39 protein-coding genes and 1 tRNA gene are annotated in these 45,334 nt (G+C 69.2%); 16 read left to right on the plus strand and 24 right to left on the minus strand.

Annotation, left to right across the window (positions count from 1 at the left end):
* Positions 1–968, minus strand: a 968-nt coding sequence (locus M6444_RS11020) for a sigma-70 family RNA polymerase sigma factor (protein WP_298326894.1), incomplete at its 3' end; no start/stop codon positions are given.
* Between the two features lie 690 nt (positions 969–1,658).
* Between M6444_RS11020 and M6444_RS11025 the strand changes: the two genes are divergently transcribed.
* From M6444_RS11025 to M6444_RS11035, 3 genes are read left to right on the plus strand one after another with little or no spacing between them, the layout of a single operon-like run.
* A complete protein-coding gene (locus tag M6444_RS11025; protein ID WP_298326896.1) occupies positions 1,659–2,558 on the plus strand; it encodes a sugar phosphate isomerase/epimerase in 900 nt (299 codons plus the stop codon).
* Positions 2,555–3,676, plus strand: a complete 1,122-nt coding sequence (locus tag M6444_RS11030) for a Gfo/Idh/MocA family oxidoreductase (protein WP_298326900.1) — start codon at positions 2,555–2,557, stop codon at positions 3,674–3,676. The genes M6444_RS11025 and M6444_RS11030 overlap by 4 nt, the downstream gene beginning before the upstream one ends.
* On the plus strand, positions 3,673–6,414 hold the full coding sequence (locus tag M6444_RS11035; RefSeq protein WP_298326903.1) for a glycoside hydrolase family 38 C-terminal domain-containing protein: 2,742 nt from the start codon (positions 3,673–3,675) through the stop codon (positions 6,412–6,414). The genes M6444_RS11030 and M6444_RS11035 overlap by 4 nt, the downstream gene beginning before the upstream one ends.
* A 46-nt stretch (positions 6,415–6,460) precedes the next feature.
* Here M6444_RS11035 and M6444_RS11040 read toward each other — a convergent pair whose 3' ends face one another.
* The 5 genes from M6444_RS11040 to M6444_RS11060 all read right to left on the minus strand — a co-directional run bounded on the left by M6444_RS11040 (position 6,461) and on the right by M6444_RS11060 (position 11,972).
* A complete protein-coding gene (locus M6444_RS11040) occupies positions 6,461–7,672 on the minus strand; it encodes a CehA/McbA family metallohydrolase (RefSeq protein WP_298326906.1) in 1,212 nt (403 codons plus the stop codon).
* Positions 7,669–8,802 (minus strand): ABC transporter ATP-binding protein, encoded by a 1,134-nt coding sequence (locus tag M6444_RS11045; RefSeq protein ID WP_298326909.1) that lies wholly within the window; start codon positions 8,800–8,802, stop codon positions 7,669–7,671. Before M6444_RS11045 ends, M6444_RS11040 begins: the two co-directional genes overlap by 4 nt.
* Positions 8,802–9,623 carry a carbohydrate ABC transporter permease gene (locus M6444_RS11050; RefSeq protein WP_298326912.1) on the minus strand — a complete coding sequence of 274 codons (822 nt, stop codon included), beginning with the start codon at positions 9,621–9,623 and terminating at the stop codon, positions 8,802–8,804. The genes M6444_RS11045 and M6444_RS11050 overlap by 1 nt, the downstream gene beginning before the upstream one ends.
* A complete protein-coding gene (locus M6444_RS11055; protein WP_363326324.1) occupies positions 9,620–10,435 on the minus strand; it encodes a sugar ABC transporter permease in 816 nt (271 codons plus the stop codon). The genes M6444_RS11050 and M6444_RS11055 overlap by 4 nt, the downstream gene beginning before the upstream one ends.
* A gap of 109 nt (positions 10,436–10,544) precedes the next feature.
* Positions 10,545–11,972, minus strand: coding sequence for an extracellular solute-binding protein (locus M6444_RS11060; RefSeq protein ID WP_298326917.1), 1,428 nt, complete (start codon positions 11,970–11,972; stop codon positions 10,545–10,547).
* 190 nt (positions 11,973–12,162) lie between these two features.
* On the opposite strand from M6444_RS11060, the gene M6444_RS11065 reads away from it, so the two are divergent.
* Positions 12,163–12,906 (plus strand): GntR family transcriptional regulator, encoded by a 744-nt coding sequence (locus tag M6444_RS11065; RefSeq protein WP_298326919.1) that lies wholly within the window; start codon positions 12,163–12,165, stop codon positions 12,904–12,906.
* A gap of 9 nt (positions 12,907–12,915) precedes the next feature.
* On the opposite strand, the gene M6444_RS11070 is transcribed toward M6444_RS11065, so the two are convergent.
* From M6444_RS11070 to M6444_RS11085, 4 genes are read right to left on the minus strand one after another with little or no spacing between them, the layout of a single operon-like run.
* On the minus strand, positions 12,916–14,076 hold the full coding sequence (locus M6444_RS11070; protein WP_298326921.1) for a hypothetical protein: 1,161 nt from the start codon (positions 14,074–14,076) through the stop codon (positions 12,916–12,918).
* Entirely contained in the window at positions 14,073–14,720 is a 648-nt protein-coding gene (locus tag M6444_RS11075; RefSeq protein ID WP_298326924.1) for a hypothetical protein, read from the minus strand. The genes M6444_RS11070 and M6444_RS11075 overlap by 4 nt, the downstream gene beginning before the upstream one ends.
* On the minus strand, positions 14,717–15,931 hold the full coding sequence (locus tag M6444_RS11080) for a hypothetical protein (RefSeq protein WP_298326931.1): 1,215 nt from the start codon (positions 15,929–15,931) through the stop codon (positions 14,717–14,719). The genes M6444_RS11075 and M6444_RS11080 overlap by 4 nt, the downstream gene beginning before the upstream one ends.
* Before the next feature lie 57 nt (positions 15,932–15,988).
* Positions 15,989–16,774, minus strand: coding sequence for an IclR family transcriptional regulator (locus tag M6444_RS11085; protein WP_298326935.1), 786 nt, complete (start codon positions 16,772–16,774; stop codon positions 15,989–15,991).
* 80 nt (positions 16,775–16,854) lie between these two features.
* On the opposite strand from M6444_RS11085, the gene M6444_RS11090 reads away from it, so the two are divergent.
* The 4 genes from M6444_RS11090 to aceB are packed head-to-tail and all read left to right on the plus strand — an operon-like array spanning position 16,855 to position 22,439.
* Complete coding sequence (locus M6444_RS11090; RefSeq protein ID WP_298326939.1) at positions 16,855–18,324, plus strand: FAD-linked oxidase C-terminal domain-containing protein; 1,470 nt, start codon at positions 16,855–16,857, stop codon at positions 18,322–18,324.
* A 5-nt stretch (positions 18,325–18,329) separates the two neighbouring features.
* On the plus strand, positions 18,330–19,547 hold the full coding sequence (locus M6444_RS11095) for an FAD-binding oxidoreductase (RefSeq protein WP_298326941.1): 1,218 nt from the start codon (positions 18,330–18,332) through the stop codon (positions 19,545–19,547).
* A gap of 4 nt (positions 19,548–19,551) precedes the next feature.
* Positions 19,552–20,817 (plus strand): glycolate oxidase subunit GlcF, encoded by a 1,266-nt coding sequence (gene glcF / locus M6444_RS11100; RefSeq protein ID WP_298326944.1) that lies wholly within the window; start codon positions 19,552–19,554, stop codon positions 20,815–20,817.
* 32 nt (positions 20,818–20,849) lie between these two features.
* The gene (aceB, locus tag M6444_RS11105; protein ID WP_298326946.1) at positions 20,850–22,439 is read left to right on the plus strand and encodes a malate synthase A; all 1,590 of its coding nucleotides are present in this window, start codon (positions 20,850–20,852) and stop codon (positions 22,437–22,439) included.
* Positions 22,440–22,546: 107 nt separating this feature from the next.
* On the opposite strand, the gene M6444_RS11110 is transcribed toward aceB, so the two are convergent.
* From M6444_RS11110 to M6444_RS11125, 4 genes are all read right to left on the minus strand, one after another.
* On the minus strand, positions 22,547–23,365 hold the full coding sequence (locus tag M6444_RS11110) for a serine hydrolase domain-containing protein (RefSeq protein WP_298326949.1): 819 nt from the start codon (positions 23,363–23,365) through the stop codon (positions 22,547–22,549).
* A 10-nt stretch (positions 23,366–23,375) separates the two neighbouring features.
* Positions 23,376–24,590 carry a Cmx/CmrA family chloramphenicol efflux MFS transporter gene (locus tag M6444_RS11115; protein WP_298326951.1) on the minus strand — a complete coding sequence of 405 codons (1,215 nt, stop codon included), beginning with the start codon at positions 24,588–24,590 and terminating at the stop codon, positions 23,376–23,378.
* An 82-nt stretch (positions 24,591–24,672) separates the two neighbouring features.
* Positions 24,673–25,251, minus strand: a complete 579-nt coding sequence (locus tag M6444_RS11120; RefSeq protein WP_298326954.1) for a TetR/AcrR family transcriptional regulator — start codon at positions 25,249–25,251, stop codon at positions 24,673–24,675.
* A gap of 118 nt (positions 25,252–25,369) precedes the next feature.
* On the minus strand, positions 25,370–27,400 hold the full coding sequence (locus tag M6444_RS11125) for a M3 family metallopeptidase (protein WP_298326957.1): 2,031 nt from the start codon (positions 27,398–27,400) through the stop codon (positions 25,370–25,372).
* Positions 27,401–27,466: 66 nt separating this feature from the next.
* Here M6444_RS11125 and M6444_RS11130 point away from each other — a divergent pair, with 66 nt between their 5' ends.
* Together M6444_RS11130 and M6444_RS11135 are read left to right on the plus strand one after the other, a co-directional pair.
* Positions 27,467–28,402, plus strand: coding sequence for an aldose 1-epimerase family protein (locus M6444_RS11130; protein WP_298326959.1), 936 nt, complete (start codon positions 27,467–27,469; stop codon positions 28,400–28,402).
* Positions 28,403–28,728: 326 nt separating this feature from the next.
* Positions 28,729–29,823, plus strand: a complete 1,095-nt coding sequence (locus M6444_RS11135; protein WP_298326962.1) for a crosslink repair DNA glycosylase YcaQ family protein — start codon at positions 28,729–28,731, stop codon at positions 29,821–29,823.
* A gap of 4 nt (positions 29,824–29,827) precedes the next feature.
* Here M6444_RS11135 and M6444_RS11140 read toward each other — a convergent pair whose 3' ends face one another.
* Together M6444_RS11140 and M6444_RS11145 are read right to left on the minus strand one after the other, a co-directional pair.
* Positions 29,828–30,151 carry a multidrug efflux SMR transporter gene (locus M6444_RS11140; protein WP_363326325.1) on the minus strand — a complete coding sequence of 108 codons (324 nt, stop codon included), beginning with the start codon at positions 30,149–30,151 and terminating at the stop codon, positions 29,828–29,830.
* Complete coding sequence (locus tag M6444_RS11145) at positions 30,151–30,732, minus strand: TetR/AcrR family transcriptional regulator (RefSeq protein ID WP_298326968.1); 582 nt, start codon at positions 30,730–30,732, stop codon at positions 30,151–30,153. Before M6444_RS11145 ends, M6444_RS11140 begins: the two co-directional genes overlap by 1 nt.
* Positions 30,733–30,983: 251 nt before the next feature.
* On the opposite strand from M6444_RS11145, the gene M6444_RS11150 reads away from it, so the two are divergent.
* On the plus strand, positions 30,984–31,478 hold the full coding sequence (locus M6444_RS11150) for a DUF3145 domain-containing protein (RefSeq protein ID WP_298326971.1): 495 nt from the start codon (positions 30,984–30,986) through the stop codon (positions 31,476–31,478).
* A 491-nt stretch (positions 31,479–31,969) separates the two neighbouring features.
* Here M6444_RS11150 and M6444_RS11155 read toward each other — a convergent pair whose 3' ends face one another.
* The 6 genes from M6444_RS11155 to M6444_RS11180 all read right to left on the minus strand — a co-directional run bounded on the left by M6444_RS11155 (position 31,970) and on the right by M6444_RS11180 (position 38,687).
* Positions 31,970–33,415, minus strand: a complete 1,446-nt coding sequence (locus M6444_RS11155) for a carboxyl transferase domain-containing protein (protein WP_363326326.1) — start codon at positions 33,413–33,415, stop codon at positions 31,970–31,972.
* Positions 33,415–34,680 carry a beta-ketoacyl-ACP synthase II gene (gene fabF / locus M6444_RS11160; RefSeq protein ID WP_298326976.1) on the minus strand — a complete coding sequence of 422 codons (1,266 nt, stop codon included), beginning with the start codon at positions 34,678–34,680 and terminating at the stop codon, positions 33,415–33,417. Before fabF ends, M6444_RS11155 begins: the two co-directional genes overlap by 1 nt.
* 32 nt (positions 34,681–34,712) lie before the next feature.
* Positions 34,713–34,958 carry an acyl carrier protein gene (locus M6444_RS11165; RefSeq protein ID WP_298326977.1) on the minus strand — a complete coding sequence of 82 codons (246 nt, stop codon included), beginning with the start codon at positions 34,956–34,958 and terminating at the stop codon, positions 34,713–34,715.
* A 130-nt stretch (positions 34,959–35,088) separates the two neighbouring features.
* Entirely contained in the window at positions 35,089–36,105 is a 1,017-nt protein-coding gene (locus M6444_RS11170; protein WP_298326978.1) for a beta-ketoacyl-ACP synthase III, read from the minus strand.
* The gene (locus tag M6444_RS11175; protein WP_298326980.1) at positions 36,102–37,289 is read right to left on the minus strand and encodes an acyltransferase domain-containing protein; all 1,188 of its coding nucleotides are present in this window, start codon (positions 37,287–37,289) and stop codon (positions 36,102–36,104) included. Before M6444_RS11175 ends, M6444_RS11170 begins: the two co-directional genes overlap by 4 nt.
* Positions 37,290–37,484: 195 nt before the next feature.
* The gene (locus M6444_RS11180; protein WP_298326982.1) at positions 37,485–38,687 is read right to left on the minus strand and encodes a helix-turn-helix domain-containing protein; all 1,203 of its coding nucleotides are present in this window, start codon (positions 38,685–38,687) and stop codon (positions 37,485–37,487) included.
* Between the two features lie 97 nt (positions 38,688–38,784).
* On the opposite strand from M6444_RS11180, the gene M6444_RS11185 reads away from it, so the two are divergent.
* The gene (locus M6444_RS11185; RefSeq protein ID WP_298326984.1) at positions 38,785–39,552 is read left to right on the plus strand and encodes a pirin family protein; all 768 of its coding nucleotides are present in this window, start codon (positions 38,785–38,787) and stop codon (positions 39,550–39,552) included.
* Between the two features lie 54 nt (positions 39,553–39,606).
* Here M6444_RS11185 and aceE read toward each other — a convergent pair whose 3' ends face one another.
* Positions 39,607–42,354: a pyruvate dehydrogenase (acetyl-transferring), homodimeric type gene (aceE, locus tag M6444_RS11190; protein ID WP_298326985.1), complete on the minus strand. Its 2,748-nt coding sequence runs from the start codon at positions 42,352–42,354 to the stop codon at positions 39,607–39,609.
* A gap of 303 nt (positions 42,355–42,657) precedes the next feature.
* On the opposite strand from aceE, the gene M6444_RS11195 reads away from it, so the two are divergent.
* From M6444_RS11195 to M6444_RS11210, 4 genes are all read left to right on the plus strand, one after another.
* A complete protein-coding gene (locus M6444_RS11195; protein ID WP_298326988.1) occupies positions 42,658–43,092 on the plus strand; it encodes a DUF3052 domain-containing protein in 435 nt (144 codons plus the stop codon).
* Complete coding sequence (locus tag M6444_RS11200) at positions 43,089–43,550, plus strand: redoxin domain-containing protein (protein ID WP_298326990.1); 462 nt, start codon at positions 43,089–43,091, stop codon at positions 43,548–43,550. Before M6444_RS11195 ends, M6444_RS11200 begins: the two co-directional genes overlap by 4 nt.
* A gap of 74 nt (positions 43,551–43,624) precedes the next feature.
* Positions 43,625–44,071 carry a hypothetical protein gene (locus tag M6444_RS11205; protein ID WP_298326991.1) on the plus strand — a complete coding sequence of 149 codons (447 nt, stop codon included), beginning with the start codon at positions 43,625–43,627 and terminating at the stop codon, positions 44,069–44,071.
* Positions 44,072–44,146: 75 nt separating this feature from the next.
* A tRNA-Val gene (locus M6444_RS11210) sits at positions 44,147–44,218 on the plus strand.
* 17 nt (positions 44,219–44,235) lie between these two features.
* On the opposite strand, the gene M6444_RS11215 is transcribed toward M6444_RS11210, so the two are convergent.
* Complete coding sequence (locus M6444_RS11215; protein WP_298326995.1) at positions 44,236–45,252, minus strand: site-specific integrase; 1,017 nt, start codon at positions 45,250–45,252, stop codon at positions 44,236–44,238.
* Positions 45,253–45,334: the final 82 nt, after the last annotated feature.

Here is a 45,334-nt window from a genome sequence, read left to right on the forward strand (position 1 = left end):
TCGTTGCGGCGCGGGTCGCGCAGCAGCATCAAGGCGTGCTTCTCCAGCTGGCGCACCCGCTCGCGGGAGACCCCCACCTCGTCGGCGACATCCTGCAGCGTGTGCTCGTGGCCGTCCTCCAGCCCGTAACGCATGCCGATGATCTTGGCTTCGCGGGTCGGCAGCGAGTTCAGTACGCTGCGCAGCTGGTCGGTCAGCGCCTGGCGTTCGACCAGATCACTGGCCTGGATGACGTCGTCGTCCTCGATGAGCTCACCGATGTTGGACTCGCCGTCGTCGCCGATGGGCGTGTCGAGGCTGAGCGGATCACGCGAGACCCGCCGGAGCTCGATGACCTTCTCGGCCGGCAGCCCGGCCTCTTCGGCGACCTCCTCGACCGTCGGATCGCGTCCGAGCAGGCGCTGCAGGTCGCGGTCGATCCGGTGCAGCTTGGCGACCGTCTCCGACACGTGGACCGGAAGGCGCACGGTACGCGTCTGCTCGGCCAGACCGCGCTGAATCGCCTGCCGAATCCACCACGTCGCATAGGTGGAGAACTTGAAGCCCTTGGCGTAGTCGAACTTCTCGACAGCTCGGATCAGGCCCAGGTTGCCTTCTTGGATGACGTCGAGGAACGGCAGGCCGCGTCCAGACAGCTTGCGTGCCACGGAGACGACGAGGCGCAAGTTGGCACGGATCATGTGGTCGCGGGCGGCGTTTCCGTCGTCGACGAGAAATTCGAGCTCGGCGCGCTCGGCGTCGCTCAGCTTGCGCTTGCCCCGTCCGCCGTCGACGTTGCCCTTGAGCAGCTGGTCGGCGTAGACACCGGCCTCGATACGCTTGGCCAGCTCGACCTCTTCCGCGGCGGTCAACAGCGGCGTGGATCCGAGTTGGGCGAGGTACCGGCCGACCAGGTCCGGTTCGCCCTCGGAACGCGCGCTGTCATTGCGCCGCGGCCTGTCGGTGCCGCTGCCCGTACGTGCTGCCATGCGTCCCCCTCGAGGTGTATCGTTGTCCGGGACCGTACCCGGACAACTGGCGAACATACGTTCTCAACGCTCGAGACGTGCCAGAGATTCCGCGCAACCTTCTCAGCGCGCGCAAGTCTGGTCAAGCCAGACGCGCTCTCGCCGCAACATTCTCTGTGCACGACCCGGTGGATTCCGGCTCGACGGCTGCGGATGGGCGTGCCGTTCCTGCCGGTTCCGTGTCCTTGTCTTGGTGTGACGTCTTGGTGTGACGGTGCTACCCCAGAACCGTCTGCTGGTGAAACGCCGCGCTTGCGGTTTTGATTCCCGTCCGGCACTCGATGTCGTGACCGGCTACGTCCGGCCGTCTTTCTTGGCTCGAGAAGCTGACTTCGGCTGAATTTCCGGCCGTGCGCGGCGGATTCTGGTGCGTGTGCCGATCATTGCGCAAGAGGCGACGCCAAGGCAGGTGATTCATGAGCGGCGAACGGCTGTCCCACGCACTCCTCAAATCGGGATGAATCGGGCAGGATGACGATCAACGCGACGGCGTGTGTGCGCGTGTGGGCGGGGCGAGCGCTTCGTGGCCCGGACCCCGTGACTCATGGCAGGCTGACTATACGTACGGTTGTCAGGACAAAGTCGCGCGGTGACACCGCGGAGCGCGGGCGCGACCGGGCCGCGACAGTGACCACGACGAGTGAGGTGTGCATGAGAGGCATTGCCGGTGCCCCGGTGAGCTTCGGCGTCTTCGAGTTGACCGCCGATCAGCCGTTGCCGCCGCCCGAGCAGATTCTTGCTGCGCTGCGCGATGCGGGGTACGACGGCGTCGACCTGGGCCCGGTGGGGTGGATGGGCCGGGACGGTGAGATCCAGACCCGGTTGCGCGAGTACGGCATGGCGCTGGCCGGGGGCTGGGTCGATCTGCCGTTCACCGACGACGACGCCTTCGCTGCGGCGCTGCCGAGATTGGACGAGGCGCTCGAGATTTTCGTCGCGGCCGCGGAGGCGGATCGGTCGCGGCTGCCGTTGCCGACATTGGCCGATTCCGGCGACGACACCCGCCGAGCGAATCCCGGCGGCGGTCCGGGCATCGGCCTGGACGAGGCCGGCTGGGACCGCCTTGCGGCCAACGTGGCCACCGCCGCTGCCCGGGTCCGCCGCGCCGGGCTCGAACCGACCTTTCACCACCATGCCTGCACCAACGTCGAGACGCCGGCGGAGATCGACACGTTCCTGGCCCGGACCGATGTCGGCCTGACCCTCGACACCGGTCACCTGATCATCGGCGGAGGCGACCCCGTGGACGGGTGGCGACGCTGGCGGCACCGCATCAACCACCTGCACGTCAAAGACGCGCGGACCGACGTGCTTGCCCAGGTTGTCCGGGAACGTGCCGGGATGCGCGCGGTCTGGGAGCGCCGTGCGTTCGTCGAGCTCGGCGCGGGCGACCTCGACGTCGCCGGATTCATGGATGCCGTCATCGCTGACGGCTTCGACGGCTGGTGCGTCGTCGAGCAGGACGTCGTGCCGTCGCCGTCCGACCCGCCCGGCCGCGCCGCCGAAGACCAGCGTGCCAACCGCGAGGCATTGCGGCGGTGGGTGCCGTGACGTCGCGGATCAAGCTGGCCGTGGCCGGCCTCGGGGCGGTGGCGCAGTCGGTGCATCTGCCGCTGATCGCCCGCCGCTGGGACCTGTTCGAACTGGCCGCGGTCTGCGACCTGTCGCCGAGTCTGCGCAACGAGCTCGGTGCCCAGTACGGCGTGCCGGCGGCGCAGCGCTACGCCGACGTCGACCACATGGTCGCCGAGTCCGGCGTGGACGGCGTGGTCCTGCTGACCTCCGGTTCGCACGGTGCCGCAGCGTTGAGCGCCATCCAGGCTGGCGTGCCGGTGTTCTGCGAGAAGCCCCTGGCCTTCACCATCGACGAGGCACAGCGGCTCGCGGCAGCCGAGCGGGCCTTCGGCCGGCCCGCGTTGCTGCTGGCCTACATGAAGGAGTACGACGACGCCGTACACCGGATGCGTGAGCGGTTGGCTGACGTGCACGGCGTACGCGCGGTCGAGGTCTGTGTCCTGCACCCGACCGGTGAGTCACAACTGGAGTTCGCCAACCTCCGGCCGGTGCCGGACGACGTCGACGCCGGGTCCGTCGAAGCGATCAGCGCGCAGCGGTCCGCGCTGCTCGATCAGGCGCTGGGCACCGATGCGTCCGAACGGTTGCGCCGGCTGTATGCCGACGTCGTCCTGGGCAGCCTGGTCCACGACACCTCCCTGCTGCGGGCGTTGTTCGGCGGCTTCACCCACATCGACGACGCGCGAGCCTGGCCCGACGACGTGTTCCCGCCGTCGGTCGAGGTCACCGGTGAGCTCAGCGGAGCCGTGCCGGCCCGGATGAGCTGGCACTACCTCCCCGACTATCCGGCGTACCGCGAGACGCTCGTGGTCCATCACGCGACGGGGTCGTTGCAGGTGACGTTCGGCACCCCGTACGTCTTGAACGCCGAAACCCGCCTCGACATCGTCGAGTCCGCCGACGGCGGCGAACTGCGCTCGACCTTCGTCTCCACGGGCGAGTCGTTCGAGAACGAGCTCGTGGACTTTCATCGCATGGTGACCGCGGGCACCCGCCCGCGGGCGGGAATCAGCCACGGCATGGCCGACATCGCCACGAGTTTGCAGATCATCCGGGCCCTGGCAGACCGGTACGGGGAGAAAGTGACGACGTGAACGATACGCAGATCGTCCTGGTTCCACACACGCATTGGGATCGTGAGTGGTACGAGCCTTTTCAGGTGTTCCGTCAGCGGCTGACCGACGTGATCGACGACGTCATCGCACGCGCTGAAGCCGACGCGGCGTTCAAGTTCACCCTCGATGGCCAATACGCCGCCATCGACGACTACCTGGAGATCCGGCCCGAGAACCGGGACCGCGTCGTGGAGCTCGTACGGGCCGGACAACTGGCCATCGGGCCGTGGCACATCCTGCTCGACGAATTCCTGTGCTCCGGCGAGACGATCGTGCGCAACCTCGAGATCGGCTGGAAGAGCGCGACCGAGCTCGGCGGCGCGATGCCGGTCGGCTACCTGCCGGACATGTTCGGCCACACCGCACAGATGCCGCAGATCCTGGCGCGGGCCGGCATCCGGCATGCCGCCTTGTGGCGCGGTGTGCCGGGCCGGCTGGATCACCACGCGTTCCGCTGGGAGGCGCCGGACGGCAGCGCCGTGCGGGTGGAATATCTGTTCGACGGCTACGGCAACGCGTTGGACCTCTTCGCGTTCCCGTCGCGGCTGGGCGAGGCGATCCGCGACTACCGGGACCGGACCCGCGACTGGTACGGCGACGCCCCGGTGCTCGGCATGCTCGGCACGGACCATTCCGCACCGCGGTCGGACCTCATGGAACTGGTGCGCAGCGATGTGGAGGCCGGCGTCGAGGTCGCGTCGCTGGCTGAGTACGTCGACCGGTTCGACCCGCACGACGCCGAGCTGCCGACGGTCGCCGGCGAGCTACGCAGCCACGCCAGGGGCAACATCCTGCCCGGCGTCATCTCGGTGCGGGTGGGACTCAAGCAGGCCATGGCCCAGGCCGAGCGGACGGTGGGGGAGGCCGAGGCGCTGGCCGCGCAGTACTCCAACGACGATTTCAGCCAGTTCTTCGATCTGGCCTGGCGCAAGATCGTCGAATGCACCGCCCATGATTCTGTCACCGGCTGCGGCGTCGACGAGACCGCTGAGCAGGTGCAGGCGCGACTGAACGAAGCCGAGCACATCGGCCGGGCCGTGCGCGGGCGGGTGCTGACCGACGTCGCCTCCGGGGTGGCCGGCGACGCTCACATCGTGGTGAACACCGTCCCGTGGCGGCGCGTCGTCCAGGTCGAGCTCGACGTACCGGCCCCGGACGACGATGCGCCGGTCGTGGCGACGGTCCCGGACGGCACGGCGCTGCCCGTGCAGGAGCTGGGGTGTTCGGAGACCCTGCTCGGCGACGAGACGATCGAGGCCGGCGAGCTGGACCGCGTCCTGCGACGTATCCACGGCCGAGAACTGTTCGGTCAGCAGATCGAGTCCTACGAACTCGAGCCCGGACGGCTGGACTTCCGGGTGGCGCAGGTTCCCAACACGCCGGACTTCGACCTCGCGGCGTTACGCGACGAGCTCGAAGCCGCCGCGACTTCCCGGCCCGGGCCGTGGCGAGTCCGCACCATCGCTCAACCGCGGCGCCGGGTGCTCGTGACGACGCCGGTCGACGGGTCCGGTCAAGTCGCGATCCGGACCGCGCAGCAAAGCCGAGAGGTGGAGGCGCCGGAGCCGTCCGCCCTGTCCGGCGCTGTTCACGTCGACGGCGAGGGCATGCACTCCGACCTCGTGCGGGTGGAGGTCAGCATGGACGGCACGCTGCAGGTCCATGGCTCGGACGGGACGACGCTGAGCGGCGTCGGGCGGCTGGTGTCCGGCGGCGATCGCGGCGACAGCTACAACTACGCACCCCCCGCGGCGGACCGTCTGGTCGAGACGCCGTCGACGGTCGATGTCACGGCGCTGGAGGCCGGGCCGCTGCGTGGGGTGTTGCGAGTCGTGCGCGAGTACGACTGGCCGGTGTCGCTGTCCGAGGACGTCGATCGGCGCAGCGCCGAGACGGTTCGGGTGCCGGTGACGACGCTCGTGGAGCTGCGAGCCGGTGAGCCGTTCGTCCGCTTGGACGTCTCGTTCGTCAACCCGGCGCGCGATCACCGCCTGCGGCTGCACGTCCCGCTGTCGGCGCCGGTGTCGGAGTCGGCCGCCGACGGGCAGTTCGCCGTCACCAAGCGCGGGCTGACGTCCGAGGGCGGTTGGGGCGAGTACCCCTTGCCGACGTTCCCCGCATCGGCGTTCGTGTCCGCTGGCGACGCGACCGTGTTGCTCGATCACGTGACCGAGTACGAGCTGGTCGACGGTGGCGCGGAGCTGGCGCTGACGCTGTTGCGTTCGATCGGCTGGATGAGTGTGAACGTGCATCCGTTGCGTGACGAACCGGCTGGGTCGCAGTTCGCCGTGCCGGAGGCGCAGTACCTCGGTCGTACGGTTCGCACTCGCCTGGCGGTGCTGGCGCACAGATCCGGCTGGGCGGGCGCGGACGCGGTGCACTGGGCCGAGCAGTTCCGCCACGATCCGTTGGTGGCTCGGGGCACCGACAGCAGGGGAGCGGACCTCCCGGAGCCTGCGGCTGGGCTGACCGTCACCGGCGACGGCGTCGTGGCATCCTCGATTCGGTCGCGTGACGGCGGCGTGGAGGTGCGGCTGGTGGCCATGTCGGAGCTACCCACCACGGCGACGGTGACCGGGCCGTTCGACGTGGCGCGGCGCGCCGACCTGCTGGGCCGACCGCTGGGGACCCTCACCGTGGACTCGCCGGAGGGGGAGACCGGCCGCGTCGAGGTCAGCCTGAAGGCGTGGGAGATCGCCACCATCCACGTCGCGTGATCGTTGGCGCGAAACGGCGGCTATGGCAGCCAGATTGCGCCAACGATCACCGCGTGAGGGCGACGACGGCGGCCAGCGGCGTCTCGAGGCGGTGCGGTCCGGGCGCTCCCGGGAACCGCACCATGTCGCCATGGACCACCTGACGCCGCCCGGCGGTGTCGGCCAGCACCAGCCCGTCGGCGTCGACTGCGACCAGTTCGTCGTCGACGCGCAGCAGAACGGGCTCGCTGGTTCCTGCCGTCACCGCCGTGCGGCCCTGGCGCAACCCGTCCAGAACGTCCTCCGGTGCGGCCGACTCGCATGCCACCCAGGTCACCGGTTGGGCCAGCGGACGTCCGTGCGCGGGGCTGTGGAAGTCGCTGCCGCTGATGGGCACCGTGCTCGGGTTCCACGCCTCCCACCAGGCAAGTGGGCCGGTCCAGGTGCGGTCCAGCCAGCTCCAGTGCCAGATCTCGGCGAGCGGCGGACGGTCGTTCGCCTCCAGCGGCTGGTGCCATGAGCAGTCAGCGGCCAGCGGGTGGTTGATCGACAGCAGACCGCCGGCGGCGTCGACGTCGCGGACCCAGTGAGCGGCGGGGCGGCGGAAGTCGACCCAGTCGATGGCGCCGAACGCGTTGGCGTGGCCACGGTCGGTCGTGACCTCCTGCCCCGGCAGTAGACCGACGCCGTACCGGTCGCTGACGCGGGGGAGCGCGGCATGGTGGCTGACGGTGTTGTGATCGGTGACGGCCAGGACGTCTAGGCCAGACTCGACCGCGTGCGCCGCGAGCTCTCCGATGCCGAGCGTGCCGTCGGAATGCAACGTGTGAGCGTGGAAGTCGCACGCCAACCACGTCAGGCCCGGCTCGGCGGGCAGCGCCCGGCGCGGCGGTCGCTGGGGCACCGGCGGCTCGGGCGGCTCGGGATCGAGCGGGGCTGCGCCGTCGAGTTCGATCTCCACCACGACGCCGACCCCGGCGCCCGGCACGCGATGTAGCCCCAACACCACCGACCACACGCCCGGTTCCGGCTCGCCGGGCACATAACCCGGCGTCGCCGCGTCCGCGGTGATGGTGAACCGCGACCTGGCACCGCCGGACCAGCCGCGCCAGCCCTGCGGGCCGGAACAGCCGAGGTCGATGACAGCCTCGCGGCCGGCGGCGTAGGCCAGGCGTACGTGGATCGCGCCGACGCCGGCCGGCACCTCGAACGGCACTTCGAGGTAGGGCGACTCCGCGCGCTCGTCCGGACCGAGCCGCAACTCGATGCGTTCGGTCATGCCGACTCGCCGGCGGTGCCGGCCGACACCGTGGGCACGCCGGGCGACGCTCCGAGCAGTTCCTCGCTCTCGGCATCGAACAGCAGCGTTCGGCCCGGCCGCGCCCGCACCCAGCCGCGGGCCCCGATGTCGGGCTCGTTCTCTTCGTCCACGACCACCTGGATCAAGGTGTCCTGCGCGTTGACCGTGACGAGCACCGAGGCGCCCAGGTTCTCCGCCACCGTGACCTCGCCCTCGACCGCGTCGTCGTCCGGCGCGGGCGTCGATGGCGACCAGGACAGGTACTCCGGCCGAGCCCCCCAGATGACCTTCTGCCCGTCCGTCACCGCGCCGGCGGTGTCGGGAGGCAGGGAAAGCGACGTGCCGGCCAGCGACACGCGACCGCCCTCGACGACGGCAGGGTGCAGGTTCATCGGGGTGGAGCCGACGAACCCGGCCACGAATGTGTTCGCCGGCCGGGCGAACACCTCGCGCGGGCTGCCGACCTGCTGAATCCGCCCGTCGCGCATGATGGCCATCCGGTCGGCCAGCGCCAGCGCCTCGGCCTGGTCGTGGGTCACGAACACCGTCGTGACGCCGAGATCGCGCTGCAATCGCTTCAGGAAGGTCCTCGCCTCGAGGCGCAGCCGGGCGTCGAGGTTGGACAACGGCTCGTCGAACAGGAACACCTGCGGGTTGCTCGCCACCGCCCGCGCGAGCGCCACGCGCTGCTGCTGGCCGCCGGACAACTGCCCCGGGCGGCGAGCCATCAGCCCGTCGAGCGACAGCCCGGCGCCGACGTCCTCGGCCTTGGCCAGCCGTTCGCCCTTGTCCACCTTCTGGATCTTCAACGGGTAGGCGATGTTGTCGGCGACGGACATGTGCGGGAACAACGCGTAGTCCTGGAACACCATGGCGACCTGGCGCTGCCCCGGCTGCAGGTCGGTGACGTCGCGGTCGCCGATGTGCAGCCGGCCGTCGGTAGCCGACTCCAGCCCGGCGATGGTGCGCAGCAAGGTCGTCTTGCCGCAGCCGGATGGTCCGAGCAGGGCGAAGAACTCGCCGTCGTCGATGGTGAGATCGAGTCCGTCGACGGCGCGGACGCCGCCGGGGTACTCCTTGACGAGGTGGTGCGTGGTGATCGCCGCCATCAGCGCTTGATCCCTCCGTGGAAGCGGAAGCCGTAGCGGCGGTTCACGAACAGGTACATGGCCACTACCGGGATGGAGAAGAGCAGGGAGAACGTGGAGATGAGCGCGAGGTCGGGCTGGCCGCCCTCGGTGTAGAAGGTGAACATGGTCACCGCCGCGGGTCGCTTGTCGGCCGAGCGCAGCAGAATGAAGGGGACCAGGAAATTGCCCCACACCTGCACGACCGCCCACACCGAGATCGTCGCCAGGCCCGGGCGGGCGATCGGCACGACCACATGGCGCAGGATCTGCAACGACGACGCCCCGTACACCCGCGCGGACTCCTCGTACGAGCGCGGGGTGGAGTCCATGAAGTCCTTGAGGATGAAGATCGCCGTCGGCAACAACCCGCCCGCCAGCACGAGGATGACCCCGAGTTGGCGGTCGATGAGCCCGAGTTCGGAGATGAGCAGGAACGTGGGCACCATGGCCGCGGTTCCGGTGACCACGGACGACAGCAGGAGCAACGTGTAGAGCAGGGCATCCCGCCCGGGGATGCGCACCCTCGAGAGTGCGTACGACGCCAGCGCGGCGAGAACCAGCACGATCGCGGTCGTGCCGGCCGCGAGCAGGACGGAGTTCCACAACGATTCCAGCGCGTACGGGTTGTCGACGAGCGTCCGGAAATTCGCGAGGGTGAACTCGGGCCACGAGACCGCCAACGACGGTGCTCGGTCGAACGGCGCGCTGGCCAGCCACAGCAGGGGGAGGGCGAAGAACGCCAGAACGAAGGCGATGAAGAGGTAGCGGCCGATGAAACCCAAGGACTGCCGCACGGTCATGTCTTTCGCTCCCGCAGCAATCGGAGGTACACGGAGGCGACCACGAGATTGATCAGGATCATGATCAACGACAGCGCTGCTCCCTCGCCGAGAGCGCCCTCCTTGAGCGCGACCCGGTAGATGTAGATGCCGAGAATCTCGGTACGCCCTTCCGGTCCGCCTGCGGTGATCAGGTACGGCGCAAAGACGTTGAACGTCCACAACGTGATGAGCAGCGTATTCGTCAGAACGTGGCCGCGGATGTTCGGGAAGACGACATCGCGCAACGTCGCAAGGGTGCCGGCGCCGGACATCTTCGCCGTCTCGAACTGCGACGGCGGAACCGCCGCCAGCGCGGAGCTGAACAGCAGCATCGAGAACGCCGTGCCGTTCCAGATGTTGAAGATGATGATCGACTGCATCGGGTACTCGAGCAGCCACGCGGTGCCCTCGGTACCGAGGAGGGCATTGAGCGTGCCGTCCCGCCGAGCCAGCAGCGCGATCCACAGGAACGCGATGACCGAGGCGGGAATGATCCAGGCCATCAGGACCACGGTCTCGACCACCGTGCGAATGCCCTGGCGCAACCGGCGAAACGCCCAGGCCAGCGAGAAGCCCAGAATCGACTGACCGACAACGGCGGAGAAGAACACGAAGGCCAACGTGAGCATCAACGACGTCCGAAACGCCGGGTCGTTGAGCGCGTCCAGGTAGTTGTCGGCGCCGACGAACTCCGGCTCAGCGGCCGCCAAGCCGGTCAGTCGCCAGTTGGTCAGCCCCAGATACAGCGTCCAGATCGCCGGGAAGATCAAGAAGACGGCGATGAGCAGCATCGCCGGGGCGACGAACGCGGCGGCCCGGCCCCGGCCGAGCCCGGCCGCGTCGCCATCGTCGACGGCCGTACGCCGGCGGGGCTGTTCGGGCTGCCCCGCCGGCGCGGCGTCAGTCTGTTGTAACGGAGCCGTCATCGCCGACGATGTCCTCCAGTTCACTCTGGTACGACGCGGCCGCTTCCTCCGGCGAGTCACCGGAGACGATGGCAGCAGTGGCCTCCTGCAGCGCCACCGACACCTGCGGGTACAGCGCCAGCGACGGTCGGTACGACGTGATCGGCAGAACCTCTTCAGCGATGTAGCTCAGCATCGGGTCGCCGGCCAGCGCCTCGGCATTGACGTCGTCGCGCGGAGTGATGCGGGCAGAGCCGGCCAGCATCGCCTCGTAGGCCTCCGGCGAGTTCATGAACTGCAACAGCTCCCAGGCCTGCTGCGGGTACTCGGTGTTCGGGTTGAGCACCCGCCCGGTGCCGCCGGACATGCTGACGAAGTCCTGGCCGTTGACGCCGGCGCCGGGTTCACGGGCGGGAATCTTCGCCCAGCCGACGACCTCGTCGCGGTTCGGCATGGGGGCGATGCCCTCCTCGGGGTTGATCACCGAGCGCCACAGGTAGTCGCTCTCGATCAGCATGCCCAGCTCACCGTCGGCGAACATCTGGAAGGACGTATCGCGACCCTGCGCCTCCTGCTGGATCAGCGGGTCGCCGAGCGGTTCGTCGCCGCCGTACACCTCGGCGTAGAAACCGAGTGTCTCGGTGACTCCGGCCGAGGCGCCGCGCCAGGCGCCGTCCTCCTCGATGAGCTCACCGGTCCCGGCCAGGAACGGGAGGAAGCCCTGCATGGTGGTGGCCTCGCCCATCGCCGTTCCGGCGTTGATCTGCATCGGCGTGACGCCATCGAGCTGCTGGAGTGCACGGGCGGCGTCGAGAAGCTCGTCCCAGCTGGTCGGCTGCCAGTCTTCGGGCAGCCCGGCCTGGGCGAACAGCTCCTTGTTGAAGAAGATGACGCGGCCGTCGGTGCCCAGCGGGATCCCGTACTTCTCGCCGCCGAACGACATCGCCTGCTGCACCGATTCGGGAATCTGCTCCCAGCCGTCCCACTCGTCCACGGCGTCACCGGCCACGTCACTCAGCGGCGCGATGTAGCCGGCCTCGGCGAACTCGCCAGTCCAGATGCCGTCGATGCCGATGATGTCAGCGCCCTCGCCGGACTGCAGGTCGAGGGCGATCTTGGTCTTGTACTCCTCGTCGTCGACGCCGTTCTCCTCGAACTCGACGGTGACGTCGACACCCTTCTCTTCCTGCATCGCGGTGAACTCCGGAATCACCCATTCGGTGACCCAGGTGGCGCCTTCGGAGTTCTTGCCGCCGACGATCGCGTTGTCGGTGATGGTCAGCGTCACCTCGGTGGCGTCAGCGTTCTGGCTGGGGTCGCCACCGCCGGAACCGCCGTCGTCATCGCTGCCGCATGCGGCCAGGACGAGGGTCGCGGCGAGGAGGCCGGCGACGCTGCCGCCCAGCCTGGTGTTGAGCTTCATCAATCCTCCAGAGCTGAACCTTCGGTGAACCGGCTGTCAGATTGTCATGACCTCTTGACGAATGCCAGAACGCGTACGAAACAGTGACCTAATCGCAGTGGACGGTCACCGTGCGGGCAGCATCGAGGCCTCCCATCTGTGGTCAATGTCCTAACATACTGACGTCCGGATGTGTGAATGGAGGGGCTAGGTGGGAGACGAGATCCCGCGGCTCGTTGTCGATCGCACGAGCCCGGTGCCGCTGTACTTCCAGGTCGCTCAGCACCTGGAACACCTCATCGAGTCCGGCGCTTATCCGCCGGGTACCCGGCTGGACAACGAGATCGTCCTCGCCGATCAGCTCGGCCTGTCCCGGCCCACCATGCGTCGTGCCATCGAGTATCTGGTCGACCGCGGCATGCTCGTCCGCAAGCGCGGCGTCGGAACCCAGGTCGTGCAACCGAAGGTCCGTCGCCCCGTCGAGCTGTCCAGTCTGTACGACGACCTGCGCGCAGCAGGCAAGCAACCACGCACCGAGGTGCTCTCGTTCGACGTCCAGACGCCGAGCGAGGTGGTGGCCGAGGCCCTGGGCCTGGACGACACGGCGGAGGTCTACGTCGTGCGCCGGCTGCGCTTCGCCGGCGACGATCCACTGTCGATCATGACCAACCACATCCCGACGACCATGGTCGACCTCGATGCCGAGATGCTGGCGCGTACCGGGCTGTACGAGCTGATCCGTGCGGCCGGGATCACGCTCAAGATCGCCACCCAGTCGATCGGCGGGCGAGCGGCCAAGGCCGCTGAGGCTCGGCTCCTGAACGAGAAGCCGGGCGCGCCGCTGCTGACCATGACCCGGGTGGCCTACGACGAGGTCGGGCGGGCGGTGGAGTACGGCTCGCACCTCTACCGGGCGTCGATGTACACGTTCGAGCTCACCTTGACCACGACGTAGCGTCGTCGGTCAGGATTCGATCCCGCGCTGTTGGAGCTGTGTGAGCAGATCTGGTGTCAACGACCCGTACCCGGTGGACGCCCACGGCTCGGCGTCGGCGTCCATGTAGTGCACCACGGTGGTCTCGGTGGGCAGGTCGAGGATGTCAGGCTCGCGGTGCTTGCGGATGTCGCGCCGGCAGGCGGCACAGCACGGCACATCGCGAGCGCCGGCCGGCGTGGACCACGGGGCTGTCGTCGTCGCCGTGCCGTGCAGCGGGTTGAAGAAGCATGCCGCCTTCGGCGTCCACGGTTTTCCGGCCACGGCGTGATCGAGAGCGTCGTCGCCGCGCTGGGTCAACACGAGCGCGCCGATGGAGTCGGCGGCGTCGGTCGAACCGTCCAGCACGGCCGTCGCGGCCTGGTAGTGGTCGAGCGCGGCGGCCCAGGCGTGGCTGTCGGCGCCCTGGCCGATTTCGAGCTCACGGATGCGCTGGCCCAGGGCAGCACTCTCGGTCTCCGCGCGCCGTCGCCACTCGCGCATCTGCGCGGACGAGATCCGTTGCAGCGCGCGCCGCTTCAGTGCCACGTCGGCCCGCGGCCGCCGCCGGCCTAGCCACCAGCCGCCGACGACGACAGCGACCAGAACCGCACCCAGTCCCACCGCCACCGGGGTGTCCATGCCGAGGAACTGGCCCGGCTCGTCCGGCTCGTTCTGCGGCTGCTCCGGGAAGTGCTCCTCATGCACCTGGCGGGCGTCGCCGCTGGTGTAGATCTCGAGTGTTTCGACCAGTTGCTCGCCGAGGTCGCTGGGGTATCGATCGCGGGCGACCAACGCCGCCAGCGAGTTCTCGTTGTCGGTGGAGACGCCGTAGGTCGTGGACTCCGTACGCCACGAGGTCTGCGGGGTGCCTGCGGTGACGAAGTACACGCCGTCTTCAGGCAGTTCGCGATGGACCAGGGTGACGAGCTGGTTCGCGGAGACGTCGCTGTCGTAGCCCAGCGGCACGGCCAGCACGAACACCTGGTGTTCGGCGTCGGCGACGAGCGAGGTGATGTCGTCCAATTGCCCGGCCGCGATGGCGTCGGTGAGAGCCGGGTCGACATGCACGCCGTCGTCAGCGAGATCTGCGGCGATCGCGGCCGGATCTGGCTCGTAGGCGGGCTCTTCCACGTCACTCTGTCTGGTCATCGTGCCCTCCGTCGCCGGGCTGCGGACCAGCCGCCGAGGATCAGCAGGCCGAGGACGGCACCGTCGAACGCGCCGATGAGCAGGCCGGCGGCGATGGTGCCGGCGGTTCCGCCGAAGTAGTTGCTGCTGGTGTCCTCGCCCAGTTCGTACTGGCGGCCGTCGTTGTTCTCGATCTCCTGCAGCAGCTGGGTGGTCTCCTGGGCGCCGGTCGATTCGCCGTCGTAGTCGCCCAGGATGTGAAAACGCTCGCCGGTGATGCCCACATCGGTATGGGCCAGGTCGGCGCCAGGGGCAAACTCGAGGTAGAGCCCGGGTTGGCCGGTCAGTTCGCCGATCTGCTTCAGCACGTCGGCGCTGTAGGCGTACCCGGCTTCCCAACTATCCGGCCACACGACCAGGAAGACCTGGGGGTCCGACGCGGCCGCGGCGGCATCCAACCGGGCGAGTTGCTGCTCGGTGAACACTCCCTCGCTACTGGGGTCGACGTACACGTGGGAGTCGGCCAGTCCAGCGGCGGCGGCTCGGGCTCGTTCGGTCACCTCCACCTCGGCCGGGACTTCGGGCGTGGAGACCCACCACGCGATACCGGCCCCGGCCGCCGCACAGATCAGCGTGATCAGCAGACCTCGGATTCGCCGGCTCATGGGCGCGTGACCCGATCGTCGAGCACCTGGTCGGCGAGGTCGCCGACCAACGCCCCGAAGCCGGTCCGGGCCCAGACGGTGGACGTCTCGACGTACGGCTTCCACCCGCGCCGCCCGCTGCGTACGGACAGGAAGGGCCCGGGGTCCCTCTGTTGGGCGCAGGACCTGCAGACCGGAGCGTCGATCGAAGACCCGCCGACCCGGACGGTGTCATGGGCCTCGCCGTGCGCCGGGTTGACGAAACAGGGGCGATAGGGCTTGGAGTCCGGATCTGTCCGGCGATTCAACTCGCGATGAGCGACCCGGCCGAGCACCTGGGCGCCTACGGCGTCGAGATCGTCGCCGGTGCTCATCGCGCGGTCGGCGGCTTCGATGGCCCGAGTCGCCGATTCCGCCTGCGGGTCGGTGAGGGTGGCGGCAGGCAGTTCGGCGAGGCGGCGGCGGGCGGCATCGACGATTCGTTGCGCGTGGACACGAGCGTCGGCCGGGATCGGCGCATGATCGTCGCGACGAGGCAGCGGGGCTGTCCGGGCGACCACGAGGGTGACGATGAGCCCGGCGACGACGATCCCCGACGTCGTGGCGATCACCGCCACCCATCGGCCGGCCGTGGCATCGGTGCGTGCGCTGCCGGTCTCTGGCCGGATGGCCCACGACTGGTTCGCGTACTCCTCGACCACGGACTCCGGCAGAGCGGCGCCGGGCTGCTCGGCGGAGCGAACGGTGTAGACCGCCTCGAGCAGCGACGAAGCCATCGGGTACTCGCCTGAGGCATTCGCTTCGGCGCTCAGGACGGCGTCGTTGGCGGCGCGGCCGGTGAAGTCCTCCAGGCCGTCGCCCCAGCCGTGGCTGTAACTGGGGCCGTCCGGGAAGGCGACGTAATAGAGCCCGTCGCCGAGAGCGTCGCGGAACAGCGCCGCCGCCTGCTCGGCCGGGCGCTCGGCGTCGGTGAGGTCGGCCGGGACCTCGGCGAGGACCACGTAGACCGGGACGTCGACGCCGGCAGCGGCGTCGGTGAGCACGTCGTGCGCACGCGCGGAATCGCCCATGGCCATGGACGGCTGCACCAGGATCGGGTCGGCGCGCAGGTGTTCGATGATCTCGTCGACGGTGCCGGCGTGGGAGTCGTCGCCGGCAGCCAGGACTTCGCCGGAAGCGACGGGGGCGACGACCAGGAACGTGCCTATGGCCAGCGTGCAGACGGTCGCCAAACGCCTCCACCAAGACCGTGCGATCTTCGCGCACGCAAGGAGGGTCACCGAGGAAGATTATCGAGCGCCGCTGACGAGTGCATCTCGAGGGGGCCGTAGTGACGCCGCGAGCTCTGTCGCGATGCGAGTCATACCGGCCACCAGCCCGTCTCCCTCGAGGGCGTCGATACGCGCTGACGGTCCCGACACCGACATCGCCGCCACAGCTCGTCCGTCATGGAAGACCGGCACCGCGATACACCGCACGGCCTCTTCTTCCTCGCCGGCGTCGATTCCGTAGCCGGCCTCGGCGACGGCGTCGAGTTCACGGAAGAACGCCGCGCGGTCGGTGATCGTGGCGTTCGTGCGCCGGGGCAGCCCGGTGCGGGCGATGATCTGCTCTGCATGCTCACGCTGACCGAACGCCAGCAGGACTTTGCCGACCGCACTGGCGTGCGGAAGGACGCGGTTGCCCACCTGGGTGAACATTCGCAGCCGCCGGGGGCCGGCGACCTGGGCGATGTAGACGGCGTGGTCGCCGTCCAGAACGGCCAGGTTCGCGCTCTCCTGGCTGATCCTGGCCAACTCGGCCAGGTGTGGCTCGGCCCAGACGCCGAACAGTCTCGACGCGGGCTCGCGCAGCTTCAGCACGCTCGGCCCGAGCAGGTACCGACGCGACTGCGGGGCCTGGCTGACGTAGCCCCGGCCGACCAGCGTGGTGAGCAGCCGGTGCACGGTGGCCAATGGCAATCCGGTGGCCGTCACCAGGTCGGTGAGTCCGAGTTCGCCGTCTGCGTTGGCCAGCGACTCGATGATGTCCAGAGCGCGCTCGACGGACTGCACACCGTTCGTGGCCTTCGCCATCGTCGGGACCTCCGTCCTTGACCAGCCGGTCCGGCCAGCGTAACGTCAGAATCCACTCTAAGGTACAGAACATCCACCTGATGGAAAAGTTGGCGATCGTGTCTGAGGCGCTACGGCTCGAGCTGCACGACGTGCTGGGCCCGGCCGGCCTTCTCACCGAGTGGGCGCAGCGGCGGACCTACGAATCCGACGGCCTGACCGGCTATCGCGCCGTCCCCGCGTTCGTCGCCCTGCCGGAGAACCGCGATCAGGTGGTCGGTGTCGTCCGAGCGTGCGCCCGCCACGGCGTGCCGCTGGTTCCGCGCGGTTCCGGCACCGGCCTGTCCGGCGGTGCGCTGCCGCACCCTGACGGCGTGCTGATCGCGCTGTCGCGGATGCGCCGGGTGCTCGACATCGACGCCGCCAACCAGCGCATCACCGTCGAGCCCGGAGTCACCAACGCCCAAGTCAGCAAGGCCGTCGCCGGCTACGACCTCTATTACGCACCGGACCCGTCCAGCCAGGTCGTCTGCTCGATCGGGGGCAACGTCGCTGAGAACTCCGGCGGAGCGCACTGCCTGAAATACGGCTTCACCACCCATCACGTGCTGGGGTGCGAGGTGGTCCTGCCCGACGGCGAGGTCGTGGAGCTCGGCGGTCCCACCCTGGACCCGCTCGGCTACGACCTGCGCGGGCTGTTCGTCGGCTCCGAGGGCACGCTCGGCATCGTCACCAAGGTCACCTTGCGCCTGCTCCGGCGTCCGGAAGCGGTGCGCACCATGGTGGCGGATTTCGCGACTCCGGCCGCCGCCGGGGACGCCGTCGGGGCGATCATCGCCGCCGGAATCGTCCCCGCCGCGGTGGAGATGATGGACAACCTCGCCATCCAAGCAGCTGAAGACGATGCACACGCCGGCTTCGACCGCGACAGCGGGGCCGCGCTCATCGTCGAGCTCGACGGCCCGGCGGCGGAATGCGAGGCATCGTTCGCCGACGTCGTCGGGTTGTGCACCGACAACGGTGCCACCGCTATCCGCATCGCGGATGATCCGGCCGAACGCGCCCGGGTGTGGAAGGGACGCAAAGCTGCGTTCGCGGCGATGGGCCGGCTCGCGCCGGACTACTTCGTTCAAGACGGCGTCATCCCGCGCACCCGCCTGGGGGAGTGCCTGGACAAGATCAGCCAGATGGCCGCCGCGGCCGGGCTGCGGGTGGCCAACGTCTTCCACGCCGGTGACGGGAACCTGCATCCGCTGGTGCTCTACGACGGTGCCGACGCGGAGGTGACCGAGCGCGCCGAGACGTTGTCGAAGCAGATCGCGGAGCTGTGCGTGGCTTTCGGCGGCTCGCTGTCCGGCGAGCACGGCATCGGCGCGGACAAGGCCTGCTCGATGCCCACGATGTTCACCGCGGACGATCTGGCCGTCATGGACCGCGTCCGCGCGGCTTTCGACCCGGAGGGGCGGTGCAACCCCGACAAGGTCCTGCCGACGCCGCGGCTGTGCGGTGAACGGCCCGGCCCGTACAAGCCACACCCGCTCGAGGCCGCCGGCATCATCGAGCGGATGTGATCGCGATGACCGCTGAAACCGAGGCGATGATCGACGTCGCCGCGACCCATCGTCCCCGCGATCTCACCGGCGCGCGCGCCGCCGTCCTGGCCGCTCGCGATGACGATGCGAACATCCTGGTCCGCGGCGCCGGAACGAAACTGAGCTGGGCCGGGCGGCCCACCACCGGGCGGGCCTGGCACGTGATCGATACGCGCGAGCTGAACCTGCTGGTGAGCCACGACGCCGGGGACATGACGGCGACCGTGCAAGCCGGCATCGCGCTGCACGATCTGCAGGCGGAACTGGGCCGCGCCGGTCAGGAGTTCGGCTGCGACCCGCCTGGCACCGCGGGCCGCAGCACCGTGGGCGGTGTCTTCGTCGCCAACGACGGGGGTCCGCGGCGGCTGCGGTACGGCGGTGTGCGTGACCACGTCATCGGCACGACCGTCGTTCTGGCCGACGGCACCGTAGCCCGCAGCGGCGGCGACGTCATCAAGAACGTGGCCGGCTACGACCTGGGCAAGCTGTGGTGCGGGTCGCTGGGCACGCTCGGCCTGGTTGTCGAGTTGACGCTGCGCCTGCACCCGGTGCCGGAGGCGACCAGAGCTGTTCGGGTTCCGGCCTCGGCGCCGGTCGCTGCGGCCGTGGTCCGCGATCTGCTCGCCAGCCCGGTGGAATGCAGCGCGATGGAGTGGGCGAGTGTTGGGCGAGGCGCGTTGTTGCTGGTCCTGGAAGGTCCGGCCCGCGGGCTGGACACGCAGGTGGACGCGATGATCGCCATCGTGCGGCGGCATGGCGCCGAGGCTGAGCCGGTGGACGGCGCAAGCGATCAGCTGGACACCTGGCGCCAGGCGCACTCTGCCGAAGCGCCCGCGACCCGCGCCCGGGCCACGAGCCTGCCCACCGACCTCGCGACCATCGCCGAAGCGCTCACGGCGGCCGTCGAGGGCACGCCGGTCGAGGCGAGCCTGTACAGCCACGCCGGCCTGGGTCTGCACGATGCGGTGCTGACCGGTGGCGACACGCGCGATCACGCCGTGGTCGTCAATCGGTGGCGCGACGCGGTCACCCGCACCGGCGGCCACGTCGTCCTGCGGGAACGCCCGGCCGAGCTCGACGATCACGTCGACCCGTGGGGCGACCCGCCGCCGGCCCGGTACCTGGACCTGATGCGCTCGGTGAAGACCGCCCTCGACCCGCACGGCCGCTTCTCGCCCGGACGCTTCGTGGGAGGGATCTGACACCGTGGACCGCAAGCTGATCAACGACTGCGTGCATTGCGGCTTCTGCCTGCCGGCCTGCCCCACCTACAGCTTGTGGGGCGAGGAGATGGATTCGCCGCGCGGACGGATCCACCTGATGAAGACCGCCCTGGACGGCGACACCGCCATCGACGCGACGTGGGTCGGTCACCTGGACGCCTGCCTCGGGTGCATGGCGTGTGTGTCGGCCTGCCCGTCCGGGGTGCATTACGACGAGCTCATCGAGTCCGCCCGGGCGACGATCGAGGACGAATACCGGCGCCCCTGGCGTGATCGCGCGTTCCGCCGGGTGCTGTTCACCGTCTTCCCCGGGCGTCGGCGGCTGCGGGTCGCCGCGGTTTTCGCGTGGATCCATCGCCGGCTCGGCCCGGCCGCGCTGCTGCGCCGCACGGGGGTTCGCGACCGGCTGCCGCCGCGCCTGAAAGCGCTGGAGTCGGTGGCCCCGGCGGTCCGGTTGCGTGACGTGGTCCGGCGTACGCCGGCATTGGTCCCGGCTGTTGGTGCGCGACGCCGCCGGATCGGTTTCGTCAGCGGCTGCGTGCAGGAGGTGTTCTTCGGCGACGTCAACGCGGCGACCGTGCGTGTGCTGGCCGCCGAGGGGTGCGAGGTGGTCACCCCGCCGGCGCAAGGCTGCTGCGGGGCGCTGGAGTTGCACGGCGGGCGGGAGTCCGCGGCGATGGCGCGGGCGCGCAAGATCGTCGACGTGTTCGCCCCGCTCGGTCTGGACGCCGTGGTCGTCAACGCCGCCGGGTGCGGCTCGGCGCTGAAGGACTACGGCCGGCTGCTCGCCGACGACCCGCGTTACGCCGAACGCGCCCGAGACCTGGCGGCGAAGGTACGCGACGTCACCGAGGTCCTGGCCGAGCTCGAACCGCGTGCCGCCTACGGCCGGCTCGAGCTGGACGTGGCCTACCACGACGCCTGCCACCTCGCCCATGCCCAGGGGGTCACCGGAGCGCCGCGTACCGTGCTGCGCCGCATCCCCGGGGTCACCCTGCGTCCGGTGCTCGACGACGGACTGTGTTGCGGCTCGGCCGGCATCTACAACCTCGTTCAACCGGAGGCGGCCGCCGAGCTGGGCCAACGCAAGGCAGCCACGCTCGCCGAGACCGAAGCCGACGTCGTCGTCACGACCAATCCGGGATGTGCCCTGCAGATCGCCCGATGGCTGGACCGCCCGATCCGGCATCCGGTGCAACTGCTCGACGCCGCCGCACGCAGTCCGTCCCGGCCGCGCCCTGGCCACTGAGATCTCATTTTCACCCCGAAGAAAGGACACCTATGCCGAGCGTCGAACTGAACGGACCGGCCGTCGAGCGGCAGGACGACGTGCTCACCCCGGCCGCGCTGGACTTCGTCGCCGCGCTGCACCGCCGGTTCGCCGGACGCCGCGACGAGCTGCTGGCGGCCCGCGCCGAGCGACGTGAGCAGGTGCGGCGTACCGGACGTCTTGACTTCGACCCCGAGACCAAGGCCGTGCGCGACGGTGAATGGACGGTCGCGCCCGCCCCGCCGGACCTGCTCGACCGGAGGGTGGAGATCACCGGGCCGACGGAGCGCAAGATGGCCATCAACGCGCTGAACTCCGGGGCCCGGGTGTGGCTGGCCGATCTCGAAGACGCGAACACCCCGCACTGGGCCAACGTCGTCGCCGGCCAGGTGAACCTGCGCGACGCGGTGCGCGGCACCCTCGAGCACGAATCGCCGGACGGCAAGCAGTACCGGCTGCGCGAGGACGGCGAGCTCGCGACCATCGTCATGCGTCCGCGCGGGTGGCACCTCGACGAGCGGCACCTGCTCGTCGACGGCGAACCGGCGGTGGCCGGGCTGGTGGACTTCGGGTTGTACTTCTTCCACAACGCCCGTGAGCTGCTCGACCGCAACAGCGGCCCGTACTTCTACCTGCCGAAGATGGAGAGCTACCTCGAGGCCCGGCTGTGGAACGACGTCTTCACCGCCGCGCAGCAGGACCTGGGCATTCCACACGGCAGTATCCGGGCGACCGTGCTGATCGAGACCATCCCGGCTGCTTTCGCGATGGACGAGATCCTCTACGAGCTGCGTGAGCACGCCTCGGGTCTCAATGCCGGCCGGTGGGACTACCTGTTCAGTGTGATCAAGTACTTCCGCGACGCAGGCGCTGCTTTCGTCCTGCCCGACCGCGCGGCGGTCACGATGACCGCGCCGTTCATGCGCGCCTACACCGAACTGCTGGTCAGCACGTGCCACCGCCGCGGCGCGTTCGCGATGGGCGGGATGGCGGCGTTCATCCCCAGTCGGCGTGACCCCGAGGTCAACGAGCAAGCCTTCGCCAAGGTGCGCCAGGACAAGGAGCGTGAGGCGAACGACGGCTTCGACGGGTCCTGGGTGGCTCATCCGGACCTGGTGCCGGTGTGCCGCGAGGTCTTCGACTCCGTGCTCGGCGACCGGCCGAACCAGGTGGACCGCCTGCGCACCGACGTCACCGTCACCGCTGACGACCTGCTCAACGTCGCCGCGACCGACGGCGAGGTCACCGAGGAGGGCGTGCGCAGCAACATCTCGGTGGCGCTGCAATACCTCGCGGCGTGGCTGGGCGGCAACGGCGCGGCGGCGATCAACAACCTGATGGAGGACGCCGCCACGGCTGAGATCGCCCGGGCGCAGATCTGGCAGTGGTGCCGCAACGACGTCCACGCCGACGGTGTCGCGGTGACGACGGACTACGTGCGCGGGGTGCTCGACGAGGAGCTCGAGCGGATTCGCGCCGCCTACGGCGACGCCTACGACGAACAGCGCTTCGCCCAGGCGCGCGAGGTGTTCGAGCGGGTCGCCCTCGCCGACGACTTCGCCGACTTCCTCACCATCCCCGCCTACGACCTCATCGACTAACCCCTCCCGCTCGTCAAATGATCATGTTCACTTGGCAATTCCCTGCCACACCACCCGTGCACGCCTCGTGATGCGACACAACGCCTGGTGGTGTCGGCAGGGAAGGCCTAGCCGCGAAGCTCGGCGACCACAGCGTCGTTGAACGGCGGCCACGCCTGCACGGCCCACGGCCCGAAATCGCGGTCGGCCAACGCGACGCACGCGGCTCCGAGGTCGCGATCGACCCAGACGAACGTCCCTGCCTGGCCGAAGTGACCGAACGTGCCCGGGGAGTTCGTCGAGCCGGTCCAGTGCGGTGACTTGCCGTCGCGGATCTCGAAGCCCAGCCCCCAGTCGTTGGGCTTTTGATGCCCGTAGCCAGGCAAGACGCCATTCAGGCCGGGGAAGGCGACGGTCACCGCGTCGTCGAGCGTGCTGGGGTGCAGCAGGGTGGGGGAGAGCAGCTCGGTGGCGAAGCGCACCAGGTCGGCGCCGGTGGACGACGCACCGGACGCCGGTGAGCCTTCGAAGGCGGTGGAGGTCATGCCCAGCGGTTCGAGCAGACCCTCGGCGACATAGTCGGCGAACGGCATCCCCGCGCGCTTGGTCACGACGTCGGCCAGCTGCTCGAAGCCGGAGTTCGAATACAGCCGCCGCGTGCCGGGTGCCGCGACCGCAGCGTGGTCGTCGAACGCGAGGCCGCTGGTGTGCGCCAGCAGGTGCCGGACGGTGGACCCTTCGGGCCCGGCCGGGTCGTCGAGCGTGAGGGCGCCCTCCTCGACGGCCATCAAGGCCGCGTACGCGGTGAGCAGCTTCGTCACCGACGCCAGCCGGAACGTACGGTTCAGGTCGCCGTACGAGAACGCCACCTGGCCGTCGGGCCGGACAGCTGCCGCCGCCGCATGGTCGACGGGCCAGGACGAGATCTGCTCAGCAGCTGCGCTCATGTCCCCGACTCTAAGTGACGGGGTCCGGCACCCGCTGCGGCTCCTGCTCGAACCGGCGCTCGTGGGCCCAGGCGACGACGGCGAGGGTGAGTGCGGACAGCGTGAGAGCGACGGCGACCCAGACCGGCGCCACGTAACCCCACCCGGCCGTGATCACCAGCCCTCCGGCCCACGGCCCGACGGTGTTGCCGACGTTGAACGCTGAGGTGTTGACCGCGGCTGCGAACGTCGGTGCGTCGCCGGCGACGACGAAGATGCGGGCGTTGAGCCCGGGTGCGATCGAGAACCCCGCGACCCCGACGGCGAAGATCGCCGCGACCGTGGCGACCGGATGGTCCGACACCGCGGCGAGCACGACCAGCATCGCCGTCAGCGCCCCCAGGCTCGCGAAGATGTTGGTGAACAGGCCGCGGTCGGCGACCCGCCCGCCGATGCTGATGCCGATGAACGTGCCGACGCCGAACAGCGCCAGCACGAGCGGCACCGACCGCTCGCTCACGCCGGACACGTCGGTGAGCAGCGGCGCGAAGTAGGAGAACGCAGCGAACACGCCGGCCTGAAACGCAGCCGTCGTGGCCAGCGCCAGCCACATCCGGCGGGTGCGGAACGCGCGGAGCTCGTTCCGGAGCCGGGGCGCGCTGGCTTCGTCGTCGCCGGGCACGCGCACGATCGCGATGATCGCCGCGGCCGCCAGCCCCGCCAGCGCCGCGACCGCCCAGAACGCGGCCCGCCAGCCCAGTTCTTGGCCGACCCACGTACCGGCAGGCACCCCGAGCACGTTCGCCACGGTCAGCCCGCCGACCAGGACCGCCAGGGCGCGCGCCGTCAGGCCGGGCGGGGTGAGCCGTACGGCGACGACGGCCGCCACGGCCCAGAACGCTCCCGTGGCAACCGCGGAGACGACGCGGGTGATCATCAGTGTGGCGTACGTGGGAGCGAGCGCGCCGACGACATGCCCCGCGACGAACACGACGAGCGCGCCGAGCAAGGTGGCCTTGCGTGGTAGCCGCAACGTGGCGACAGCCATGACGGGCGCGCCCAGCGTCATGCCGATCGCAAACGCGGAGATCAACAGGCCGGCGTCGGGGATGGTGACGTCCAGGTCGTCGGCGATGGTCGGCAACAGCCCGGCGATCATGAACTCGGTCGTGCCGAGCACGAAGATGCTCAAGCCCAAGACGTAGACGGCGAACGGGACGCGCGTGGCGGGCGGGGACGCGGGCAAAGCGGCTCCTCGATTATGGATCGGCCAGTTCAAAATGGGGGCGTGCAGTCGCGCTGCCGGAATGCGGCCCACGGCCGGGCGGCTACAGCGCGTCGATCAGAGCGTCGATGATGTCGGTGACTCGTTCGGGCTTGTCGGTGACCCGGCCGACCACATGGACGCCGACGAGGGAGCTGTGGACGAGTCGGGCGACGGCGAGAGGATCGAGGTCGGGGGAGAGCTCGCCGTCGCGCTGGCCGCGTTCGATCAACGCGCGCATGGTGTCGACGATGGCGTCGAAATCACTGCGGACCAAGGTGGCGACGTCGTCGTCGGAGTTGCCGATCTCGACCGCGGCGTTCAACGCCAGGCACCCGCGCCGACGCGGGTCGGCCAGCTGGTTGCGCAAAGCTTCGGTGAGGAAGTCGCGGATGATCGCGCGTACCGGACCGGGTCGTTCGAGAAGGTCGGACTGGGTGGCGCGCGTGCGCTCGGCGTATCGGCGCAGCGATTTCTGGTACAACTCGCGCTTGCTCGTGAAGGTGTTGTACAGGCTGCTGCGCCCCACACCGGTGCCGCGGCACAGGTCGTCGGTGGACGTTGCCGTGTAGCCGCCGTCCCAGAAGACGTTCATCGCCGCCTCGACGGCCGACTCGGGATCGAAACCGCGTGGGCGTGGCATGGGAGTGACCGTAGCAGTTATGGACTGAGGTGTCCAAAACTACGGCCGGTGGTGATCGTCAGCGAGTCCCGGGCCGCCGTCTCGACCCACCGACCCGCCGACGATCACCGCCTTCACATCAGCCGGCGTCGAGACCGCGCCGCTTCAGCAACGGCTCGATGCGCGGGTCACGACCACGGAAAGCGCGGAACGCCGCCATCGGATCGACGCTGCCACCGCGGGAGAGCAGGGTGCGCCGGAAGTGGTCGCCGTTCTCGCGCAGCGCTCCGCCGTTCTCCTTGAACCACTCGACCGAGTCGGCGTCGAGCACCTCGCTCCAGATGTAGGAGTAGTACCCGGCGCTGTAGCCGCCAGCGAAGATGTGGGCGAAGTACGTGGAGCGATAGCGCGGCGGTACCGCGGCGACGGCCACGCCCGCCTTCTGCAGCGCAGCCGCCTCGAACGCGGCGGTCGAGTCGATCTCGGTGCCGGGCTCGATCTCGTGCCACGCCAAGTCGAGCAGGGCTGCGGCAAGATACTCCGTCGTCTTGAACCCCTCGCCCCACGACTGCGAGTCGAGCAGCCGCTGGACCTGCTCCTGCGGCAGCGGTTCGTCGGTCCGGTAGTGCCGCGCATAGTTGGACAGCACCTCCGGCCAGACTGCCCACATCTCGTTGACCTGCGACGGGAACTCGACGAAGTCGCGGAACACGCTGGTGCCGGAGAACGTCGGGTAGGTCACGTCCGAGAACAGCCCGTGCAGGGCGTGGCCGAACTCGTGGAACACGGTCGTGACCTCGTCGAAGGTCAGCAGAGCGGGCTCGTCCTCCGGTGGGCGGGCGATGTTGAGGTTGTTGACCACGACGGGCTGGGTGCCGAGCAGCTTCGACTGATCGACCAGCGAGTTCATCCAGGCGCCGCCCCGCTTGGAGTCGCGGGCGAAGTAGTCGGCGAGGAACAGGCCCAGCGGGGAGCCGTCGGCATCGAACACTTCGAAGACACGCACGTCGGGGTGGTAGCCGACGAGATCGGGGCGCTCGGTGAAGCTCAGCCCGTACAGCAGGCCGGCGGCGAAGAACACGCCGTCGCGCACCACGCGCTCGAGCTCGAAGTACGGGCGAAGCTCCGCGCCGTCGATGTCGTAGCTCGCGCGGCGGACCTTCTCGGAGAAGTAGGCCCAGTCCCATGGTTGAAGCTCGAACTCGTCACCGATGACGTCCTGCAGGCGAGCGGCCTCGGCATAGGCGTTGGCCACGGCCGTGGGGACGAGCGGGTCGAGCATCTCGTGTACCGCGGCAGGACTGCCCGCGGTGCTGTCGGCCAGCACGTACTCCGCATGGTTGCCGTAGCCGAGCAGTGCGGCACGTTCGGCCCGCAGCGTCACCATCTGCTGCACGGTCGCGGAGTTGTCGTAGGCGTTGCCGTTGGCACCACGGTTGATCGACGCGTGATACAGCCGCTCGCGCACCGACCGGTCGGTCAACGACGCCAGGGCCGGCTGCCCGCTCGGCAGCACCAACGTCAGGACGTACTTGCCGTCCAGCCCACGATCACGAGCAGCTTGGGCAGCTGCGGCGATGGCATCGTCGCTCAGGCCGTCCAGCTCGGACACGTCGTCCACCACCACGGCCGATTCGTTGGTGTCGGCGAGCAGGTTGTTCTGGAACCGCGTGGACAGCGCCGAGAGCTCCTCGTTGATCTCACGCAGCCGAGCCTGTTGCTCTGCGCCGAGGGCCGCACCGGCGCGGACGAACTGCATGTGCAGGCGTTCGAGTAGCCGCCGCGACTCGGCATCGAGATCTGACGTGTCGGCCATGAGCGTGGTGATGCGCTCGAACAGCCGCGGATCCAAGTGGATGGCGTCGCTGTGCGCGGCGAGCTTGGGCGACACCTCCTCCTGAATGGCCTGGAGCGCCTCGTTCGTGTCCGAACTGGCCTGATTGAAGAACACGGCGGCCACGCGCTGCAGCGTGCGTCCCGAGCGCTCCAAGGCGACGACGGTGTTCTCGAACGTCGGCGGCTCGGGGTCGGTGGCGATCGCCTCGACCTCGTCGCGTTGTTCGCTCATGCCGCGCTCGAACGCGGGCCGGTAATGACCGACCTCGATCAGATCGAACGGCGGGAGCTGGTAGGGCAGGTCACTTGCGGAAAAGAACGGATTGTCGGCCATTCCGGAACGCTATCCGAGGCCGGGGCGGGCGTCGCGAGCCGCCTCTGGTAGGTCAGGATGAACGCCATGAACGTACCTGAGCCGCCTACTGCCGGTACCCAACACGAGCTGCTCCTGACGTCGGGCTCCGGGTACGTTCGCGCCGTCATCTCCGAGGTCGGCGCGAGCCCGCGCGTACTCACCGTCGACGGCGTCGACCTCGTCGAACCGTATCCGGCGGATCGACCCCCGCCGATGGCCGCTGGTGCGGTGCTGGTCCCGTGGCCGAATCGCGTCGACTCCGGCAGGTGGTCGCTGAACGGCGTCGACCAGCAGCTGGAGATCACCGAACCCGACTTGGGGCACGCCATCCACGGGTTGCTCAGCACGGCGAGGTACGACGTGACCTCCCGCGGAGCGCGCCACGTGACGCTGGCCGCCGACATCGATCCCTGCCCGGGCTATCCCTTTCGCCTGAGTACGCGGGTGAGCTACGAACTGGCGCCGGACGGGATGTGGATCCGGCACGAGATCCGCAACGACGGTGCCGAGTCGGCTCCCGTCGCCGTGGGAAGCCATCCCTACCTACGCGTCGGTGACGCCGCGGTGCAGGACCTGACCGTCACGATTCCGGCGGCACGTGCGCTGACGCTGGACGAGCGCCACATCCCGACTGGATCGGTGGACGTGGAGGGCACCGCGCTGGACCTGCGCGCCGGTCGCCGCGTCGGTGATGCAGTGGCGCACGCCTCGTACGCCGACGTGGAGGTCGTCGACGGCGTCGTCACGCATTCGCTGCGCGCGCCGGACGGGCGCAGCGTCGACTTGGTGGCCGATCCGGACTTCGCCTACGTGCACTTCTACGTCACCGACGACTACCCAGGCGAGCACGGCCGGACGAGCGCGGTCGCGATAGAACCGATGACGGCACCGCCGAACGCGCTGCGCTCCGGTGAGGGCCTGCGCTGGCTCGAACCGGCGCAGACCTGGTCGCTGGGGTGGCGGCTGCGGTTGCGGCCGTGATGGGTCGTGATGATCGTCGTGCCAGGCATTGCCGCTATAGACCGCACCTGGTCACACGACGATCTTCACGACTGCTGCTCGCCGGTCTTGGGTCGCACGACGATCTTCACGACCGCCATGCGCTGCCGGCCTTTGATGTCTTCAACCAAATCAGCGCCTTCTGCGCCGCATTCTGATCAGCTCATCGGGGTCGAATCGGCGATGCCCGTGCCGATAATGGAACGGTACGAGTGATCAACAACGACGTCGCGCTCCGGCGAGTGCGCTGTGTGGTTACTCCAGAGACCTGACGACCGACGACGACTGACGACGGTGGGGTGGTGCTCATGCGATCTGTTTCGCGGCGAGCGGTCATCGCCTACCGGGCCGCGGTACTGGGGCTGACCGGTGACCAGCCGGTACCCACGGACGTGCTGCTCGAGGCCGGTGTTCAAGACCACCCGACCGGGGCGACCGCACGCCTGGCTCTGCGGCTACGGGGGAGCGACACCGGAGGCGCGCTCGTGCACAGCGTGCGCGCCGCGACTCATCTGCATCACCGGACCGACGCCGGCGTTCTCGCCTCGGCGCTGCGCATCGAGGACGCCCGTGAGCTGGCCAAGCAGAGCATCGGACCGTTCGGGGCCGAGATCGGCGCCGGATTCGGCGCGGCGATGGACGAGGTCGCCGCCGTGATGCGTGAGGTGATGAGTGACGGTGTCGCGCGGACGAAAGGCGAACTGTCCGCAGCGGTGTCACCGAAGGTGCGTCCGGAGTTGGCGCCGTGGTGTGCCGGGTGCGGTGTCCACCACGTTCAGGATGCGCTGTTCCGGTTCGCTTCGTTGCAGGCTGGACTCAGCATCCACGTCGACTCCGGCTCGGCCTCGCGGTTCGTCGCTGACGCCTCGTTCGAGCCGGTGCCCGTCGACGAGGCCAGGGCGAGCCTGGTGCGGCGGTTCTTGCGCCTGGCCGGCCCCAGCCAGCCGCAACGGCTCGCGTCCTGGCTGTCCCTGACACCGGCGGCGGCGCGGCGATGGTGGTCGCTCGTGGCTGATGAGCTGGAGCAGGTCGATGTGGATGGTCGGCGTGGTTGGATCCATGGCTCGGACGCCGAGCTGCTGGCCGATCCGCCGGAGCCGGACCCGTTACGCCTGATCGGGCCCTTTGATCCACTGACCGAGTTCGCCGACCGCGAGTTCGTCGTGCCCGGCCCCGCCTTCCGCCGGCAGGTATGGGCGCCGACGGCGAACCCGGGCGTCGTCGTGCGGCACGGCGAGATCATCGCCGTCTGGCGACGACGTACCACCAAGCGGTCGCTCACCATCACGGTCAAGCCGTTCGGCGAACTCCCCGCCGATTGGCGGGAGCTGGCCGCCGCCGATGCCCAGACGATCGCGCGGTTCCTTGGCCCGGTCGACGTCCAGCTCGACCTCGCCCGCTGAAGTCTCACGCCGCTCGCCCGAACTCCACGAGCAGGACGCCCACGACGATCAACCCGATGCCGGCCACCATCGGTACGGTGAGCGCTTCGCCGAAGATGACGTGGCCCAGCAGCGCGACGATCGCCACGCCCGAGGCCGCCCAGATGCCGTACGCCACACCGACCGGCATGCCGCGTTGCAGGATTGCTGCCAGCAGCCCGAAAGCCGTCGCGTATCCGACGACCACCAGCGCCGTGAAGCCGAGGCGGGAGAAGCCTTCGGAAGCCCGCAACGACAACGTCGCCGTGACCTCGGCCGCGATGGCGCCGGCGAGCATCAACCAGGACATCATGAGGCCGACTTCCCCGTGGTGTCAGGTCCGGGCCAGATGGTGGTCACGATGCGATCCATCTGTTCCGGAGTGAATCGGTCCGGGTCGATGAGGTTGCTCAACCACAGTCCGTCCAGCGCCAGTCTCGCGACGATGGTCCGGACGTCGCCAGGCTCGCTCTGCTCGATGTCGAGCTGGTCGAGCTCGCGCTGGAGCTGGACCCACGCCGACGCCGCGTCGGGGTCTTCGGCCAGCGCGGCGACGAGTGCCGCGTAGTCGCGGTCGCCGGGCTCCGGCGCGCAGGCGTCGAGATAGACCCGCAGCCGTTCGGCCGGCGTGCTGGGAGGTGTAGCGCCGGACGGCTCGTCGTCGCCGATCAGTGCGGTGCGCAGATGCCGGACGTCCTGCTCCACCAGGGCCCGGATGAGGTCGAGCTTGCTGGGGAAGTGGTACATCAGTCCGCCGCGGCTGACGCCGGCCTCGCGGATGACGGCCTCGACGGTGACGGCGCCTGGGCCGTCACGACGTGCTACTCGCTCAGCGGCTTCGATCATCGAGGTGCGGCCGGAGGGCCGGCCACCGTTACGTGCACTACTCATCAGCAAACTATACCGTACGTACGGTTCAGCAAGCTGGCCTCGTCGGGCGCTGCGCCGGTCGCCTTCTGGAGGGTTTTTCACCCTTTCTGGCACCGGGAAGCGTGGAAAACCCTCCAGAAGTGGCATGAGATCGGGCGCGTGCGTGGCGGCTGGGCGCGAATTCGTGCACAATGGAGGCGATCACCGATCCGATCATGGTCGGTTCCGAGGCCGCAGGGGAAGGCGTCCCTCGAACCGCACAGGAGGATCCGGTGACGACACGTGGCGTCCTGTACGTCCACGCCGCAACGTCGGCGTTGTGCCCGCATGTCGAGTGGGCCGCCGCCGGCGTCCTTGGCGTGCGCATAAAGCTGGAGTGGAGCCCGCAGCCGGCGTCGCCAGGCACTTATCGCGCCGAGCTGTCGTGGCAAGGCGCACCTGGCACGGGAGCCAAGCTCGCTTCGGCGTTGCGCGGGTGGCTGCATCTGCGATTCGAGGTCACCGAGGAGCCGAGTCCCGGACACGAAGGCGCGCGGTACTCCTACACGCCGGACTTGGGGGTCTTCCACGCCGTCACCGGGGTGCACGGCGACATCATGATCCCTGAGGACCGCATCAAGGCCGCGGTCGTCAAGGCGTGCCAGGGCGAGGTGGACCTCGAAGCCGAGCTGCGCCGGCTGCTGGGAGCGCCGTGGGACGAGGAGCTCGAGCCGTTCCGCTATGCAGGCGACGGAGCCCCTGTTCGCTGGCTCCATCAGGTGGTGTGATGGTGGCATCGGGCATCTGCATTTGCGTTTTACCGTGCATTTCCGCAGGTGTTGAATCCGTCGTCCGCGGGGTCTTCACAACCAGCCAAGTCGGGGGTATGGTCTCGACCAAGTAAGGCCCCCAGAACGTGGCCGCTCCGGCATCGGTGATTTCCCCGGCCCGGTGACCGGGAACTACAGCGGCCTCACCATGTGCGAGCGCCCCGGACCGTGACCAGGTCCGGGGCGCTCGATCTTGTTCGTGCGGTGGGCAAAGTCCATGCGATACAGCACTGCAGAGCTGGACGCCAAGATCGGTGATCGCCTTAATTGTTGTATTTCGAAATATCGTGATCGAATCCGCGCGCGGGCTTTTGGTCAGCACATGATCACGTGCTGATCGGCTTTTCTATCGTCGACGACGACAGCGTACGAGTGTGACTGACTTCGGAACGGGCCCGCTCTGCTCCGGCCGCGATACGGAGCCGCGGCACAGGTTGCCGGTAACCAGCTCAGAGCGGAATGTTGCCGTGCCCACCGCGGCTGGGGGGCGCCTCGGCGATGGCTCTGGCCAGCGCCGTACGCGTGGCGTCCGGTTCGATGACCTCGTCCACCACGCCAAGCTCCACGGCGCGGTCGAGTCCGCCGGCGATCCGCTGGTGTTCCTCGGCGAGCTCGGCCTCGACCTGAGCGCGCTGGTCCGGATGAATCTCGGCGAGTTTGCGGCGATGCAGCAGCCGGACGGCCGCGACCGCACCCATGACCGCCACCTCAGCCGTCGGCCACGCCAGGACCCGGGTGGCGTTCAACGCCCGGGAGTTCATGGCGATGTAGGCGCCGCCGTAGGCCTTGCGCGTCACCAGGGTGACCCGCGGAACGCTGGCTTCGGCGAACGCGTGCAGTAGCTTCGCGCCGCGCCGTACGACGCCGTCCCACTCTTGGCCCACGCCCGGCAAGTAGCCGGGGACGTCGACGACGACCACCAGTGGCACCCCGAAGGCGTCGCACATCCGCACGAAGCGAGCGGCCTTCTCCGCTGACGTCGAGTCCAGACAGCCACCGAGACGCAACGGGTTGTTCGCGATGACGCCGACGGTACGCCCGCCGAAGCGGCCCAACGTGGTCGTGATGTTCGGCGCCCACTTCGGGTGTAGCTCGAGGCCGGTGCCGTCGTCGAGCAGGTCGGTGACGATCGGGTGCACGTCATAAGCGCGTTTCGCCGACTCCGGTAGATGAGCGCCGAGGTCGACGTCGACGATGTCGGCGCTCGCGACCTCGCCCTGGTCGCCCAGTAGCGAGCCCAGGTGGCGCGCCCGGTCGAGCGCTTCACGCTCGGTGGTGCTGACCACGTGCACCACACCGGATCGGCGTTCGTGCGGCTCGGGCCCACCGAGGCGCAGCATGTCGACGTTCTCACCGGTCACCGAACGCACCACGTCCGGGCCGGTGACGAACACCCGCCCCTCGGGCCCGAGAATCACGACGTCGGTCAGCGCCGGCCCGTAGGCGGCGCCACCGGCGGCCGGACCCAGCACCACGGACAGTTGCGGGATGCGGCCCGACGCCCGGGTCATGACTTCGAAGATCTGGCCGACCGCGTGCAGGGAGAGCACGCCCTCTGGAATCCGAGCCCCGCCGGAGTGCCAGAGGCCGATGACGGGCACACCGTCGGTGAGCGCACGCTCGTAGGCATCCACCACGACGCGACACCCGTCGACGCCCATGGCGCCACCCATCACGGTGGCGTCGGAACAGAACGCGACCACCGGCGTCCCGTGGACCGTGCCGGTGGCCGCGAGCATGCCGCTATGGTCGTCCGGGCTGATGAGCTCGAGCGACCCGGAGTCGAGCAGAGCGGCCAGACGATGCTTCGGGTTTCGGGGATCCTCGTCCCGTGACGGCTTGCCCGGCCGCGCAGCTCCGGCGCCGGACTCGGAGCGGTCGGCCAGCGCCGTCATCATGTTCTCCGGAAAGCGAGCACGGCGTTGTGCCCACCGAAGCCGAACGCGTTCGTCAACGCGGCCACCGGACCGGCGTCGAGTTTGCGTGGCTCGTCGCGGACGACGTCGAGGTGAATGTTTTCGTCGAGGTCGTCCACGTTGATGGTGGGCGGAACCAGGCCATGATGCAGCGAGAGCACGGTCGTCAGCGCGGCGACGACGCCCGCACCGCCGAGCAAGTGGCCGATCATCGACTTCGTCGCGGTGACCGGAACCGAGCTCGCGTGCTCGCCGAGCACGCTGTTGAGCGCCACCGACTCGGCCACGTCACCGACCGGTGTGGACGTGGCGTGGCAGTTGATGTGGCGCACGTCGGTGACGTCGAGGTCGGCGTCGCGCAGCGCCTTGCGGGTGGCCGCGATGATGCCGAGGCCCTCGGGATCGGACTGGGCGATGTGGTGGGCGTCGGCGCTCATCCCTGCACCGGCGAGCTCGGCGTAGACCTTGGCACCGCGTGCCTGGGCATGCTCGGCCGATTCGAGCACGAGCAAGCCGCCGCCCTCGCCGAGCACGAAGCCGTCCCGGTTGGCGTCGAACGGACGGCTGACCTTGGTGGGGTCGCCCTCGCGCTTGGACAGCGCCATCATGTTCGAGAACGCCGCCACCGGCAGCGGCGAGATGACCGCTTCGGTGCCACCGGCCACCACCACGTCGGCGCGCCCGAGCCGGATCATGTCCAAGGCGAACGCAATGGCCTCGGAGCTGGACGAACACGCGCTCACCGGACTGTGCGCGCCCGCCCGGGCACGCAGCTCCAGGCTGACGTTCGCCGCTGGGCTGTTCGGCATGAGCATCGGAATCGCCAGCGGCGAGACCCGGCGCGGGCCGGAGTCGCGCAAGTTGTCGTAGTTGGACAGCAAGGTCGTCAGCCCGCCGATACCGGAGGCGCAGACCACCCCGACCCGCTCGGGGTCGAGGCCGGCCTCGTCGGACTTCCCCTCGAATCCCGCGTCCGCCCAAGCCTCGCGAGCGGCGATCAGAGCGAACTGCGCTGATCGGTCGAGCCGGCGAGCCTCGACACGAGGCAGGACCTCGGACGGGTCGACCGCAGCCCGTGCGGCGATCCGCACCGGCATGTCGGCGACCCAGTCGTCGGTCAGGGTCTGCACGCCGGAGGTCCCGGCGAGCAGGGCATCCCAGGTCGTCGCGACGTCGCCGCCGACCGGCGTGGTAGCGCCGAGCCCGGTGACGACGACACGCTTGCGGGCAGGTGCGGAGTTCATGGTCACCTTCGCCTCAACTCAGGAACCTGTTTTCAGGAACCTGCCTTCTCGATGTACGAAACGGCGTCGCCGACGGTCGCGAGGTTTTTGACCTCCTCGTCGGGGATTTTCACGCCGAACTTCTCTTCGGCGGCGACGACCACCTCGACCATCGACAGCGAGTCGATGTCGAGATCGTCGGTGAACGACTTGTCGAGCTGGACGTCGCCTGCGGGTACGCCGGTGATCTCGTTGACGATCTCGGCGAGGCCGGTGCGGATCTCCTCAGTGCTGGCCATCTTGTTCGGTGTTCCCCTCGGTGTCGTGTTGGTGCTGTGTCGGTCGATCAGTGGTTGATCGCTGCTGATGGTAGGCCCGCGCGTCGTCGAGCGGCGCCTGAGGTGCCGTGGAAACCGGCAGCCGTCGGTGTCATGGGATCCGGATCACCTGCGCTGCGTACACCAGGCCGGCGCCGAAGCCGATGACGAGGGCCAGGTCGCCGCTGCGCGCCTCGCCGGACTCGAGCATGCGCTCGATGGCCAGCGGGATGGACGCTGCGGAACTGTTGCCCTGCTGGGCGATGTCGCGGGCGATGGCGACATGGTCGGGCAGCTTGAGCTGGCGAGCCATGGCGTCGGTGATGCGCATGTTGGCCTGGTGCGGCACGAACAAGTCGAGGTCGTCGACGGTGATGCCGGCTGCCTCGAGGGCCTGCTGGGCGACCTTGGGCATCTCGTACGAGGCCCACCGGAACACCGGGTTGCCCTGCATGACCAGGTGCGGCATACGGGGTCCGTCGGGGGAGTGCAGCGCGTCGTACCAGTTCTCACGCTGGTGGATGTGCCCGAGGCTCTCGCCGTCGGAGCCCCAGACCACCGGGCCGATGCCGGCGCCTTCGGCGTCGTCGGCCGGTCCGACGACAACCGCGCCGGCGCCGTCGGCGAACAGGAACGCCGTCGAGCGGTCGGTCGGGTCGGTCAGGTCGGACAGTCGCTCCACACCGATGACCAGCACATGCTCAGCCGTGCCCGTCTGGACCATGTCGGAGGCCAGCGACAGCCCGTAGCAGAACCCCGCGCACGCTGCGGAAATGTCGAAGGCGGCGGCGCGGTCGGTGCCGAGCTTGTACGCGATCTCGGCGGCGGCCGACGGCGTTTGGTACAGGTGCGTGACCGTCGACACGATGACGCAGCCGATCTGGTCGGGGTGTACCCCGGCGTGGGCTATCGCCTTCCCGGCAGCGCCGAGGCTCATGCTGATGACGGTTTCGTCGTCAGTGGCCCAGCGGCGGGACTCGATGCCCGAGCGGGTGCGGATCCACTCGTCGGAGGAGTCGATGCGCTCGACGATCTCGGAGTTCGGGATCACTCGGCTCGGCCGGTACCCGCCGATGCCGGTGATGCGCGCGGCGCGGGGCTGCCGGGCCGGTCTGATCTGTGTCCTCATCGTTCCGCCACCGCCTCGGGATGGAGCCGGACCAGGGGTTGGCCCGGAGCGACCGGATCGCCGTCCTCGACGAGCCACTCCAGAACCGTACCTCCGTGGCCGGCGGTGACGTCCAGAGTGTCGCGCAGAGAGCGCACCGTGCCGATGGCCGCACCTGCGGCCAGTTGATCGCCGACGGCGACGCCGGAGGTCACGAACGTGCCCTTCACCGGTGCCACCACCAGCCGCCATGTCGGGCTGTCGGCCATCGGGCTGGGCTGCCCGTGGCGCTCGACGAACTCACGCGCGGCGTCGAGCTGGTCCGGCGTCTTGAGCGCGAACGTCTCGACCCCGGGCAGCGCGCGCTTGGCCAGGCCGACCAGCGTGCCGGCCGGAGGCACTTCGAGCAAGCCGGTGACGCCGAGGTCGGCCATGGTCTGTTGGCACAGGTCCCAGCGCACCGGGTTCGAGACCTGCTCGACGAGGCGGGTCAGCAACTCGCGGCCGTCGTGTACGACGTGGCCGTCGCGGTTGGAGATCATCCGGGTGCGGGGGTCGTGCGTGCTGATCGCGTGAGAGTACCTGCGCAGCACGTCGACCGCGGGTGCCATGTGCTCGGTGTGAAAGGCCCCGGCGACGGCCAGGGGACGCAGCCGGGCACCGGCCGGGGGCTCGTCGGCCAGCGCTTCGAGCTGCTCGAGCGTGCCGGCTGCGACGATCTGACCGCTGCCGTTGATGTTGGCCGGGGTCAGGCCGTGGCGTTCGATCACCGACGTGACCTCGTCGGCGTCACCACCGAGAACGGCAGTCATGCCGGTAGGGGTCGTGGCCGCGGCCGCCGCCATCGCGCGGCCGCGTTCGCGCACGAACACCATGGCCTGCTCCGCGGTGATGACCCGGGCCCCAGCCGCGGCGGTGATCTCGCCGACGCTGTGCCCGGCCACGGCACCCACCCGTTGGAAGGCGTCAGCCGGATGCGGGAACAGCGCGAGCGCACCGACCAGGCCGGCCGCGACGAGCAGCGGCTGGGCGATGGCCGTGTCGCGGATCGTGTCGGCGTCGGCTTCGGTGCCGTAGTGCGCCAGATCGATGCCGGCTACCGCGGACAGCCAGTCGATGCGGGCCGCGAAATCGGGATCCTCCAGCCACGGTGCCAAGAACCCCGGTGTCTGAGAGCCTTGACCGGGCGCGACGATGATGAGCACTCTTCAACCTTCGCGGCTACCGGCGCGTAGTGGGGGTCGGCTCCGATCACAAGGTCGTCCCACCAACTTTGGCCGTTTCCCACAACCTCGCTTCGGTTCAAATGATCATGTTCACTTGGCATTTGCCTGTCACACCACCCATGCACGCCTCGTGTCGCTGAGAATCGCCTAGTGATGCGTCCCCGGAAGCCCCGCTTATTCGAGCGTCGGCGGCGCGATGCGTCCCAGCGTGAGCGCCAGGCGCAACGTGTAGGAGTCGCGCGGGTCCGTCGGCATCAAGCCCACCACGTCCGACACTCGCCGCAGCCGGTAGCGCACCGTGTTGGGGTGCACGAACAGCAGCCGCGCCGCGGCCTCGACCGACGCGCCGGTCTCGAGGTAGGCGGCCAACGTCTCCAGGATCACCGGGCCGGCTTCGGCGATGGGCGTGTAGCACTCGGCGACCAGCTCATGCAGCGCCTCGCTGTCGCCGGCCAGCGCGCGCTCCGGCAGCAGTGCCGCGGCCGATACGGGGCGGGGAGCGTCCGGCCAGCCTGGCGCGGCCAATAGGCCGGAGACCGCGGCGCGGGCCGAGGTTGCCGCCGACACCAGGTCCGGGACCAGCGGACCCACCACGACAGGCCCCGGGCCGAAGTGCGTCACGATGGCTGCCGCGGCCGTCATGGGGTCGTCGACACTGCCCAGCACGGCCACCAGCCGGTCGCCCTGCCCACCGGTGAGCACGTCGTAGCCGGCGTGGCGGGCGCTGCGGCGGATCTCATCAGCCATGGCGGCGTCCTCGGCGGGACGAGGCCGTCCGATGATGACCGTGACGCCGCTGTGGGCCGTCCAGCCCAGCGCCGAGGCCCGCGAGCGGACGTCCTCGTCGACCTCGCCGCGCAGCAGGGAGTCGACGACGGTTGCTTCCAGCCGCGCATCCCACGAGCCGCGTGCTTCGGCATAGCGCGCGTAGACGTGGGCGGCGGAGAAGGCCACCTCGCGGGAGTACAACAGCACGCCTTCACGGACCGCGCGAGCATCGGACTCGCCGACGACGTCGACCACGTTGTCCTCGACGACCTCGATGGCCACGCGCACGACCTCGACGGTCTGCTGCAAGCTGATGGCGCGGATCAAGTCTCGTGGGGCGGTTCCGAAGATGTCGGCGGTCGGCGTGGGACGTGAACCGTCGGAATTGCGGTACCAGTCGACGAACGCTGCGATGCCGGCCTGGATCACCAGCCCGACCCACGACCGCTGCTCAGCCGGCATGGCTCGATACCAACTGAGCTTGTCCTCCATGCGCGCGATGGCGGCGGTGGCGAGCTTGCCGGTGGCTCGTTCGAGCAGGTGCACCGTTCGCGCATGCGGACTCTCGCTGCTTTCGCTGACCTGGTCAGCCTCGGACGGTTGCCGCATGCTCGGCAGCGTACGCGGCCCGGCGTCGCCGGTGACAATCGCGTGTTGTCGTGACCGGACAATCGCACCGCGCCTGCCGGCCACTACGCTCGAACGCATGGCGTCCCCGCGTCGTGTGCGGCCCTCGGCCGCGAAGGTCGTCGTCCGGCGTGCGCGCGACCGCTTCGTGAGCACCGACGACGGCCTCGTGTCCCAGCATTCGTTCTCGTTCGGGCAGCACTACGACCCGGACAATGTCGGGTTCGGCCTGCTCGTCATGTCCAATGACGACGTCATTCAACCCGGTCACGGTTATCCCACGCACGCCCATCGCGACGTCGAGGTCGTGACGTGGGTGCTGGAGGGCGCGCTGGTGCACCAGGACTCCACCGGCCACAGCGGCATCGTCCGTCCCGGTCTGGTGCAGCGGATGAGCGCCGGGCGGGGCGTGCAGCATGCGGAGTTCAACGACGCACCCGGCCGCGCCGGACCGTTGCGCTTCGTGCAGATGTGGGTGCCGCCGGACACCCCTGGGACCGATCCGGCCTACGCCCAGGCCGATGTCGCCGCTGAACTGGGTGGGGGCGGGCTGGTGGCCGTGGCCAGCGGGTTGGCCCGGCACCAGGATGCCGCGATCAGTATCGGCCAGCGGTCAGCCGCCTTCCACGTCGCCCAGCCGGCAGCCGGGACGGCCGTCGAGCTGCCGGGGGCGCCGTTCGTGCACGTGTACGTGGCCCGCGGCGAGGTCGACGTCGAAGGCGTCGGCCGGCTCGGCGAGGGCGACGCGGCGCGCATGACCGACGAAGGCGGTCGCCGGGTGCGCGCGGTGTCCGACGCGGAGATCCTGGTGTGGGAGATGCACGCGGGCGTCGGCCCGCCCCGGTGATCGACCAGGATCCGCCGTCGCGGGGCAACAGCAGATCCCGGTCGATGACGCAGGTCAGGTTTCGCCGCCGGCCTCCTCGGCGGTCGTCGCGGTGACGTCGTCGAGCTTGTACGCGTCGTGGGCCTGCTTGACGACGTCCCAGCCGATCTCGCCGCGTCGCGCGAGCAACGTGAGCACGTTCACCACGATCGACTGCGCGTCGACCTTGAAGTGCCGCCGCAGCGCCGCCCGCGTGTCGGACAGCCCGAACCCGTCGGTGCCCAGCGACGCCCAGTCCGTGGGGACGTACGGTGCGATCTGGTCCTGCACGGCGCGCATGTAGTCGCTGACGCCCACGACCGGGCCGGTCGTCTCGCTCAGCCGTTGCGACACGTACGGCATTCGGGTGTCCTCGTCGGGGTGCATGAGGTTCCACTCGTCGGCGGCGAGCGCCTCACGACGTAGCTCGTTCCACGACGTCACCGACCACACGTGCGCGGCGACCTGCCACTCGTGGGCGAGGCGCTGCTGGGCCTCCAACGCCCAGTTCATCGCCACACCGGAGGCCAAGATCTGCGCGTGCGGCACGTTGTCGCCCGGCGCGACCTCCATCGGGCTGTACAGGTACATGCCCTTCAGCAGGCCTTCGACGTCGAGGTTCTCCGGCTCGGCGGGCTGGACGTAGGGCTCGTTGTAGACGGTTAGGTAGTAGAAGATGTTCTCGGCGTTCTCGCCGTACATCCGCCGCAGCCCGTCACGCACGATGTGCCCGACCTCGAACGCGAACGCCGGGTCGTAATGCACGACGGCCGGGTTGGTGGAGGCCAGCAGGACTGAATGACCGTCCTCGTGCTGTAGGCCTTCGCCGTTGAGCGTGGTGCGGCCCGCCGTCGCGCCGAGGATGAACCCCCGTGCCATCTGGTCCGCCGCTGCCCACAGTCCGTCGCCGGTGCGCTGGAAGCCGAACATCGAGTAGAAGATGTAGATCGGGATCATCGGCAGGCCGTGCGTGGCGTACGACGTGCCCACCGCCGTCCACGACGCCACGGAGCCGGCTTCGTTGATGCCCTCGTGCAGGATCTGGCCCTGCGTGGACTCCTTGTACGACAGGAACAGGTCGCGGTCGACGGCGGTGTAGTTCTGCCCGTGCGGCGAGTAGATCTTCAGCGTCGGGAACAAGGAGTCCATGCCGAAGGTGCGTGCCTCGTCCGGGATGATCGGGACGATCCGCTGACCGATCTCGGGATCCTTGAGCAGGTCCTTGAGCAGGCGGACGAAAGCCATGGTCGTGGCCACCGGTTGCTTGCCGGAGCCGCGCTTGGCCACCTCGTACACCTTGTCGCCCGGCAGGACGAGCGGCCGCGCCTCGGTGCGCCGTTCCGGCAGGAATCCGCCGAGTTTGGAGCGGCGCTCCATCATGTACGCGTACTCGTCGGAATCCTTGCCCGGGTGGAAGTACGGCGGGTTGTAGACGTCTTCGAGCGCGGAGTCCGGGATCTCCATGAACAGCCGGTCGCGGAAGAGCTTCAGGTCGTCGCCGGTGAGCTTCTTCATCTGGTGCGTGGCGTTGCGTGCCTCGAAGTGCGACCCGAGGGTCCAGCCCTTGATCGTCTTGGCGAGGATGACCGTGGGCTGTCCGGTGTGCTCGGTCGCCGCCTTGTAGGCCGCGAAGAGCTTGTGGTAGTCGTGCCCGCCGCGCTTGAGCCCCCAGATCTCGTCGTCGGACATGTGCTCGACCATCTTGCGGGTGCGCGGGTCGCGGCCGAAGAAGTGCTCACGGACGTACGCGCCGGACTCGGCCTTGTACGTCTGGTAGTCGCCGTCCGGCGTGACGTTCATGAGGTTGACCAGAGCGCCGTCGGTGTCGGCGGCCAGCAGCGGGTCCCACTCGCGGCCCCAGATGACCTTGATGACGTTCCACCCGGCGCCGCGGAACAGCGACTCCATCTCTTGGATGATCTTGCCGTTGCCGCGTACCGGGCCGTCGAGACGCTGCAGGTTGCAGTTGACGACGAAGGTGAGGTTGTCGAGCTCCTCACGTGCGGCCGCGCCGATCGCGCCGACGGTCTCGGGCTCGTCCATCTCGCCGTCGCCGAGGAACGCCCAGACGTGCTGCTGGGTGGTGTCGCGCAGACCGCGGTGGTGCAGATAACGGTTGAAGCGCGCCTGGTAGATCGCCGCCAGCGGGCCGAGGCCCATCGACACGGTGGGGAACTCCCAGAAGTCCGGCATCAGGCGCGGATGCGGGTAGGACGGCAGTCCGCCACCCGGGCCGGCGTGCGACAACTCCTGGCGGAAGCCGTCGAGCTGCTGCTCGGTGAGCCTGCCCTCCAGGTAGGCCCGGGCGTACATGCCCGGCGAGGCGTGGCCCTGGAAGTAGATCTGGTCACCGCCGCCGGGGTGGTCCTTGCCGCGGAAGAAGTGGTTGAACCCCACCTCGTAGAGGCTTGCGGACGAGGCGTAGGTGGAGATGTGTCCGCCGACCCCCACACCGGGCCGCTGGGCACGCTGCACCATCATGGCGGCGTTCCAGCGGATGTAGGCACGGATCCTGCGCTCGACGTATTCGTCCCCGGGGAACCACGGCTCCGCCTCGGGTGGGATGGTGTTGATGTAGTCGGTGTTACGCAGGCTGGGAACCCCGACCTGGCGCTCGCGGGCGCGCTGAAGCAGGGCCAGCATCAAGTACCTGGCCCGGTGACGGCCGCGCTGATCGATCGCGGCGTCCAGGGACTCCAGCCACTCCTGCGTCTCATCGGGGTCGATGTCGGGGAGCTGGCTCGGTAGGCCGTTGATGATGATCGGCGAGCGGTCTGCGGCCACGACGATCCCTTCGTGGTCTGGGGACGCCGGTGGGCGTCGGTGTCCAACGGGTCTGATACCTATCCTGCTCGCTCCGACGCCGCACGTCACAATCGGGTTCCTGGTGACGTCGGCAGCCAGGTCCACGGCCGCGTCGCGAGCGCGCACCCCGACCGTACCCGTGGGGGGTCACCTGAGCACGATCAGCGAGGTCGTGTCAGGCTTTCTCCGGCGGGTTCACTTGCGCAACCGCGCGCACTTGGGTGGACTACTGCAAGACGGTATGCACGGTGCGTGCCGTACACGACGCGAGGAGGACGATCGGTGGGCCAGATCGCGGGCCACTCGGACCAACACGACGGACCGGCCGCGCGGCTCGGTTTCCGTCCATCACAAGTGGTCCAGGAGCTCGGCTGGGACGAGGACTGTGACGACGAGCTGCGTATCGACATCGAGGACGTGACCGGCAACGAACTGGTGGACGGGAGCTCCGGAGAAGTCGCCGATGTGGTGCTGCAGTGGTGGCGAGAGGACGACGGCGATCTCGCCGATGCCCTGGTCGACGCCAAGACCGACCTCGCGGCCGGGGGAGTGGTGTGGCTGCTGACGCCCAAGGTGGGGCGTGAGGGACACGTCGATGCGAGCGACATCGCTGACGCCGCGTTGACCGCTGGCCTGTCCACCACGACGACGGTCTCGGTCACCGACGAGTGGTCCGGCACCAAGCTCGTCGCCCCGAAGGGGTCGAGCCGCCGGTGATCGGTGTCGGGGCGCAGGCTCCCGACTTCGAGCTGCCCGACCAGCACGGTGCCGCGGTGCGCCTGTCGGCGTTGCGCGGGCGGCCTGTTGTCGTCGTGTTCTTCCCGTTCGCCTTCACCGGTGTGTGCACCGGCGAGATGGAGGCGCTGCGTGACGACGTCGTGCCGGCTGTCGGCGACTCCGCGACGGTCCTGGCCATCTCGTGCGATTCGATGTTCGCCTTGCGCGTGTTCAGCACCGACCGTGGTTTGGACTTCCCGTTGCTGTCCGACTTCTGGCCGCATGGGCAGGTAGCCTCGTCGTACGGCGTCTTCGACGCCGACCGCGGCTGCGCCGTGCGCGCGACGTTCGTGGTCGATGCGGCCGGAGTCGTTCGCTGGACCGTCACACATGACCTACCGGATGCCAGAAACGTCGCCGATTACCGGCGTGTTCTGGCCGAACTCAGCGCCGCCTGAGCCGCGGCGCAGGAAAGGAGCCCGGCGTGCCGTGTTATCGGTGTGGTGCCCGGCAGTCCGATCCTGCCCGGGGAGTGAATCTTTGGGTACGTGGGGTGCGGGCCAACGAGCAGGTGCTCGTGTGTCCGGACTGTCAACAGACTCGTGGTTGGTCGGCTGACCTCGACCACTGTTCGGTCTGTGGCGCCACGACGCTGGTGCGCCGGCTCGGCCAGACGGTCTGCCGCTCGTGCGAGGCGTCGGCGACGGCGGAGTTCCTCGCCGTCGAGAGCACCATGGACCGCGGCTTCGCCATCCGTTCCACAGGCACCGGGACGAGTTCCAGCGATAGCTCCCGGACGACGAGCGGGCGGCATCGACGCACCGACAGCCGCGACCTGTCCGCTGACGTCGCCACCGCGATCGATCGTGTCCTGGGCCGGGCGGCGCCTCGGGCGCCCGACGGCCCTGCTTCCGACGCGACGTCCGGGGTGGCGAGCACCCAGGAGCAAGAACGGGTCCCACCGGACGGTGCCGCCTGACGGTCCCGTCTGACGGTCTCGCCGATTGTGGGGTCCGAGACCGATCTCGGTACTGTGTGGTGTCGCATGTCTGAAGGGCGTATAGCTCAGCGGTAGAGCACTGGTCTTACAAACCAGGGGTCGCTGGTTCGAACCCAGCTGCGCCCACCCTTTGACTGCCCAGGTCATGGCGTTTGGCCTTCGGCGTCGTCCGACTCGCCTGCATCGGAACCGGCGTTTTGGCCACCTTCTGGCCACACAGCCCCGCCAGAATTCCCGGCAATGTCGCCCAGCCGGTCGGCCCAGGTGTCCATCTCATCCGGGTACAGATGGCCGTACAGATCGAGCGTGACCGTGATCGACGCATGCCCGAGGATGCGCTGAACCACCTTCGGCGGCGTGCCCGCCGAGATGTACAACGACGCCGCCGTGTGCCGAAGGCCATGCGGAGTCAGCCCGTCAAGACCAGCGGCCCGGACAGCAGGAGCCCACGCCCGACGACGGAAGTTGCTCTTACGCAACGGGCCACCGTCCGGGGACGTGAACACCAGATCATCCAACTCCTTGCTATCGACCAACGGAGCCAGCTCAGCAGCGAGCCAGCGGGGGAGCGGCACCGTGCGCGCCTGATGCGACTTCGGCGTGCCCTCCACGACGCGACCGCCGATGTCAGCGAACGCACGGCGCACATCCATTCGACGCCGCGACAAGTCGACATCGCGCACACGCAACGCCGAGACCTCGCCCCACCGCAGACCCGTATACGCCAGCGTGCGGATCAGAGTCGAGTACCGACCCGCAGCCGCCGCCAACCGTCCGACCTGCTCGTGCGTCAGGAACATGTGATCCTTCTGCGCTTGCAGACGGGGCAGCTTCACACCGGTCATCGGATTCCGCGCCAGCCGCGAAGTTTGCACCGCGTGGCGACACACCGACGACAGCACATACGCCGCTTGGTGAATCTGCGACGACGAGATGCCGCCACGCACCAGATCGTTGACCCACTCGACCAGGCCGTCGTGCGTGATCTTCGACAGCGGCACCCGTTCCCACGTCGGCAGAACCCGGCGACGGAGGACGATCTGGTATCCCTGCCGCGTGCTCGGCTTCAAGTGCAAGATCGTGCCAAGCCACTCGTCAGCAACGACACCGAATCGCACCCGGCCAGCGGCGGGATCGACCCACTGGGAGTGCCCCAGCATCGGTTGACTCCTGATCTGTGCGGACCTGGTCCGCGCTGGAAGGATGTTCACCGTGCCCAAGCCTTATCCCGCCGAGTTCCGT

It is taken from the genome of Haloactinopolyspora sp. (genome assembly GCF_027324685.1).
GTDB lineage: Bacteria > Actinomycetota > Actinomycetes > Jiangellales > Jiangellaceae > Haloactinopolyspora.

Excerpts from the sequence above, each read along its gene's own strand:
- M6444_RS11025 (WP_298326896.1), top strand. The coding sequence starts at position 1,659 with ATGAGAGGCATTGCCGGTGCCCCGGTGAGCTTCGGCGTCTTCGAGTTG.
- M6444_RS11040 (WP_298326906.1), bottom strand. The coding sequence starts at position 7,672 with ATGACCGAACGCATCGAGTTGCGGCTCGGTCCGGACGAGCGCGCGGAG.
- M6444_RS11045 (WP_298326909.1), bottom strand. The coding sequence starts at position 8,802 with ATGGCGGCGATCACCACGCACCACCTCGTCAAGGAGTACCCCGGCGGC.
- M6444_RS11050 (WP_298326912.1), bottom strand. The coding sequence starts at position 9,623 with ATGACCGTGCGGCAGTCCTTGGGTTTCATCGGCCGCTACCTCTTCATC.
- M6444_RS11055 (WP_363326324.1), bottom strand. The coding sequence starts at position 10,435 with ATGCTGCTCATCGCCGTCTTCTTGATCTTCCCGGCGATCTGGACGCTG.
- M6444_RS11060 (WP_298326917.1), bottom strand. The coding sequence starts at position 11,972 with ATGAAGCTCAACACCAGGCTGGGCGGCAGCGTCGCCGGCCTCCTCGCC.
- M6444_RS11070 (WP_298326921.1), bottom strand. The coding sequence starts at position 14,076 with ATGACCAGACAGAGTGACGTGGAAGAGCCCGCCTACGAGCCAGATCCG.
- M6444_RS11075 (WP_298326924.1), bottom strand. The coding sequence starts at position 14,720 with ATGAGCCGGCGAATCCGAGGTCTGCTGATCACGCTGATCTGTGCGGCG.
- M6444_RS11085 (WP_298326935.1), bottom strand. The coding sequence starts at position 16,774 with ATGGCGAAGGCCACGAACGGTGTGCAGTCCGTCGAGCGCGCTCTGGAC.
- M6444_RS11090 (WP_298326939.1), top strand. The coding sequence starts at position 16,855 with ATGGAAAAGTTGGCGATCGTGTCTGAGGCGCTACGGCTCGAGCTGCAC.
- M6444_RS11095 (WP_298326941.1), top strand. The coding sequence starts at position 18,330 with ATGACCGCTGAAACCGAGGCGATGATCGACGTCGCCGCGACCCATCGT.
- aceB (WP_298326946.1), top strand. The coding sequence starts at position 20,850 with ATGCCGAGCGTCGAACTGAACGGACCGGCCGTCGAGCGGCAGGACGAC.
- M6444_RS11110 (WP_298326949.1), bottom strand. The coding sequence starts at position 23,365 with ATGAGCGCAGCTGCTGAGCAGATCTCGTCCTGGCCCGTCGACCATGCG.
- M6444_RS11120 (WP_298326954.1), bottom strand. The coding sequence starts at position 25,251 with ATGCCACGCCCACGCGGTTTCGATCCCGAGTCGGCCGTCGAGGCGGCG.
- M6444_RS11125 (WP_298326957.1), bottom strand. The coding sequence starts at position 27,400 with ATGGCCGACAATCCGTTCTTTTCCGCAAGTGACCTGCCCTACCAGCTC.
- M6444_RS11130 (WP_298326959.1), top strand. The coding sequence starts at position 27,467 with ATGAACGTACCTGAGCCGCCTACTGCCGGTACCCAACACGAGCTGCTC.
- M6444_RS11135 (WP_298326962.1), top strand. The coding sequence starts at position 28,729 with ATGCGATCTGTTTCGCGGCGAGCGGTCATCGCCTACCGGGCCGCGGTA.
- M6444_RS11140 (WP_363326325.1), bottom strand. The coding sequence starts at position 30,151 with ATGTCCTGGTTGATGCTCGCCGGCGCCATCGCGGCCGAGGTCACGGCG.
- M6444_RS11145 (WP_298326968.1), bottom strand. The coding sequence starts at position 30,732 with ATGAGTAGTGCACGTAACGGTGGCCGGCCCTCCGGCCGCACCTCGATG.
- M6444_RS11155 (WP_363326326.1), bottom strand. The coding sequence starts at position 33,415 with ATGACGGCGCTGGCCGACCGCTCCGAGTCCGGCGCCGGAGCTGCGCGG.
- fabF (WP_298326976.1), bottom strand. The coding sequence starts at position 34,680 with ATGAACTCCGCACCTGCCCGCAAGCGTGTCGTCGTCACCGGGCTCGGC.
- M6444_RS11165 (WP_298326977.1), bottom strand. The coding sequence starts at position 34,958 with ATGGCCAGCACTGAGGAGATCCGCACCGGCCTCGCCGAGATCGTCAAC.
- M6444_RS11170 (WP_298326978.1), bottom strand. The coding sequence starts at position 36,105 with ATGAGGACACAGATCAGACCGGCCCGGCAGCCCCGCGCCGCGCGCATC.
- M6444_RS11180 (WP_298326982.1), bottom strand. The coding sequence starts at position 38,687 with ATGCGGCAACCGTCCGAGGCTGACCAGGTCAGCGAAAGCAGCGAGAGT.
- M6444_RS11185 (WP_298326984.1), top strand. The coding sequence starts at position 38,785 with ATGGCGTCCCCGCGTCGTGTGCGGCCCTCGGCCGCGAAGGTCGTCGTC.
- M6444_RS11215 (WP_298326995.1), bottom strand. The coding sequence starts at position 45,252 with ATGCTGGGGCACTCCCAGTGGGTCGATCCCGCCGCTGGCCGGGTGCGA.